This is a genomic window from Micromonospora sp. SYSU B005 (assembly GCF_055362685.1).
On record NZ_JAXCFU010000007.1, the window covers coordinates 1 to 56,695 of the forward strand.

General features: G+C 73.1%; 56 protein-coding genes (1 of these 56 cut by a window edge). 29 read left to right on the forward strand and 27 right to left on the reverse strand.

All coding sequences use genetic code 11. The features are described from left to right. Positions 1 to 103: 103 nt before the first annotated feature. A complete protein-coding gene (locus SM452_RS17200) occupies positions 104 to 970 on the reverse strand; it encodes an acyl-CoA thioesterase (RefSeq protein ID WP_194800071.1) in 867 nt (288 codons plus the stop codon). Positions 971 to 973: 3 nt separating this feature from the next. Then, positions 974 to 2,425: an MFS transporter gene (locus tag SM452_RS17205; RefSeq protein WP_463840274.1), complete on the reverse strand. Its 1,452-nt coding sequence runs from the start codon at positions 2,423 to 2,425 to the stop codon at positions 974 to 976. Between the two features lie 96 nt (positions 2,426 to 2,521). Between SM452_RS17205 and SM452_RS17210 the strand changes: the two genes are divergently transcribed. Then, positions 2,522 to 2,968 carry a VOC family protein gene (locus tag SM452_RS17210; RefSeq protein WP_135239725.1) on the forward strand — a complete coding sequence of 149 codons (447 nt, stop codon included), beginning with the start codon at positions 2,522 to 2,524 and terminating at the stop codon, positions 2,966 to 2,968. 10 nt (positions 2,969 to 2,978) lie between these two features. Here SM452_RS17210 and SM452_RS17215 read toward each other — a convergent pair whose 3' ends face one another. After that, entirely contained in the window at positions 2,979 to 4,271 is a 1,293-nt protein-coding gene (locus tag SM452_RS17215; RefSeq protein WP_262014475.1) for a condensation domain-containing protein, read from the reverse strand. Between the two features lie 67 nt (positions 4,272 to 4,338). On the opposite strand from SM452_RS17215, the gene SM452_RS17220 reads away from it, so the two are divergent. Continuing rightward, complete coding sequence (locus SM452_RS17220; RefSeq protein ID WP_463840275.1) at positions 4,339 to 5,433, forward strand: class I SAM-dependent methyltransferase; 1,095 nt, start codon at positions 4,339 to 4,341, stop codon at positions 5,431 to 5,433. Positions 5,434 to 5,480: 47 nt separating this feature from the next. Here the strand turns inward: SM452_RS17220 and SM452_RS17225 are convergent, their stop codons facing one another. Further along, positions 5,481 to 5,963, reverse strand: a complete 483-nt coding sequence (locus tag SM452_RS17225) for a PaaI family thioesterase (protein ID WP_463840276.1) — start codon at positions 5,961 to 5,963, stop codon at positions 5,481 to 5,483. Next, complete coding sequence (locus SM452_RS17230; protein WP_355511237.1) at positions 5,963 to 7,567, reverse strand: (2,3-dihydroxybenzoyl)adenylate synthase; 1,605 nt, start codon at positions 7,565 to 7,567, stop codon at positions 5,963 to 5,965. Before SM452_RS17230 ends, SM452_RS17225 begins: the two co-directional genes overlap by 1 nt. A gap of 231 nt (positions 7,568 to 7,798) precedes the next feature. Here SM452_RS17230 and SM452_RS17235 point away from each other — a divergent pair, with 231 nt between their 5' ends. Further along, positions 7,799 to 9,121 (forward strand): acyl-CoA dehydrogenase family protein, encoded by a 1,323-nt coding sequence (locus SM452_RS17235; RefSeq protein ID WP_355512891.1) that lies wholly within the window; start codon positions 7,799 to 7,801, stop codon positions 9,119 to 9,121. Positions 9,122 to 9,134: 13 nt separating this feature from the next. Here the strand turns inward: SM452_RS17235 and SM452_RS17240 are convergent, their stop codons facing one another. After that, entirely contained in the window at positions 9,135 to 9,782 is a 648-nt protein-coding gene (locus SM452_RS17240) for a GNAT family N-acetyltransferase (RefSeq protein ID WP_262014472.1), read from the reverse strand. A 141-nt stretch (positions 9,783 to 9,923) separates the two neighbouring features. Between SM452_RS17240 and SM452_RS17245 the strand changes: the two genes are divergently transcribed. Both SM452_RS17245 and SM452_RS17250 read left to right on the forward strand, forming a co-directional pair. Then, a complete protein-coding gene (locus SM452_RS17245) occupies positions 9,924 to 10,187 on the forward strand; it encodes an acyl carrier protein (RefSeq protein WP_167796881.1) in 264 nt (87 codons plus the stop codon). Further along, positions 10,151 to 11,899 (forward strand): carbamoyltransferase C-terminal domain-containing protein, encoded by a 1,749-nt coding sequence (locus tag SM452_RS17250; protein WP_355512894.1) that lies wholly within the window; start codon positions 10,151 to 10,153, stop codon positions 11,897 to 11,899. Before SM452_RS17245 ends, SM452_RS17250 begins: the two co-directional genes overlap by 37 nt. A 1-nt stretch (position 11,900) precedes the next feature. Here SM452_RS17250 and SM452_RS17255 read toward each other — a convergent pair whose 3' ends face one another. Together SM452_RS17255 and SM452_RS17260 are read right to left on the reverse strand one after the other, a co-directional pair. Continuing rightward, positions 11,901 to 12,899 (reverse strand): hypothetical protein, encoded by a 999-nt coding sequence (locus tag SM452_RS17255; protein ID WP_463840277.1) that lies wholly within the window; start codon positions 12,897 to 12,899, stop codon positions 11,901 to 11,903. A gap of 12 nt (positions 12,900 to 12,911) precedes the next feature. After that, positions 12,912 to 14,000, reverse strand: a complete 1,089-nt coding sequence (locus tag SM452_RS17260; RefSeq protein WP_355512898.1) for a phosphotransferase family protein — start codon at positions 13,998 to 14,000, stop codon at positions 12,912 to 12,914. 193 nt (positions 14,001 to 14,193) lie between these two features. Here SM452_RS17260 and SM452_RS17265 point away from each other — a divergent pair, with 193 nt between their 5' ends. After that, complete coding sequence (locus tag SM452_RS17265) at positions 14,194 to 14,802, forward strand: NADPH-dependent FMN reductase (protein WP_355512900.1); 609 nt, start codon at positions 14,194 to 14,196, stop codon at positions 14,800 to 14,802. A 37-nt stretch (positions 14,803 to 14,839) separates the two neighbouring features. On the opposite strand, the gene SM452_RS17270 is transcribed toward SM452_RS17265, so the two are convergent. Further along, entirely contained in the window at positions 14,840 to 15,100 is a 261-nt protein-coding gene (locus tag SM452_RS17270; protein ID WP_135239735.1) for a hypothetical protein, read from the reverse strand. A gap of 132 nt (positions 15,101 to 15,232) precedes the next feature. Here SM452_RS17270 and SM452_RS17275 point away from each other — a divergent pair, with 132 nt between their 5' ends. Together SM452_RS17275 and SM452_RS17280 are read left to right on the forward strand one after the other, a co-directional pair. Then, a complete protein-coding gene (locus SM452_RS17275) occupies positions 15,233 to 16,372 on the forward strand; it encodes an acyl-CoA dehydrogenase family protein (RefSeq protein ID WP_355512903.1) in 1,140 nt (379 codons plus the stop codon). A gap of 15 nt (positions 16,373 to 16,387) precedes the next feature. Beyond that, positions 16,388 to 17,443 (forward strand): acyl-CoA dehydrogenase family protein, encoded by a 1,056-nt coding sequence (locus tag SM452_RS17280; RefSeq protein WP_463840278.1) that lies wholly within the window; start codon positions 16,388 to 16,390, stop codon positions 17,441 to 17,443. A gap of 9 nt (positions 17,444 to 17,452) precedes the next feature. Here SM452_RS17280 and SM452_RS17285 read toward each other — a convergent pair whose 3' ends face one another. Further along, entirely contained in the window at positions 17,453 to 17,989 is a 537-nt protein-coding gene (locus SM452_RS17285) for a hypothetical protein (protein ID WP_355512909.1), read from the reverse strand. Between the two features lie 177 nt (positions 17,990 to 18,166). Next, a complete protein-coding gene (locus tag SM452_RS17290) occupies positions 18,167 to 20,962 on the reverse strand; it encodes a helix-turn-helix transcriptional regulator (protein WP_355512912.1) in 2,796 nt (931 codons plus the stop codon). A 374-nt stretch (positions 20,963 to 21,336) separates the two neighbouring features. Between SM452_RS17290 and SM452_RS17295 the strand changes: the two genes are divergently transcribed. Beyond that, on the forward strand, positions 21,337 to 22,026 hold the full coding sequence (locus SM452_RS17295) for a hypothetical protein (RefSeq protein ID WP_355512915.1): 690 nt from the start codon (positions 21,337 to 21,339) through the stop codon (positions 22,024 to 22,026). Positions 22,027 to 22,252: 226 nt separating this feature from the next. Here SM452_RS17295 and SM452_RS17300 read toward each other — a convergent pair whose 3' ends face one another. The 11 genes from SM452_RS17300 to SM452_RS17350 all read right to left on the reverse strand — a co-directional run bounded on the left by SM452_RS17300 (position 22,253) and on the right by SM452_RS17350 (position 34,207). Further along, positions 22,253 to 22,966 carry an aspartate/glutamate racemase family protein gene (locus SM452_RS17300; RefSeq protein ID WP_355512917.1) on the reverse strand — a complete coding sequence of 238 codons (714 nt, stop codon included), beginning with the start codon at positions 22,964 to 22,966 and terminating at the stop codon, positions 22,253 to 22,255. Further along, a complete protein-coding gene (locus tag SM452_RS17305; protein ID WP_355512920.1) occupies positions 22,963 to 24,243 on the reverse strand; it encodes an NAD(P)/FAD-dependent oxidoreductase in 1,281 nt (426 codons plus the stop codon). The genes SM452_RS17300 and SM452_RS17305 overlap by 4 nt, the downstream gene beginning before the upstream one ends. Before the next feature lie 13 nt (positions 24,244 to 24,256). Continuing rightward, a complete protein-coding gene (locus tag SM452_RS17310) occupies positions 24,257 to 25,135 on the reverse strand; it encodes a family 3 encapsulin nanocompartment shell protein (protein ID WP_463840279.1) in 879 nt (292 codons plus the stop codon). A gap of 14 nt (positions 25,136 to 25,149) precedes the next feature. After that, positions 25,150 to 25,989 carry a methyltransferase domain-containing protein gene (locus SM452_RS17315; RefSeq protein WP_463840280.1) on the reverse strand — a complete coding sequence of 280 codons (840 nt, stop codon included), beginning with the start codon at positions 25,987 to 25,989 and terminating at the stop codon, positions 25,150 to 25,152. Positions 25,990 to 26,018: 29 nt separating this feature from the next. Then, positions 26,019 to 26,849 carry an SDR family NAD(P)-dependent oxidoreductase gene (locus tag SM452_RS17320; protein WP_355512928.1) on the reverse strand — a complete coding sequence of 277 codons (831 nt, stop codon included), beginning with the start codon at positions 26,847 to 26,849 and terminating at the stop codon, positions 26,019 to 26,021. Between the two features lie 4 nt (positions 26,850 to 26,853). Further along, a complete protein-coding gene (locus tag SM452_RS17325; RefSeq protein WP_463840281.1) occupies positions 26,854 to 27,825 on the reverse strand; it encodes a sulfotransferase in 972 nt (323 codons plus the stop codon). Next, complete coding sequence (locus tag SM452_RS17330; protein ID WP_262014456.1) at positions 27,822 to 29,003, reverse strand: MFS transporter; 1,182 nt, start codon at positions 29,001 to 29,003, stop codon at positions 27,822 to 27,824. Before SM452_RS17330 ends, SM452_RS17325 begins: the two co-directional genes overlap by 4 nt. Further along, positions 29,000 to 30,328, reverse strand: coding sequence for a DegT/DnrJ/EryC1/StrS family aminotransferase (locus tag SM452_RS17335; protein WP_463840282.1), 1,329 nt, complete (start codon positions 30,326 to 30,328; stop codon positions 29,000 to 29,002). Before SM452_RS17335 ends, SM452_RS17330 begins: the two co-directional genes overlap by 4 nt. A gap of 751 nt (positions 30,329 to 31,079) precedes the next feature. After that, positions 31,080 to 31,817 carry a serine/threonine-protein kinase gene (locus SM452_RS17340; protein WP_463840283.1) on the reverse strand — a complete coding sequence of 246 codons (738 nt, stop codon included), beginning with the start codon at positions 31,815 to 31,817 and terminating at the stop codon, positions 31,080 to 31,082. A 55-nt stretch (positions 31,818 to 31,872) separates the two neighbouring features. Further along, entirely contained in the window at positions 31,873 to 32,877 is a 1,005-nt protein-coding gene (locus tag SM452_RS17345; RefSeq protein ID WP_194800096.1) for an Acg family FMN-binding oxidoreductase, read from the reverse strand. Between the two features lie 106 nt (positions 32,878 to 32,983). Beyond that, positions 32,984 to 34,207 carry a PucR family transcriptional regulator gene (locus SM452_RS17350; RefSeq protein ID WP_269696787.1) on the reverse strand — a complete coding sequence of 408 codons (1,224 nt, stop codon included), beginning with the start codon at positions 34,205 to 34,207 and terminating at the stop codon, positions 32,984 to 32,986. An 84-nt stretch (positions 34,208 to 34,291) separates the two neighbouring features. On the opposite strand from SM452_RS17350, the gene SM452_RS17355 reads away from it, so the two are divergent. From SM452_RS17355 to SM452_RS17400, 10 genes are all read left to right on the forward strand, one after another. Next, positions 34,292 to 35,383 carry a ferredoxin reductase gene (locus SM452_RS17355; RefSeq protein WP_463840284.1) on the forward strand — a complete coding sequence of 364 codons (1,092 nt, stop codon included), beginning with the start codon at positions 34,292 to 34,294 and terminating at the stop codon, positions 35,381 to 35,383. A 14-nt stretch (positions 35,384 to 35,397) separates the two neighbouring features. Beyond that, complete coding sequence (locus tag SM452_RS17360; protein WP_262014450.1) at positions 35,398 to 36,537, forward strand: fatty acid desaturase family protein; 1,140 nt, start codon at positions 35,398 to 35,400, stop codon at positions 36,535 to 36,537. Positions 36,538 to 36,705: 168 nt separating this feature from the next. Then, a complete protein-coding gene (locus SM452_RS17365) occupies positions 36,706 to 38,229 on the forward strand; it encodes a glycosyltransferase family 4 protein (protein ID WP_463840285.1) in 1,524 nt (507 codons plus the stop codon). A 423-nt stretch (positions 38,230 to 38,652) separates the two neighbouring features. Continuing rightward, positions 38,653 to 39,858 carry an alanine--tRNA ligase-related protein gene (locus SM452_RS17370; RefSeq protein WP_463840286.1) on the forward strand — a complete coding sequence of 402 codons (1,206 nt, stop codon included), beginning with the start codon at positions 38,653 to 38,655 and terminating at the stop codon, positions 39,856 to 39,858. Positions 39,859 to 39,946: 88 nt separating this feature from the next. Next, complete coding sequence (locus SM452_RS17375; RefSeq protein ID WP_463840287.1) at positions 39,947 to 41,407, forward strand: ATP-binding protein; 1,461 nt, start codon at positions 39,947 to 39,949, stop codon at positions 41,405 to 41,407. A gap of 16 nt (positions 41,408 to 41,423) precedes the next feature. Then, positions 41,424 to 43,244, forward strand: coding sequence for an acyl-CoA dehydrogenase (locus tag SM452_RS17380; RefSeq protein WP_355512954.1), 1,821 nt, complete (start codon positions 41,424 to 41,426; stop codon positions 43,242 to 43,244). Positions 43,245 to 43,886: 642 nt separating this feature from the next. Further along, entirely contained in the window at positions 43,887 to 45,902 is a 2,016-nt protein-coding gene (gene fxsT, locus SM452_RS17385; protein WP_355512957.1) for an FxSxx-COOH system tetratricopeptide repeat protein, read from the forward strand. Positions 45,903 to 45,949: 47 nt separating this feature from the next. After that, a complete protein-coding gene (locus SM452_RS17390) occupies positions 45,950 to 46,462 on the forward strand; it encodes a hypothetical protein (RefSeq protein WP_355512960.1) in 513 nt (170 codons plus the stop codon). Between the two features lie 334 nt (positions 46,463 to 46,796). After that, complete coding sequence (locus tag SM452_RS17395; RefSeq protein ID WP_463840386.1) at positions 46,797 to 47,024, forward strand: SMI1/KNR4 family protein; 228 nt, start codon at positions 46,797 to 46,799, stop codon at positions 47,022 to 47,024. Positions 47,025 to 47,029: 5 nt separating this feature from the next. Next, positions 47,030 to 47,398, forward strand: coding sequence for a hypothetical protein (locus SM452_RS17400; protein WP_463840288.1), 369 nt, complete (start codon positions 47,030 to 47,032; stop codon positions 47,396 to 47,398). A gap of 74 nt (positions 47,399 to 47,472) precedes the next feature. Here SM452_RS17400 and SM452_RS17405 read toward each other — a convergent pair whose 3' ends face one another. Continuing rightward, positions 47,473 to 47,997 (reverse strand): suppressor of fused domain protein, encoded by a 525-nt coding sequence (locus SM452_RS17405; protein WP_463840387.1) that lies wholly within the window; start codon positions 47,995 to 47,997, stop codon positions 47,473 to 47,475. Between the two features lie 24 nt (positions 47,998 to 48,021). Between SM452_RS17405 and SM452_RS17410 the strand changes: the two genes are divergently transcribed. Together SM452_RS17410 and SM452_RS17415 are read left to right on the forward strand one after the other, a co-directional pair. Continuing rightward, positions 48,022 to 48,150, forward strand: a complete 129-nt coding sequence (locus SM452_RS17410; RefSeq protein ID WP_463840394.1) for a hypothetical protein — start codon at positions 48,022 to 48,024, stop codon at positions 48,148 to 48,150. A 99-nt stretch (positions 48,151 to 48,249) separates the two neighbouring features. Next, positions 48,250 to 48,405: a transposase gene (locus SM452_RS17415; protein WP_355512991.1), complete on the forward strand. Its 156-nt coding sequence runs from the start codon at positions 48,250 to 48,252 to the stop codon at positions 48,403 to 48,405. Between the two features lie 524 nt (positions 48,406 to 48,929). On the opposite strand, the gene SM452_RS17420 is transcribed toward SM452_RS17415, so the two are convergent. Continuing rightward, a complete protein-coding gene (locus SM452_RS17420; RefSeq protein WP_463840289.1) occupies positions 48,930 to 49,781 on the reverse strand; it encodes a GntR family transcriptional regulator in 852 nt (283 codons plus the stop codon). A gap of 71 nt (positions 49,782 to 49,852) precedes the next feature. Here SM452_RS17420 and SM452_RS17425 point away from each other — a divergent pair, with 71 nt between their 5' ends. The 6 genes from SM452_RS17425 (at position 49,853) to SM452_RS17450 (ending at position 53,356) form a co-directional block, all read left to right on the forward strand. Further along, positions 49,853 to 51,043, forward strand: a complete 1,191-nt coding sequence (locus tag SM452_RS17425; protein ID WP_355512971.1) for a helix-turn-helix domain-containing protein — start codon at positions 49,853 to 49,855, stop codon at positions 51,041 to 51,043. A 224-nt stretch (positions 51,044 to 51,267) separates the two neighbouring features. After that, positions 51,268 to 51,708, forward strand: coding sequence for a hypothetical protein (locus SM452_RS17430; RefSeq protein WP_436798927.1), 441 nt, complete (start codon positions 51,268 to 51,270; stop codon positions 51,706 to 51,708). Beyond that, a complete protein-coding gene (locus SM452_RS17435; protein WP_026268310.1) occupies positions 51,705 to 51,923 on the forward strand; it encodes a hypothetical protein in 219 nt (72 codons plus the stop codon). Before SM452_RS17430 ends, SM452_RS17435 begins: the two co-directional genes overlap by 4 nt. Further along, on the forward strand, positions 51,920 to 52,093 hold the full coding sequence (locus SM452_RS17440; protein WP_357209628.1) for a hypothetical protein: 174 nt from the start codon (positions 51,920 to 51,922) through the stop codon (positions 52,091 to 52,093). Before SM452_RS17435 ends, SM452_RS17440 begins: the two co-directional genes overlap by 4 nt. Positions 52,094 to 52,112: 19 nt before the next feature. Continuing rightward, the gene (gene pyrE / locus SM452_RS17445; RefSeq protein WP_209961548.1) at positions 52,113 to 52,640 is read left to right on the forward strand and encodes an orotate phosphoribosyltransferase; all 528 of its coding nucleotides are present in this window, start codon (positions 52,113 to 52,115) and stop codon (positions 52,638 to 52,640) included. Then, entirely contained in the window at positions 52,637 to 53,356 is a 720-nt protein-coding gene (locus SM452_RS17450; RefSeq protein WP_463840290.1) for a hypothetical protein, read from the forward strand. Before pyrE ends, SM452_RS17450 begins: the two co-directional genes overlap by 4 nt. A 58-nt stretch (positions 53,357 to 53,414) precedes the next feature. On the opposite strand, the gene SM452_RS17455 is transcribed toward SM452_RS17450, so the two are convergent. Next, positions 53,415 to 53,927 (reverse strand): TFIIB-type zinc ribbon-containing protein, encoded by a 513-nt coding sequence (locus SM452_RS17455; protein WP_262014439.1) that lies wholly within the window; start codon positions 53,925 to 53,927, stop codon positions 53,415 to 53,417. 120 nt (positions 53,928 to 54,047) lie between these two features. Beyond that, positions 54,048 to 54,632, reverse strand: a complete 585-nt coding sequence (locus SM452_RS17460) for a GIY-YIG nuclease family protein (protein WP_463840291.1) — start codon at positions 54,630 to 54,632, stop codon at positions 54,048 to 54,050. Positions 54,633 to 54,842: 210 nt separating this feature from the next. Between SM452_RS17460 and SM452_RS17465 the strand changes: the two genes are divergently transcribed. Then, positions 54,843 to 55,274, forward strand: coding sequence for a hypothetical protein (locus SM452_RS17465; protein ID WP_463840292.1), 432 nt, complete (start codon positions 54,843 to 54,845; stop codon positions 55,272 to 55,274). A gap of 27 nt (positions 55,275 to 55,301) precedes the next feature. Here the strand turns inward: SM452_RS17465 and SM452_RS17470 are convergent, their stop codons facing one another. After that, complete coding sequence (locus SM452_RS17470; RefSeq protein WP_463840293.1) at positions 55,302 to 55,946, reverse strand: CGNR zinc finger domain-containing protein; 645 nt, start codon at positions 55,944 to 55,946, stop codon at positions 55,302 to 55,304. A gap of 55 nt (positions 55,947 to 56,001) precedes the next feature. Between SM452_RS17470 and SM452_RS17475 the strand changes: the two genes are divergently transcribed. Next, positions 56,002 to 56,695, forward strand: partial view of a metallophosphoesterase gene (locus SM452_RS17475; RefSeq protein WP_262014436.1) — the 5' portion only. The gene runs 53 nt beyond the window's last position; 694 of the gene's 747 nt are visible here — the first part of the coding sequence; it begins with the start codon at positions 56,002 to 56,004; the stop codon falls past the right edge of the window.

The window sequence follows — 56,695 nt, forward strand, 5'->3', positions numbered from 1 at the left end:
ACTTCCCCGACCAGCACAACCCGGCCACCCGCGAGGCAGGCCCAGGACGAGCGACCGCAATCACCCCGGCAGTTGCCGGTTACTGAGACACGCTCCTAGCGGCTCACGAACGGGTCGGCTGCACCTGGCGGGGTGCCATCGCGGCGCCCCGCCGGGTGGAGGTGCTCAGCATCTGCTGCATCCCCGCCGCCACCAGCCGGCCGTCCGGCGCCCAGACCTGGGCCGCCCCACCCAGCACGCCCCGGTGCGACGCCACCCCGGCCGCGTTCACCAGCAGCCACTCGTCGCCCGGGGCGCTGTCGTGGAACGCCACGTACAGGTCGATGCTCGGGGCGAACAACTGCGTCTCCAGCTCCGGGAACGCGTTCATCACCGCCGGCCACTGGAGACTGTCCACCAGGATCACCGAGCGGCAGGCGTCCAGCCACGGGTCGTCGAAGGTGGCCTGCGGCTGGAACCGGGCCCAGCTGAACGCCACCGGCGCCGGCGTCTCCAGCGTGGTCCGCCCGGCCAGCTCCCGCAGCGTGACGCAGTCGTGCCAGGGCGGCACGCCCCGCCCCTCCGCCTCCAGCAGCTCCCGCAGGTCGGGCAGCTCCTCCGGACCGGGCACCTCGGGCATCGGCGTCCACGGCCCGTCCGGGCCGGTGAGCCCGTCGTGCGCCGCCCACACCATGGCCTCCAGCACCGGCCGGCCGAACTGCGTCATGGACACCCGGGCCGCCGCCGCCCGGCGGGTCGCCCGCAACGTCACCACCGCGAGGTCGACGTAGCCGAACCGGGGCGGGCTCAGGAACTGGCAGGACAGGCTCGCCGGCCGGGGCAGGGACAGGGTCTGCTGGGCGGCGCGCAGCGCCACCGCGGCCAGGTAGCCGCCGTTCGGGCCCATCAGCGCCCAGTCCGAGCACAGCTTCGCCCGGAACAGGCCGTCGCCGGCCGGTTCGATGGTGGTGTCCTCGGCGAGGTGGCCCACGGCTCAGCCCGCCGTCGCCGGCGTCGCCGGGCGGCCCGGCGTCAGCAGGCTGACCACGGTGCCGACGCCGATGAGCACGGCGGCCAGCAGGAAGCCGCGGTCGTACCCGGCGGCCAGGGCGACAGCCGGGGACCGCCCCGCCTCGGCCAGGTGCGACGCGTGCGCCACGGCGGCGGTGACCAGCGTGGCCAGGCCGATCGCGCCGCCGAGCTGCCGGGTGCTGCTGATGACCCCGGACGCCAGGCCCGCCTGGGCCGGCGGGATGCCGCTGGTGGCCGCCGCGGTGATCGGCACCATCACGATGCCGATGCCCAGCCCGATCAGCACGGTCGGGGCGAGCAGGTCGACCAGGAACGTCGCGTCGGCCGGCGTCCGGGACAACCACAGCAGTCCGGCCGCGGCGACCACGCCACCGGCCACCAGCGGCAGCCGGGGACCGGTGCCCGGCAGGAGCTTCGTGGAGACGCCGGAGCCGGCGACGATGCCGATCGACAGCGGCAGGAACGCCAGCCCGGCCTCGATCGGCCGGTAGCCGAGGACCTGCTGGAGGAAGAGCGACAGGAAGAAGAACATCGACACCATCGCGGTGCCGCCCACCAGCGCGATGATGTTGGCGAGCGCGACGTTGCGGTGCCGGAAGAAACCCGGCGGCATGATCGGCTCGGCCGCCCGCGTCTCGACCACCAGGAACACCGCCAGCAGCAGGACGCCGACCGCGATCGGTACCAGGACGGGAGCGGAGAGGAACGGGTGCTCCCGTACGCCGACGATGCCGTACACGAGCGTGGCCAGACCCGCGGTGACGGTGACCGCGCCGGTGACGTCGAGGCGGCGGCGCGCCCCGGCGGCCGGTGCCGACTCGGTGAGCGCCCGGGCCGCGCCGGCGAACAGCAGCACGCCCAGCGGCACGTTGCAGAACAGCACCCAGCGCCAGCTGAGCAGGTCGGTGAGCACGCCGCCGGCCAGCGAGCCGATCGCGCCGGCGGACGCGGCGACCGCGCTCCACAGGCCGATCGCCCGCCCCCGCTGCTTCGGGTCGGTGAACGTGGTGACCAGCACCGTCAGCGTGGTCGGGGCGAGGATCGCGCCGCCGAGGCCCTGCACCGCCCGGGCGGCGATCAGCGTGCCCGCGTTCGGGGCGAAGCCGCCGACGAGGCTGGCCACGGTGAAGACGGTCAGGCCGGTGAGGAACATCCGCTTGCGTCCGAACAGGTCGGCGGTGCGGCCGCCCAGCAGCAGGAACCCGGCGAAGACGATGGTGTACGCGTTCACCACCCACTGCAGCTCGGCCGGGCCCATGGCCAGCGACTCGCCCATCCGGTCCAGCGCCAGGTTCACGATCGCGACGTCGAGGATGACCATGAACTGGGCGAGGCAGACCACCGCGAGGATCGCCCCGCTCGGCGTGCCGGCGGCACGGGCCGGCGCCGGCGCCGCCTTTCCTGTCGTCGTCACTTGCGGGCTCCAAGGGCTCGGGCCGGCCCGGGACGCGCCGGCGGCGGGGAGGCTCGTGCGCTCGGGCGCGGCGGCCGGGGCTGGCATACTGCCCGCATGGCCGATCTCACCGGAACACACTATCGGGGTTACAGTCCGTATCTCTACTACGAGGACGCGGGCGCCGCGCTGGACTGGCTGGTCCGCACGTTCGGCTTCACCGAGAAGGTCCGCTACCTCGACGAGGCCGGTGTGGTCCGGGAGGCGGAGCTGCACGCCGGGGACACGCTCATCATGCTGCACGGCGCCGACCCCGGCTACTGGGCGAAGCAGTCGGCGCCCGGCCCGGTCGGGCACATGTGCATCGTGTACGTCGAGGACGTCGACGCCCACCACAAGGCCACTGTCGCGGCCGGTGTGGACGCGCCCGAGCCGGAGGACCAGCCGTACGGGGCACGGATCTACATCGTCACCGACCCGGGCGGACACCAGTGGACGTTCTGGCAGCACCTGACCGACGAGGTGCGGCTGGCGCCGGGCTGGCGCGAGGTGCGCCCGGCGTAGCGCCGTCGCGTCAGACCGGGTCCGGCTGCGGCCGCCGGTCCGGCGCGCCCGCCGCCCGCACGGCCAGCGCGACGTAGTCGGTGAGGAACGCCCGCGCCCACTCCGGGTCGAACTGGTCGTCGTAGAACAGCAGCGCCCGGCAGTCGCCGCCGGGTTGCGGGATCAGCCCCAGCTCCAGCCCGAACCGGCTGCGCAGCGCCTCCGGCACGTAGAGGTCGAAGTCGACGCCGCGCGCGGTGACCTTCGTGCCCGGTGGCGGCGTGAGCAGCATCTGGAACACCACGTCGTCGGCGCGCCGCCCGTTCGTCTGGAACCGCACCGGCAGCATCTGGTACGGGATGCCCTCGTGCAGGAACGCGTCCACCACGGTCCGGCGGGTCGCCTGCACCACCTCGCGGAAGCTCGCGCCCTGCGGGATCCGCGTGCGCAGCATCAGCATGTTGGCGAAGAACCCGACAGTCGACTGCACCTCGCGGCGGGAGCGGTTGGCGAACAACGACGCCACCGCCAGGTCGGTGCTGCCGGTCTCCCGCTGCAGGATCAGGTAGTACAGCGAGAGCATCACCGTGAACAGCGTGGTCCGCTCGGTGCGGGCCAGCAGCCGCAGCCGGTTGAACGTCTCGCGGTCGATCGTCTCGGCCTCCAGGTAGCTGCGCCGCGGCGCCTGCGGGTCCAGCTCACGCATCGGCACGTCGGGCAGCGTCAGCCCGGTCAGCTGCCTGGTCCAGTAGTCCTGGTGCGGCTTCAGCTCGCCCCTGGTCATCAGCTCGTGCTGCCACTGCGCGAACTCCGGGTACTGCCAGCCGATCGGCGTGAGGTCCGGCTCGCCGTCCGGGCCGGCCTCCAGCAGCCGGATCAGGTCCTGCACGATGATGCCGCACGACCAGGCGTCGGAGACCAGGTGGTGCATGTTCACCGACAGCACGTGCTCGTCCGGCCCGAGCCGCCACAACGTCACCCGTACCGGCCACTCGCTGACGTCCACGTTGTCGCGGACCTCGGCCGCGACCGCCGCGCCGAGCGTCTCCTCGTCCGGGTCCGGCAGGTCGACGTGGCGGACTCGTACCGGCGCCGGGTCGTGCACGTGCTGCACCAGGTTGCGCCCCTGCCGCACCAGCGTGGTGCGCAGCGCCTCGTGCCGCGCGGCCAGCCGGTCCAGCGCGATCTGCAGCTCGCCGACGTCCAGCGGGCCGTGCAGGCGGCACACGACGGGGCAGTTGAGCGATGCCGAGTCGGGCCGATAATGCTCCAGGAACCACAGCAACCGTTGTCCGATCGAGGCCGGCACTTCGCGTACGCCCATGCCCCGGAGTATCGAGATCCGGCGACGCCCGGCGCAATGCGATCCGGCCGGTGAAACGAGGTCGAGGGTGGAACCGTCCAGCTCACCGGCGCGGCAGGCGCAGGCCCTGTCGATGCGGTTGTTCCTGCACAGCCTCGGCGCGGCCGAGCTGATGACGATGTACCTCGGCCATCGGCTGGGGCTCTACCGGGTGCTCGGCGAAGGGCCCGTGACGGGTGCCGAGCTGGCCACGCGCGCCGGTATCGGGGCCCGGCACGCCACCGAGTGGCTGGAGCAGCAGGCCGCCGCCGGGGTGGTCGAGCCCGCCGGGGACGGCCGCTTCCGCCTGCCCGAGGGACACCGGCAGGCGCTCACCGACGCCACCAGCCCGTTCGCGGTGCTGTCGCTCGCGGTGCTGCCGGTGGCCGGGCTGGCGCCGATGCTCGACCGGCTGATCGAGGCGTACGCCAAGGGCGAGGGCGTGGGCTACGACGAGTACGGCGAGGAGTTCCGCGCCGCGCAGGCCGGCATGAACCGGCCGGTGTTCACGCACGAGCTGCCACGCTGGATCCGGACCGCCCTGCCGGACGTACACGCCCGGCTGTCCCGGCCCGGCGCGGTGGTGATCGACGTCGGGTGCGGCACCGGTGACTCCTCGCTGGCGCTGGCGCTGGCGTACCCGTTCGCCACCGTCCACGGTGTCGACCTGGGCGCCGCCGCGATCGACGTGGCCCGCGACCGCGCCGCCTCGGCCGGGCTGGCCGAGCGGGTCGTGTTCACCGTCGCCGACGTGGCCGAGCGGCCCGGCGCCGAGCGCGGCGACCTGGTGTGCGTGTTCGACGCGCTGCACGACATGAGCCGGCCGGTACGGGTGCTCACCGCCGCCCGGGACCTGCTGCGACCGGGCGGCTGCGTGCTGCTGATGGAGCCGCGGGTGGGGGAGCGGTTCACTGCGCCGGCCGGTGAGGTCGAGCGGTTCATGTACGCCGTGAGCGTGCTGCACTGCCTGCCGGTCGGCCTGACCGGCGACGGCGACGACGGCGGCGCCCCGGCCGGCACCGGCACCGTCATGCGGCCGGACACGGTGCGCCGCTACGCCGAGCGGGCCGGTTTCGCCGCGACCACGGTGCTGCCGGTGGAGCACCGGTTCCACCGCCTCTACCGCCTGGACCCGCCGGCCTGACCGGACCGGCCGTCTCACGGGGCCGGCCCGGCCGGGCCGCCTGCGGATCAGGCGGACGGGTCGCGGCGGGCCGCCACCCGGGCGCTCAGCCGGCTCGCCGTCGACTCGGACAGCACCCGGAACTCCGCGGTGGCCTCCACGCACACCCGGCCGGCGCCGTCGACGATCGTGCCCGTCGTGCCGAGCCGGTCGGGGGCGGTCGTCGCGATCCGGGCGCGCACCCGGTAGTCGGCGCCGATGCGCAGCGGCCGGACGAACCGGGCCGTGGTGTCGACGGTGACCGCGAAGCGCCGGGCGCCGGCCACCACCGCCCACGCCATCGCCTCGTTCAGCACGGCCAGGCTCAGCCCGCCGTGCACGTACGTCGGCGCGCCGGAGTGCCGCTGCGCGAACGTGAACGAGGCGAGCACCTCGGCGCGCCCGTCGTCGTAGGAGAACGGGATCCGCAGCCCGTGCTCGTTGATCGGGCTGCACACGAAGCAGTGCGTCTCCAGCGGGCCGCTGTGCTCGTCCAGCCGTCGTACGGCCATCAGGCGCCGTCCCCGGTGAGGGACCGGCGCAGCGCCCGCTTGTCGACCTTGCCGGCGCCGGTGTGGCTGAACGCGGGCACCACCTCCAGCCGGTCCGGCAGCTTGTACGCGGCCAGCCCTCGGCCGGTCAGGAAGGCGCGCAGCTCCGCGAGGTCGAGGCCGCCGCCGTCGTCGCGCCGGACCACCACGGCGCAGATCTTCTCGCCCAGCGCCGGGTCGGGCACCGCGATGACGGCGGCGGCGCGTACGGCCGGATGGGCCTCGATCTGGCTCTCCAGCTCGGCCGCGCCGATCTTCTCGCCACCACGGTTGATCACGTCCTTGATCCGCCCGGCGACCATCAGGTTGCCCTCCGGGGTGAGCCGGACCAGGTCGCCGGTGCGCAGGTAGCCGTCGGCGGTGAACGCGGTGGCGTTGTACTCCGGCGCGTCGTAGTAGCCGCGCAGCGTGGTCGGCCCGCGGACCAGGAACTCGCCGACGCCGCCCGGCGGGACGTCCCGGTCGTGCTCGTCGACGACGCGGTACTCGTCGGCCGGGATCAGCGGCCGGCCCTGGGTGGTGGCGATCGTCTCCGGAGGGTCGTCCAGCCGGGTGTACCACAGCGGTCCCTCGGCCATCCCGAACCAGTGGCTCAGCCGCAGCCCTCGGCCCAGGATCTCCCGGGCCACCTCCGGGCGCAGCGGCGCGCCGCCGACCTCCAGCAGCACGCCGGACAGGTCCACGCCGTAGTCGGCGGCGAGGTCGAGCCAGACCGCCAGCAGCGGCGGCATCAGCGTGGTCAGCGTGACGCCCTCGGCGGTGATCAGGGGGAACACGTCGTCCGGGCTCGGTGTCGGGCTGAGCACGACCCGGCCGCCGGCGCGCAGCGTGCCGAGCACGCCGGGGCAGCCCAGCGCCGCGTTGTGCGCCGCCGGCAGCGAGGCGAGGTAGACGCCGTGCTCGTCCACGCCGAGCGCCTCGGCGCTGCGGCGCAGCTGGTAGGCGTAGTCGTCGTGGGTGCGGGGGATCAGCTTCGGCAGCCCGGTGGTGCCGCCGGAGAGCAGGAAGAACGCGACGTCGCCGGGATCCGGGGCGGGCAGCTCCCGGGGCTCGTCGCGTATCTGGCTCAGAGCCAGGTGCGGCCCGGGCTCCCCGGCCACGATGACGTGGTCGAGGCCGGCGGCCGACGCGGCCACCGTCGCGGCCAGCGGCCGGTGGTCGTACCCGCCGAAGCGGTCCGGCACGACCAGCGCCCGCGCCTCGGTGTGCCGGGCCAGGTAGGTCAGCTCGGCCTCGCGGTGCGACGGCAGCGCGAACACCGGTACGGCGCCGAGGCGGAACAGGCCGAGCGCGACCACCACGAACGCGGCCGTGTTCGGCAGTTGCACCACGACCCGGTCCTCGGCGCGCAGGCCGAGCCGGTGCAGACCGGCGGCGAACCGGTCGGCGGCGGCGTCGAGTTCGGCGTAGGTCATCCGGCCGCCGGTGTCGACGACGGCGGTGCGGCCGGGGTGCCGGCGCGCCCCCTCACGGCCGATCTCGCCGAGCAGCTCACCGGTCCAGATGCCCGCGGCGCGGTAGCGTTCCGCGTCCGTCTCGGGCCAGGCGACACAACCTTTCAGCACCGCACGACTCCCCTGTCAACTGTGGACGCATCCGCCTCGGGCGAGGTGCGCTCCACCTTGGCCGGTGCCGTCGCGGCCCGGCAAGCAGTCAGCGTTGCCGCCCGCGGGGCCCGGCTGCGATCCTGCGCGGGCGCAGGTCCCCCCGGTCCTGACCGGGTGCGACTGCGGATGCGCATCAGTTGCACAGCCGGCCGCCCGGCCGGGGCACTGTCATCCGACGGGAGGGGACGTATGGGCCCGGATGTCAACGGCGGCGACGGGCGGGGCAAGGAGTGCCGGTCGGACGCGGGTGAGCTGACCGCCCGCACCGAGGCCGGCCGGCGGATGGTGGAGCTGGCGCAGGAGCACGCCGCCGACTTCGCCACCCGCGCCGCCGACCACGACCGGGACAACACGTTCGTCCGGGAGAACTTCGAGGCGATGAAGGCCAGCGGCTTCCTCGCCGCCACCGCGCCGCGGGAGTTCGGCGGCCTCGGCGTGTCGTCCCTGCACGACCTCGTCGTCGCGGTGTCCCGGCTCGCCCGCGGCTGCCCGTCCACCGCGATCGCCGCGAACATGCACCTGGGGTTCGTGTGGAGCACGGCCCGGGGCTGGCGGGCCGCCGCGCAGCCGCCGCCGCAGCTCACCATGTTGCTGCGGCTGCTCGGCCGGGGCCGCATCGTGGTGTCGCACGCCGGCACCGAGCCCGGCGGCGGGGCGATCAGCTTCCCGCGTACGACGGCCGAGCCGGTCCCCGGCGGCTACCGGATCAACGGGCACAAGATCTTCGCCACGAACGCCGAGATCGCCGAGACGGTGGTGGTGTTCCTGCGGGTGCCCGACGGCGCGGGCTGGTTCAACGCCGGCACCGCCGTGGTGCGCACCGGCACACCAGGGATGACAGTGGAACGCACCTGGGACGCACTCGGCATGCGGGGCTCGGGCAGCCACGACATCCGCTTCACCGACTGCGTCGTCGGGCGGGACATGGTGCTGGTCGGCCGCCCACTGGGGGAGATGGCCACCGAGTGGCCGGGCCTGCTGGCGGTGAACTTCCCGCTCGTGGCCGCGTACGTGGGCATCGCCGAGCGGGCGATGAGCCACGTGACGGAGCTGGTCGTGACGCGCCGCCAGCAGCCCTCCGGCCAGTTGCTCGCACACCGCGCGCCGGTGCGGTCGCAGGTGGCGGAGATGGCGGTGGAGCTGGCCGTCGCGCGGGCCACGCTGGGCCGGGCCGCGGAGGCGATCGACGCGTTCCTGGCCCGCCCCGACGCCGAGGTGGAGCCGGCCGACGCGTACCGCGCCATCGAGGACTTCCAGGTCGCGAAGCTGGTCGTGAACCGGTCCGCCGCCGCGGTGGTCGACCGCGCGATGGCGGTGACCGGCGGCCAGTCGTACCGGACCGGGCACCTGCTCAACCGGCTCTACCGGGACGTGCGCGCGGGCGGGTTCATGCAGCCGTACTCGCCGCCGGAGGCGCTGGAGTTCGTCGGGCGTACCGCGCTGGGCCTGGACCCGTTCGAGGAACTGCGGGACAGCCTGGCGTCGGCCCGCGCGGCGGCGGCCGCCGGCTGACGGGGGAGGGCCGTCAGCCCGTGCGGTCGGCCGGCCGCCCGTCGCGGCGCAGGTACCACAGCGGGATGCCGACGACCTCGACGGTCTTGGTCAGCTCCCAGCCGAGCGCGGTGTAGAAGCGCACGTTCGCCTCGGTGTCGGTCTCGCCCCAGGTGGGACGCGGGTCGCCGGCCATCACGTCGAGCAGCGCCTGCATGAGCGCCTCGCCGATGCCCCGGCCCTGGAAGCGCGGCTCGACGCCGACCGGACCGACGTGCCAGTGTGGCTCGGCCAGGTCGTGGATCGCGTAGTGCGCCCGGACGTACTCGGCCCGGGCCGGGTCGCCCACCGGCGGCGCCGCGCCGAGCGCGATCCGGCGGGCGTCGCTGTCCAGCGCGGTGCCGATGCAGCCGCCGGGCGGGACCGCCGCGGCGGCACCCACCAGGCAGCCCTTGTAGAACGCGCCGATCTGCGGCGGCGCGGGACGGTGGAAGAAGGCCGTCCAGATGGGCATCAGCCCGGCCAGCCGGTCCAGCGGCTCGTCGCCGAACATCGCGTACGTGGTGGGGTTGTCCCGCATCGCGCGGGCGACCAGTCCGGCGGCCGGCCGGCGGTCGTCCTTGCGCAGCTCTCGTATCTGGAGTGTGGGCAGGGTCCGGGGTACGGCTCTGGTGTCGGTCACGGGCGCACGCTAACAGCGGCGCGGCGGCCCGGGCAGGGGCGTGACGACGGCCTCCGTGATCCTTGTGGCGGCGGCGATCCGGCACCTATGTTGCCTCGGAGTTCTCGGTTCTGTCGCACCGACCGGAGTGGGGAAGACGAGATGGCTTTGGACCAGGCGAGCGGCCAGGAAACGAACAGGGCGGATCCCGCCACCGTCGTGCACGGCATCGTCGAGGAGGTCGCGGGCGTCGACGTACGGCCCGACGAGAGCTTCTTCGACCTCGGGCTCGACTCCATCCAGCTGATGCAGGTGTGCAACCGCATCAACGAGGAGTTCGGCGAGGTCATCGATCTGTTCCTGCTGTTCGAGAATCCCACTGTCAACGAGTGCGTGTCCGTCATCAGCGCGCAGCGGTCGGGCTGAGCATGCCGACGCCCGAGGTGTGGTGCGGCCTGAAACTCACGCACGACGGCGGCGTCGCCGCCATCGAGGGGAACCGCCTGCTGTTCTCGATCGAGGCGGAGAAGCTGGAGAACCGGCCCCGGCACGCCACCATGCACGAGGCGGCCGACATCGTCGCCCAGCTCGCCGCCAACGGCCTGGCCCCGGGTGACCTCGCCGGCGTCGCGGTGGACGGCTGGGCGCGCGGAGCGCAGGGCGAGACCTGGGTCGAGGTCGCCGACGCCGGCGGCACGCTGCACCCGGTCGAGGTGGCCGGCTACCACGACGAGCCGGGCGCCGGCCGGTTGCTGACCGGGGTGACCGGCAGCGCGCCGCTGCTCGGGACGCCGACGCCGTTCCGCAGCTTCAGCCACGCCACCGACCACGCGCTGTCCAGCTACTGCACCAGCCCGTTCGCCGCCCGGCGGCAGCGTGCCCTGATCACCGTCTGGGACGGCGGCATGGTGCCGTGCCTGTACGTGTTCGACCCGGAACGGGTGAGCCTGGAGTGCCTGGGGCCGGTGGGCTCGATCTCCGGCGCGCTGTTCCCGATCTTCTGCTCGCACTTCGCGCCGTTCAAGATCGACCACGGCACCCGGCGCGCGAACGATCCCGGTCCCGGCCTGGAGGCGTTGCTGCCGATCGCGGGCAAGGCGATGGCGTACGCGGCGCTGGACACGGTCAGCGAGGAGGCGGTGGCCGTGATGGCCGCCGTGACCGAGGAGATCGGCCTGGTCGACGCGGCGATCCCGGCGTACCTGTGGAGCCGCCGCGTGCTCACCCGTACCGCGCCGCTCGGCCTGTCCGACGCGGCGCTCGTCGGCTCGATCCAGGAGTTCCTGTTCCGGGTCTTCGCGGCCGGGCTCGACGGCCTGCTGTCCCGGCGGCCGGACCTGGACGGCCTGCCGATCTGCCTGTCCGGCGGCTGCGCGCTCAACATCAAGTGGAACGCCGGGCTGCGGGCGAGCGGCCGGTTCGCCGGCGTCTGGGTGCCGCCGTTCCCCAACGACAGCGGTTCGGCGATCGGCGCGGCCTGCACCGAGATGGTGCGCCGCACCGGCCGGGCCGACCTGGAGTGGTCGGTGTTCGCCGGGCCCGGCGTGCGCGACGTCGGCCAGCCGCCGCCCGGGTGGTCGGCGCAGCCCTGCGAGATCGAGGAGCTGGCCAAGATCCTGGAGGTGCACGGCGAACCGGTCGTGGTCGTCAGCGGCCGGGCCGAGCTGGGCCCGCGCGCGCTGGGCCACCGCAGCATCATCGCGCCGCCCACCTCGGCGGCGATGAAGGACCGGCTCAACGCGGTGAAGGGCCGGGAGCCCTACCGTCCGGTCGCGCCGATCTGCCTGGAGCACCGGGCGCCGGAGGTCTTCGACCCGGGCACGCCCGACCCGTACATGCTGTTCGACCACCAGATCCGGCCGCAGTGGCGCTCGCGCATCCCGGCGGTCGCGCACGTCGACAACAGCGCCCGGCTGGAGACCGTCGGACCGGACAACGAGCTGATGTGGCGGCTGCTGACCGCGTACGAGCGCAGCACCGGCGTGCCGGTGCTCTGCAACACCAGCGCCAACTTCCGCGGCAGCGGGTTCTTCCCGGACGCCGAGTCGGTGATGCGCTGGGGTCAGGTCCGGTACGTCTGGTCGAACGGGACGCTGTTCACCTCCGACGCCGACCCGGGAGCCGGCGCCGCCGGATGACTCACCGCTGCGGCACCCCGGTGGCCCGGGCGACCGGGAAGAACCGGTGGTGCCGCGCACCGGTGATCTCGTAGATGGCCGTGCCGGTCCGTCCGTCGTCGGTGCGTACCGCCATCAGCTGCTGGCCACCGCCGAGCCGGCCGTACCGTGCCGACCACGCGCCGGCGCCGGTCAGCCGGATCGTGCTGCCGTCGGCGAAGGCCGCGGTGACGGTGCCGGCCAGCCCGGTCACCGCCTCGCCGTCGCGGCCGTAGCCGACCGGGGAGCCGTCCGCGCCGGTCCAGTCCAGCTCGTGCGTGAACGAGGTGAGCGGCACCGGCGGCGCGTCACCGGCCGGCGCCCAGCAGCCCTCGGTGAACACCCGCGAGCCGTCCGGGTACTCCCAGCACCACAGGCCCAGCATGCCGTCGGGAAGCTGCACCGCGAACCACATCCAGGCCGGCACGTTGCGGTGGTCGCGTACGCCCCAGGAGTGGTCCCGCTGGCCCCACCACCGCCGCACCGGGCGGCGTTCCCCGTCGACCCAGTAGGCGCCGTCGAACCAGCCGGACTGGAACATGTGCCGCTGGTCCCACACCGGGCCGCCGGGGCCGTCCAGTACGCCCCGGGGCAGCGCGTGCGGCGCGGTCCGCGCGGTGAACGTCAGCTCCAGCGGCACCGGCACGCCGGGACCGGACGCGCGGACGCCGACCCGGCGGTACGGCTCCTCGACGGTCACCGCGACCGGCCCGGCCACCGGGTCCGGCCGGTCACCGCCGGCCGGGCGGGAGAACCTGTCGAAGCGGAGCCGTCCGTCCACGCGCACCATCACGTACGCGTCCACGACACCCCGGTACGGGTGGTGGCCGAGCGTCACCAGCAGCACGTCGCCGTCGGCCCGGTCCGGGTGGGCCACGAAGAAGTAGCTCTCCCGCCAGTGCCGGTACGCCCGGGGCAGGCGCGGGCCGGGCGGGCGGGTGAAGTGGACGAAGTCCTCGTCCGGGGCGGTGAGGATGTCCATCGCGCTCCGATCTCAGCTCAGCAGGGTCAGCGCGTCGAGGTCGGTGACGTGCGCGGCGTGCCGTTCGGCCATCGCCACGAACATCGCGTCGCCGCGCCCGTCGCGGGCGACGAGCATCGCCCCGACGACGGTCATGTGCAGACCGGCGACGGTGTTCACCCGGTACGAGCGCCAGCACTCGTCCCGGCTCCACCGCACCCCGGCGGCGCGCAGGGCGTCGTGGTACGACGCGAACAGCTCCGCCTCCCGCGCCCGGCGCACGTCGGTGGGGAGGCTGCCGCCGACCAGGTACGCGGCGTCGCTGGGCCCCGGTCCGAGCTGGACGGTCTGCCAGTCCACCACCGTCACCGCCGGTTGCGGGCCGTCGGTGAACAGCAGGTTGTCCACCCGCAGGTCGCCGTGCAGCAGCGTCAGCGGCGGCCGGTCCGCCCGCACCCAGCCCCGGATCCGGGTGCGCAGCGCCTCGACGACGCCGAGTGCGGCGGGGGAGAGCAGGTCGCCGAAGCGTTCCGCGAAGGCCCCGGCGGTGAGCCGGTACGCCGCGCCCAGCCGCCGTCCGCCGTCCGCGCCGCGTACCGGCAGCCAGCCGGGTGCCGGGCGGTCCCAGTGGACGGCCTGCGCCGCGGCGAGCCCGGTCAGCACGGTCGCTACCTCGTCGACGGTGCAGCCGGTGAGCTGGTCGCCGGGGCGGGCCGGCGCGGCGTCGCCGAGCAGCAGCACGAAGTCGCCGGAGGACTCGTCGTACCCGGCCGCGTAGCAGCGCGGCACCGGCAGCGGCAGAGCGCCGGCCAGCTCCCGGTAGAACGCCACCTCTCGGCGGTACGCGTCGCTGCCCTGCCCGGTGTGCCGGCTGCGCTCGTCCAGCGCCGGGAACTTGCCGACGACGCTGGCCGGTCCGCTGCCGCCGGCCCAGGCCAGCTCGTACCGGACGTTGTGCCCGAGCTTGCCCAGCCCGAGCGGGGTGGCGGTGACCGCGTCGACCCGGTCACCGGGCGCGGCGGCGCCGGCGGCGACCAGCACCTCGGTGAGCCGGCCGGGGGTGACCAGTCCGGGCTCCCGGAACGGGCGCACCGGCACGGTCACCGGAGCGGGGGCGCTCATCGGGGCCCGGCCGGTGTCGCGGCGCGGGGACGGACGACGGCCTGGAGGATGCGCGCGATCGGCACTCGCACTCCGTATCTCGTATCGACACTGATGCGTCATCGGCGAGGATAGCGACGTGAACCCGCCGGGTGCACCGGCGCGGAGGACCGCCGGCCGCCGTCCGGGCCGGTGGCGCGAGGGGAGCCGTGTGGTGATCGAGTCGAACGGGCCGCACCCGGTGACGGTGCTGCTGGGCAACCCGCGTCCCGGGTCGCGCACCGCGAACGTGGCGCGCCGGGCGGCGGACACGCTGGTGGAGTGCCTGGCCGCGCGCGGCGTACGCCTGGCCGAGCCGTCCGTGGTGGACCTGTCGGGGCTGACCCCGCTGCTGGCGACAGCCGACTGGGCGCAGCCGCCGCCGGCGGCGTTGGCCGAGGCGTACCGGCAGGTGACGTCGGCCCGGCTGCTGCTGGTGGCCACGCCCACGTTCAAGGGCTCCTACACCGGGCTGCTCAAGCTGTTCGTGGACCCGCTTCCCCGGCGGGCGCTGGGCGCGACGGTGGCGGTGCCGGTGATGACCGCGGCGCGCGCGGCCGACCAGCACGCCGTCGACAGCCACCTGCGGCCGCTGCTGCTGGCGCTGGACGCCAGCGTGCCGGTGCCCGGGCTGTCCGTGCTGGAGTCCCAGTTCGACCGGCTCGACGACGTGGTGGGGCGGTGGTGCTCGGCGGCCGCACCGGTCCTGGCCGGTGTGCTGCCCGCGGTAGCGGACCCGATCCTGCCGATGCTGCCCGATCCGTCCCTGCTCACGTTCGTGTAGGGCGGTCCGGAGCCGGCCCGGTCCGGCTCCGGACCGGTCAGGCGGCCATGCCCTGCGCGATCCAGCTGCGGAACAGCTCCACCTTCTCCGCCTCCCAGGGCGCGTCGCAGGGCATGGAACCGTCCGCGACCCGCTCCAGGATCGACTCGGCGTAGTCCCGGACGTCGTCCAGGCTGGTCAGGTCCAGCAGGAACGTCATCTCGGCCACGTCCATCTCGCGGAACAGCGGCCGGATGTCGCGGGCGAAGCTCAGCGTTCCGGCGCCGGGGCGCTGGCCGGCGGTCTCGGTGTCGGTCACCCGATGCTCCTCTCGACCGGGGCATTCGGCGGCCCGGATCCGCCAGTGATCCTAGGAGAGCCGGTGCCGCCTGTCATGCCTTGTCGCTTCGTGTATCTCGCCTTTGCCGGGCGGGTCGGCTAGCGTCCGGCCATGGACCTGCGTGACTCGCCCGACGAGGCCGCCTTCCGCGCTCGGGCACGTGCCTGGCTCGCGGAGGCGGTCCCGGCCGTGGACGACCCGGCCGCCGCCCGGGCCCGCTGGTTCGACAGGGACTTCCTGACCACGTACGCGCGCCGCCTGCACGCCGCCGGCTACGCCGGACTGGGCTGGCCGGTCGAGTACGGCGGCCGGGGGCTGCCGCTCGGACACCAGGCGATCTTCCTGGAGGAGTCGGCCCGCCGGGGCGCCACCGAACAGGCCGGCGTGATCGGGCTGGGGATGGTCGGCCCGACCGTCGTCGCCTGGGGCACGCCCGCGCAACGGGCCCACTACCTGCCCGGCATCATGCGCGGGGACCTGCTGTTCTGCCAGGGCTTCTCCGAGGCCGAGGCGGGCAGCGACCTGGCCGCCGTGGCCACCACCGCGCGACTCGACGGGGACGCCTACGTCGTCGACGGGCAGAAGCTGTGGTCCTCGTACGCCGCCGTCGCCGACCACTGCCTGCTGCTGGCACGTACCGGCGGACAACGCCACCGCGGACTCACCTGCCTGCTGGTGGACCTGCGGACGCCGGGCGTGACGGTACGGCCGCTGCGGCAGATCACCGGGCGCGCCGACTTCGCGGAGATCTCGTTCGACGGCGCGCGGGTGCCGGCCGGCGCGGTGCTCGGCGAGCCCGGTGACGGGTTCCGGGTGGCGATGACGACCCTGGCCCACGAGCGCGGCACGTTCGGCTTCACCCTCACCGCCCGGCTGGAGGAGCACCTGCGCCAGTTCGTCGCGCTGCTGCGGGCCTCCCCGCTGGCCGACGACCCGGGCGTCCGCGACCGCCTCGCCGGCGTCTGGACGGATCTGACCGCGCTGCGCTGGACCAACCTGCGGCTGCTGGCCGAGCTGGCCGAGGGCGGCGAACCCGGTCCCCGTACCTCGGTGGTGAAGCTGCTGTGGTCGCAGGCCAACCAGCGGCTGGCGTACCTGGGCGCGGAGGTCGCCGCGGCCGACGAACACGCCACGGCGCTGTGGCGGGACCGCCTGCTGCGCAGCCGGGGCAACACCATCGAGGGCGGCACCAGCGAGGTGCTGCGCGACGTCCTCGCCGAGCGCGTGCTCGGCCTGCCCCGATCACGCTGAACCCGTGGAGGGACCGTGCGTTTCGCGTTCACCCCGGAACAACTCGCCCTCGCCGAGACCGCCCGCCGGTACCTGGCCGAGCAGCAGCCCCCCGACGCCGCCGGTGTCCCGGAGACCGACCCGGCCCGGCGCGAGGCCGCCTGGAAGACGCTCGGCACGCTCGGCTGGCTCGACGCCGACCTCGGCGCGGTCGAGTGGGGCGTGCTCGCCGAGGAGTGCGGCTACGGGCTGCACCGCGAGCCCTGGCTGACCACCGTCGCGCTGGCCGGCCCGGCGCTGCGGGCCGCCGGTCAGCCGCCGGCCGGCCCGGTGGCGCTGGCATGGGCGGAGGCACCCGCCGGGCGGGCCCGTCTCGACGAGGCGCACCTGCCCGGATGCAGGGCGGTACCGGACCGGGACGCGGTCCGGCTGCACGGCCGCAAGGAACGCGTCGTCGACGGCCTGGCCGCCACCTCGGCGGTGGTGGTCGCCCGAGGGCCCGACGGCCCCGGCCTGTACCTCGCCGACCTCGCGGCGACCCGTCGCGTGCCGCTGCCGGCGCCGTGGGACGCCACCCGCGCCGAGTGCCGGGTGGACCTCGCCGGCGCGCCGGCGGAGGATCTGTGGCTGGACGCCCGCCGGGTACTGGCCGACACCCGGCGGCTGGCGCTGGCGCTGTTCGCCTGCGAGGCGGTGGGAATCGCCCGCCGGGCCCACGAGATCGCCGTCGCCCACGCCCGCGACCGGGTGCAGTTCGGCCGCCCGATCGGCGCCAACCAGGCGGTGTCGCACCCGCTCGCCCAGGCGTACGCCCGGATCGAGACGGCGCGGTCGCTCGCCTACCGCGCCGCCTGGTGCGTCGCCGAGCGGGAGCCCGGCGCGGAGCCGGAGGTCGTCGCGGCGGCCCTGGCCGCGCGGGAGGCGGCGCTCACCGCCACCGAGGCCGCGATCCAGACGCTCGGCGCGGCCGGGTTCACCTGGGCGCATCCGGCCCATCGCTGGTACCGCCGGGCGCTGTGGCACCAGGACTTCGCCGGTACGGCGTCGGATCTGCGGGCCGAGCTGGCCGCGATGGTCCTCGCCGCGGCCTGACGCCCCGCCTCAGCTGTCGGTGGCCGCCGAGTGCTTGCGGCGCAACCGGGTGATCCAGCCCTGTGCGGTGTGCGCCGGGACTCCGAAGTGCCCGGCCACCCCGGCGATCGTGCCGGTCTGCCGGTAGACGGCCTCCAGCTCGTCGTCCTGCGGGGCCCGCCGGTACGCCCGCCCGGCCTGGATCCGGGCGGTCGCGGCCGGCTTGCGGCTCAGCCCGCCCTTGCGGGACCGGCCGGTCGCCGGGCTCGCCGGTTCGGCGCGCGCCGGCTCGGCCGCACCGGTGCTGACCCGGGGGAGCGCGCCACCGGTCACCGAGACGCCCGGCCGGTCCCCGGCGGCACCCGGGATGAACGCGGACAGCAGCAGCTCGAGATTGACGTACGGAAGCTCGCCGCCGCGCATCTCCGCGCCCTCGACCGGCTGGATCACGACCTCCTTGACCGTCGGACGGCCGTCCTCGAGTTCGAGGCGGACCCGCGTCTGCACCGCCGGACTGGCGAAGCTGTCGTCGACGACGGGGACGATGGTGACGATGTATTCGTTCATGTCATGCCTTCTTCGGGCACCTGCGGTCCAGAGTTTCTGGTCCCGCGGTGGCGCGGCCCGGGCGTCGGAGGTAGGGTGCGCTGCTTGCGTCGAAGCACGGTTGACACATCGTAGCGGAACAGAAGACGCAATACACCAAGCGGTGAACGCGGAATCGCCGGAGCCCAGCACAGAGACTCAATACTCGTCGGTGCCGGGGTCCATCATCGAGGCGATGAGCGCGGAGCGTGACGACACACCGACCTTGCGGAAGATGCGGGTCAGGTGCGCCTCGACGGTCTTGACCGTGACGTAGAGCCGCTCCGCCGCCTCGCTGTTGCTCATGCCGGTCGCGATGAGCTGGACGATCTCCCGCTCCCGGCGGGTCAGCGTCGGCATGTCGGCAGGTGGCCCGGCGGTCCGCCGGCCGGCGCGACCGGCCCGGCCCAGCAACCGGCTCTGCGCGCTGATCGAGGCCCGGTGCAGGATCCGGGCGCCGCACGTCTCGGCGATGCGCCGCACCTGGGCCAGGCTCGCCTCGGCGGCCTGCCAGTCGTGCAGCCCGTCCAGCGCCTTGGCGTGCACCAGACGCGCGGCGGCCTCCTCCAGCGGCCAGCCGAGCTGGGCGAACGCCTCGGCGGCGCCGGCCGCACCGGCCGCCGCGGCGGGCAGGTCGGTGGCCATCGCGATCCGCGCCCGGGCCAGCGCCACGTGCGCCTGCTGCCCCGGCAGGTCACACGCGCCGGCGTGCCGTTCGGCCTGCTGCACCCAGCGCCGGGCCTCCTCGACGTCGCCCCGCCGCCGGGCCGCGCCGGACAGCGTCGCGGCCCAGTAGGGGCGGTGGCACACGTCCACCGCGCGCAGCGTGGTCCCGCCGCAGGCCCGGATCAGCAACGTCAGCGTGTTGGCGCGGTCGGCGCACTCGTCGCGCATCTGCGCGTGGATGCGCTGGACGACCGAGCCGAACCAGTCGTCGGCCGAGCTGCGCACGACCGGCTCGGCCAGGCGCAGCGCCGCGGCCGGCCCGTCCTGCCAGTACACGACGGCGGTACGCATGATGCGGGCGAACCGGTGCATGGTGTCCAGCTCGAGCCGGTCGGCGTACCGCTCGGCCTCGACGGCGTCCGCGCGCGCCTGGTCCAGCAGGCCGAGCTGGCGGGCGGCGCAGGACCGCCCGCTGCGCAGATACGGCACCAGCACATCGTTGCGGGCGGTGGTGGCGATGCGCAGCGCCCGGTCGAAGTGCCGGATCGCGCGCGTCTCCCGGCCCTGGAGCAGTTCCACCCAGCCGAGCAGCGCCAGCACGTCCAGGTGTGTGCTCAGCTCGGCGTCGGTCGAGGCGTCGGCGGCCGCCGTGGCGTCGGCCACTGTCGCCGTCACGTCCACTGTGCTCGGCACGTAGCAGGCGGCGAACGCCGAGACCACCCCGAACCACGCCGCCTCCACCGGGCGGCCGGCCGCCCCGCCGGTCCGCCGGGCCAGCGCGGCGTAGCGGGCCGCCTCCCGCTCACCGGCCAGCGCCCCGCAGATCGCCAGTTCCGCGGCGACGGCGGCGGTCAGCCGTCCGGGCAGCGGCGCGGTGTGCGGCTCCGGCATCAGGTCACGCAGCAGCGTGTACCCGAGGCGGCTCTGCCCGCGCAGCCGTTCCACCCGGGCCTGGGCCAGGACCGCCTCCGCCCGCACGTCGCCGTCCGACCGGGCCGCGACGTCCTGGAGCACGCCCCGCCCGTCGGCCACCCGGCCGGCGCGCACCAGCGCGTCGGCCAGGTGCAGCCCTTCGGCCGGGGGCAGCCCGGAGCGCGCCGACGCCGACGGGGCCAGGCGCGCGGCCACCGACAGCCAGCGCACGGTGTCCGCCGCCGGCACGAACGGATGACCGGCGGCGGAGAGCAGCGTACGGGCGGCGTCCGTGTCACCCGGGCGGGCCGATCGGGCCAGGTGGTCGGCGTAGGCGGGCGCGGGATGGCCCAGTTCGCGCAGCACCCGGGCGGCGGTGGCGTGCAGCGTGCGGCGGCGTCCCGGCGGCACCTGCCGGTAGACCGCGGCGCACAGCACCGGGTGCCGGAACCGCAGCGCCGGCTCCTCGTGCAGGTCGGCGCGCAGCACCTCGCGGGCGACGAGCCGGTCGGTCAGGTCCTGGCAGTCCTGCGGGTCCAGCTCGCACATGGCGGCGATCAGCGTCGGGTCGAATGTCACTCCGAGCACCGCGGCGGCCTCGGCCACGGCCCGTTCCGGCGGCGGCAGCGCCAGTTCCGGCGCGAGCACCCGCACCACCTCGGGCGGCAGCGCCTCGGCCAGGTCGACCGGCTGGTGCCGGCTCGGGTCCAGGCAGTCGTCGTCGAGGTGCCGGTACGCCTGGCTGTACAGCGGGTTGCCCCCGCCCAGCGCGTGGATGCGCTCCGCGCGGTGGCACGGCTGGGCCAGCATCCGCCCGACCTCGACCACCGACAGCGGCGGCACCTCCAGGCGTTCGTGCCGTCCGCTGGTCACCGCCAGGGCCGCGGCGAGCGGGGCGGACATCCGGGCCAGCCGGTACGCCAGCACGAGGACCAGCCCGGCCGGCGGATTACGGACCAGCTCGCCGATCAGCTCCAGTGAGGACGCGTCGGCCAGGTGCGCGTCGTCGACCAGCAGCATCGGGCCGCCCTGCCGGCTGTGCCCGGCGGCGAGCGCCGCGAGTAGCCGTGACCTCGGGTCACGCCGGCCGGTGCCGCGGGCGCCGTCGTGGGAGCGCCAGAGCGGGGCGAGCATCGCGTACGTCGCGGGGGCGCGCCCGACCGCGGACAGCACGCTCAGCCCGGCGGCGCGGGCGAGGCGCCCGCAGCGTTCGAGCAGCGCCGTCTTCCCGATCCCCGGCGCGCCGGGCAGCTCCAGGACGGTGGACGTGCCGTCGGCCGCCGCGGTGACGGCCCGGCGCGCCGCCGCCAGCGGGGCTGCCCGGCCCACGAACGACGCCGGTTCGGCTCCCTCCGGGTCGTCGTCGAGGCTCGCCATCGGACACCTGCATCCTTTCGGGACGTGCGCCGGGCGGGCGCCCGACCTCGGCCTGCTCCGCCCGGGCGTCGCTGTCCATGATGTGCCGCTGCACGGCGCGGCGCCGGGCGGGCGCGCCGTTGCGCCGGATACCGGCGTAATCGACGGTTGTTGACGCCACGACCCTAACGCCCCGATGCAATGTGGGGTTTCCCCCACTGTCGACGACGGGCCGGCGATCGACACTGGTCGCGGTGTTTCGCGGAAAGGGTTCGCCCATGCGCAAACGAGGTCAGGAAACCGGTGACTGGGTGCTGTTGCACTGTCCGTTACCGGGCCGTTCGACCCATGCCGACTCCTTTCTGACGAGGGGTATCGGTCCGCTCTTTTCGGGTATGCACCGGAGCGGTGAGGTTACCGGCTGGTATTACGATCGGCGCGGTTCCGCCGACGTCCACGTGCACGGCCGCTGCACCGACCCCGGCGTGGTCCGGGCCCGGCTGGCCGGTCTCGTGCTCGCGGGCCGCAGCGCCGGCCGGCCGGTGACCGTGTGCCCCGAGCCCGGCGCGCTTCCGGTACGCCACACCGACCTGCGGGAGCAGTCCAGCGCGCTCGCTTTGGAGATCATCGCGGCGACCGCCACCCGCCCGGCGCGGATCCGGACAGGCTGCGACCTCGCCCTCGCCACGTTCCTGTGCGCCGGGGTCGCCGCCGCGTACCCGGGCTCGGCAGCCGCCGCGCCGGCCGGACCGGACGCCTGTCCACACTGCGTGGAGTGGTTGCGGTCGCCGCCACCCGGGGTGCCGGCGCGGCTGCGCGGCGTGGCCGGGCTGCTCGCCGAGGGGCGCGGCTGGGTGGCGCGGTGGACCGGGGTGCTGCGCCGGTCGGGGATCGTTCCGGTGGCCGGTGGGCCGGACGAACTGACCACCCCGCTGCGGTGTCTGCTCAACCAGATCGGCCTCACCGGGGCGGACAGCCGGCGGATCGAGGCGACCGCGCGGCGGGCGGTGCTCGCCGCCACCTCCGGCGTCCCGTTGCGGGCGCACCGCACCCGCCGTGCGCCCGGTTACGACTGGTGCGGCTGACCGCGGCGACGGCCTGCCGAAACTGCCACCATCGGCTCACTCTGCGTCGATTCAGGAGCCCGGGAGCGCGCCCACGGAACAGTTATTCCAGCCGGTCGCCCACTTCTTCCGGCCGCAATTATTGACTAATCGGCGGAAGTGCCGCACGTCAGCGGGTCGCCCGTTGTCGTTGCGCCCCGGCCGGGTACGAAACCGGCGGTTTCCGGCGCAGTTTTCCGACAGCTCCTCATTGCGGTCCGCGCTGTTTCCGGTGGTACGGCCGCCGGGTGAGGCTCGCGTACGCCATCGTGGTCAGCGTGACGATGTCGAACACCGGCACCCCCAGCCGCGCCTGGATCCGGTGGGCGAACGGCACCAGGTCGGTGCACTCGACGACCAGCGCCCCCAGTTCAGGGTGCGCGCGGGCCAGCGCGTCGACCCGCCCGTCCACCTCGGCGGCCAGCCGCTCGACGTCGAGGGCGTCGCGCCGCCCCTCCAGCATCACCTCGCGGAACTCCGGCTGCCCGGCCATGCCGGTGACCGCCACCGGCACGTCGGCGGCGCCGATCGCGGCCAGGTGACGCGGCGTCAGCGCGGCCTCGTCGGCGACCAGCAGCCCGACCGGACGCCCGACCATCCGGTGCACCATCGGCAGTTGCACCAGGCTCGACGACCACAGCGGCACGCGCACCGCGGCGGCGAGTTCGGCCTGGAACAGCACGAGGAACCCGCACGCCCCGGTGATCCCGGCGACCCCGGCGGCCTCCAGGTCACGGGCCGCGTCGACGAACGGTCGCAGCAGCGTCGGGTCGGCCTCGCGGACCAGCCGACGCGGGGTGGCGCCCTCGACCACCCGGTAGCGCACCGGGAAGTCGAACGTGTCCGGGTTGCGGATGTGCCCGGGGATCTTGTCGAAGCTGGTGTCGAGGCAGAGCACGCCTATCTCCGGCCGGTCGTTCACGAGATCCCCCTCTGGAAGCGGTCCACGGCGAACGTCTCCAGCGGCAGGTCCGGCTCGGCGCCGGAGACGAGCTGGGCGAGCAGTTGCCCCCCGGCCGGTGCCAGGCCCATCCCGATGTGGCCGTGCCCGGTGGCCACGCTGACGTTGTCGTAGCCGCCGGCCCGTCCGATCAGCGGCAGGCTGTCCGGGGTGCACGGGCGCAGTCCGCTCCACACGTCCAGCCGGCGGCCGGTGTCCAGTGCCGGCAGGTACCGCCGCGCGGTGTGCAGGATCCCGTCGACGCGGCGCGGCGAGATCGACGTGTCCAGCCCGGACAGTTCCAGCGTGCCGCCGACGCGTACCCGGTCACCCAGCGGCATCACCGCGACCTTGCCCTCGCTGAGCAGCACCGGCCGGGTGGGCGTGCCCGGCCCGGCGGGCAGCGTGACGGTGTAACCCTTCGCCGGTTGCAGTGTCAGCCCGACACCGAGCATCCGGGCGCACGCCGCCGACCACACCCCGGCGGCGATCACCACCTCGGCCGGGCGCAGCTCGCCCCTGGTGGTGCGCACCGCGCGTACCCGCCGCCCGGTCACCTCGAAGTCGCGTACCTCCGCGCCGGTGACGACGTCCACGCCCCGGGCCCGCAGCGCCGCCGCGAGCGCCACCAGGAACGCCGGGATGCGCAGCGCGGCGCCCTCCTCGTTGAGCAGCGTCCCGGCCACCGCGAAGTCGACGCCGGGTTCCAGCCGGGCCAGCTCGGCCCGGTCCAGCTCCCGCAGCGGCACGCCACGCTCGGTCGCCGCCGGGATCGTCCGGCGTGCCTTCGCGTACCCCTGCTCGGTGTGGCAGGCCAGGATCATGCCGCGTTCGGTGAGCGTCCCGGCCAGCTCGTCCTCGGCGCAGATCTCGCGCAGCAGCGCGAGGCTGCGCTGCTTGAGCGCGAGCAGCGTCTCGAACCCGGCGCGGGCGTGCCGTTCGGTGCAGTGCCGGCGGAAGTGCCAGAGCCAGGCCAGCAGCGCGCCGTCGAGCCGGGGCCGGACCGCGAACGGGCTCTCCGGGCTGAACAGCCAGCGGATCCCGGTGGCCGGCACCCCCGGCTCGGCCAGCGGCGCCGAGCCCTGGGTGCCGACGAAACCGGTGTTCCCGGCCGAGCAGGCCGCCGGGTCGCCGACCTCGCCCCGGTCCACCACCGTCACGCTGAGCCCGGCGCGGCGCAGGAACCAGGCGCAGCACAGGCCGACCACGCCCGCGCCGACCACCAGCACGTCGGGGTCGGTACGGCCCGGCGTCGTCATCAATCGCCGCCGGTCAGAGCGTCACGACGAAGAAGCAGGTGGGCAGGTTCACCACGACCCGCTCCCAGATCTCGGCGCGCAACGCCACCCCGGGTTCGGCGAACGTGCCCGGCGGCGGCTCCGCGAACCCGATGGTGGAGCGGCCGGCGTCGAACAGCAGCGCGCCGTGGCCGAAGTCCCCGACGATCGCGGTGCCCGGGTCGACGAGCCGGGTACGCACGATGAACACGCCGTTGTCCTCCACGTCCCGCATCAGCGAACCGCTGCCCAGCAGCCGGTAGTAGTCGGCCGGGTTGATGATCAGTCCGTCGGCGGTGCTGCCCATCTGCTCGACCTCGTTGCACGCGGCCAGGACGGTGGACGCGAACGGCCCCGGGTCGGTGAGCCGGCCCAGGTCCGGCATGGTCAGCAGCCCGCCCTCGCCGCGCAGGATGGTGTGGTTCTCGGCCGTCGCGAGCCGCACCACCAGCCGGTAGTCGATGAACTGCGCGAAGCTGACCGGGTCCTCCCACAGCGTGTCCGGCACCTGCACCCACGCGGTGGTGGTGAGCAGCGGCGGGATGGGGGAGCGGTGGAAGTGGTTGGCCGCCTCCCGGCGCAGGTCCGCGCCGTCCACCGCCGGGTCGTCCGGGCGGGGCGGGCTCTCGTGCCAGTAGTAGTCCTGCGGATCCCGGGACAGGTCCACCACCTTGAGCATGTTCCGCGACGGGTAGCGGGGCTTGCGCCGGGAACTGGTGAGCGAGTCGGTGACCGTCACGTCGTAGTCGACGCTGGTGTCGAAGCCGTCCTTGGCGAACGCCTCGACGAACGTCGCGCCGGGCGACATCTGCGTCTTCCGCTCGGCGACCACCTCGGCGATCGTCCGCTTCACGGTGTCGGTGCGCTGCGACATCTGCTGTCCCTCCCTCAGGCCGGCTTGCGGGCGACGAACATGCCCCAGCCGAACTCGCCCCTGTCGATCGCCGCCTGGATCTCGTCGCACGAGTCGGCGAAGCCGAGGATCCAGGTCCGCGCCGCCTCGTCCGCCGTCGTCTCCGCACGCTCCCGGGCGGTGCGGCCCAGCACCCGGTACGTCTGCCTGATGTGCGCGTCGAGACTGCGCGCGACCACGTCCACGAATCCGGCCTCGGTCAGCGCCCGGCGGTAGCCGTCGAGCGAGTAGCCGTCGTTCCACCGCACCCGGTCGTAGACGTGCCGGCGGGCCGCCTCGCCGATCCGCTCGGTGGGCTGGAGGAAGTCGGAAACCGCGAGCACCCCGCCGGGGGCGAGCACCCGGAACATCTCGGCGTGGCTGCGCGGCTTGTCCGGCACCAGGAACAGCGCGTCCTGGCTGACCACGTGGGTGAACGTGCCGTCGTCGTACGGCAGGGCGGTGGCCGAGCCGTGCCGGAACGACACCGGAAGCGCAGCACCCCGCTCGGCGCGCCGCTGCTCGGCGAAGCGCACCCGCTCGATGCTCAGGTCCAGCCCTTCGCCCCGGCAGCCGGTGCGCTCGGCCAGGCGGAGCAGGAAGTTGCCGCAGCCGCAGCCCACGTCGAGCACGTTCGCCGAGGCGTCGATCCCGGCGTCGGTGGCCAGGATGTCGGAGGTCCGGTCTGCCGCCGCGTGGTAGTCGCCGTCGTCCTCCCCGGCGAAGTAGCCGGTGTGCAGCACGCCCTCGCTGTCCCAGAAGCTGAGGTACGTCTGCGTGGTCTGGTCGAAGAACTCGGAGACGTCCCGCTCGGTGAACCGGCTGGTCGTGGACATGGGCACTCCCTTGTGCGGCGGTCGGTGGGTCAGGCGTAGGTGTCCTTGCGGACGCCGGTGAGGTGGGGCAGGTCGGGGCCGGTGGCGGCGGCGCCGCCGTCGATCAGGTGCACCCCGGCGGTCACGTACGACGCGCGCTCGCCGGCCAGGAACGCGGCCACCGCGGCGACCTCCTCGGGCCGGGCCAGCCGGCCGACGGCGCTGTGGTGGCCCATCGCGGCCAGCCGCGCCTCGACGTCGCCGTCCGCGCCGGCGAGCCGGGCCGCGGCGCGTTCCATCGGCGGCGTCCGCACCCCGCCGGGCGCCAGCACGTTCACGGTGATGCCGTCGCGGCCCACGTCGACGGCGAGGCCCTGGGCGAAGCGGACCAGCGCCGCCCGGGTCACCCCGGACAGCACGAGCGGGCCGATCGGCACGCAGGCGGTCTCGGAGGCCACCAGCAGCAGCCGGCCCCAGCCCGCGGCGCGCATGTGCGGCAGCGCCGCGAGCGACACCGCCACCGCCGGCAGCAGCACCCGGTCGACAGCCGCCCGGTAGTCGTCGGTGCCGAAGCCGGTGGCGGTGCCCACGGGCGGGCTGCCGCCGCTGACCAGCAGCACGTCCACGCCGCCCAGTTCGGCGGCGACCCGGTCCACCCAGCGGGCGGCGGCGCCGGTGTCGGTGAGGTCCACGCCGGTCGCGCTGACCCGGCCCGAGGCCACCGCGGTCAGCTCCCGCTCGGCGGCGGCCAGCCGCTGCGGGTCACGCCCGCAGACCGCGACGTGCGCGCCCTCCGCGGCGAACTCCTTCGCGCAGGCCAGCCCGATGCCGCTGGTGCCGCCGGCGACGAGCGCCACCCGGCCCTTGAGCCCCAGATCCACGTCCTCACCTCTCCGTCTCGCCGACGTGGGCCGCCGCGCCGGGGTACGCCGGGTCGCCGGCCGGCCCGCCGGACCGGTAGCCGTACCGGGTGGACAGCGGCCAGGCCAGCGCCGCCACTGCGAGCCGCTGCCGGCCGGTCAGCGTGCGCCGCCACCCGTCGTCGCGGTCCCGGATCACGGTCGGGCCGGTCCGGAACCGGTCCGGGTTGCCGGTGACCGTGTGGTTGCCGCGCAGCTCGACGCTCCGGTCCCGTACCGGGTTTGCCGCCGGGTCGACGCCCACCAGCTTCAGCAGGTCGCCGATCGTGCCGGCCGGGTCGGCGGTGAAGTCCTCGTAGCGCAGGAACGCCGACCGGTCCGGGTGACGCCTGTTTATGGCCGCCGACGCGAGGTTGAACCCGTGCCAGTACGCGGTGCTGCGCGCCGCCGACATCGCGTAGACGTACTTCTTCGGCTCCCGCCAGGAGTGCGCCACCGCGCGCGGGTCGCGCACGAGGTGCAGCCAGTACGCCTCGACGCCCGGCACGTGCGGCAGCAACGCCGACTCGCCGGGGATCTTGGTGCTGTCCACGATGACCCGGGCGCCGGTACGCGTGGCCACCTCCCGGTAGACCGCGCCGAGCAGGTCGGCGTGCGCCCGGGTGTCCGCGTCGTGCGCGCCCCGGCGCAGCACCCGCCACGTGTGCCGGGTCCGCAGCCGGGCCCGTTGCCGGCGGATCACCTCGGCGGCGTGCGCGTCCGCCGACATCCCGGCCGGGCGACCCAGCGGCAGCACCGCCGACCACAGCGGACAACCGGTCAGCGCGGCGCCGCAGCCGCACCTGTCGTTCACGCCGCGCCCGGTCGAGTTCTTCCACAGGAAGTGCAGCTCACCGACGTGCACCACACCGGGCGCCTCGCCGAGGACGTTGCCGATGATGGTGCTGCCGTTGCGGCACCAGCCGTTGACGCTCAGGACGGTCACCGGTGCGCTCATGCCGCGCGTACCTCCGCCGGAGCCGGCGCGGGCGCGACCCGGCCGATGCGCAGCGCCATCGCGGCGGCGACCGCCGCGCCGGCCGCGCCCGCGACGAACACCGCCGGATAACCGAGACCGGCCGCGACCAGGCCGGTCGCCGGCCCCCACACCGCCAGACCCAGATCCCAGAACGAGGTGTACGCCCCGATCGCCGCGCCCTGCCGCGCCGGGTCGGTGCGGTTCATCACCATCAGCGCCAGCGACGGGTGCAGCAGGGAGAATCCGACGCCCATCACCACGCTGCCGGCCACCGCCACCGGCAGGTTCGGCGCTACCGCGATGACCAGCAGACCGACCGCCTCGCCCACCCCGCACCAGGTGGCCACCCGGCGGGGGCCGAGCCGGTCCGGCAGGTGCCCGATGACCAGGCGGGTTCCGGCGTACACGGCGCTGAAGACGCTCAGCACCACCACGCCGTGGCCGATGCCCCGCGCGTCCAGGTGCAGCACGACGAACGCGGCCAGACCCGCGTACCCGGCAGCGCCGAAGGTGAGCGCGATGCCGGGCAGCAGCGCCGGGCGCAGCAGCAGCCCGGCGCCCTTCGCCGCGGGTGCGGTACGCGCCGGCGCGGGCACCAGCGCGACGAGCGCCGCGCCGACCGCCGGGGCGACCGCGCTGAGCAGCCACACCGCCTGATAGCCGGCCTGCTGCACGGTGGCGCCGAGGAACGTGCCGGCGGAGATGCCGCCCCACATGCTCACCCCGTACAGGCCGATGAGCTGGCCGCGCCGCTCGTGCGGGGCGAGCTGCACGATCCACACCGCACCGGCGGTGAACAGCGCCGCCTCACCGGCACCGAGCAGCAGCCGGACCGCCACCAGCGCGGGCACGCCCAGCGGGGCCAGGTAGAGCAGGCCGCCACCGGCCACCACGAGCGCCCCGGCCAGCATCACCGTGCGGTGACCGTGCCGGTCGGCGAGCGCGCCTGCGACCGGCCGGACCAGCAGCGCGGTCACTGCGGTCACGGTGACCACCACGCCGACTGTCAGGTCACCGGCGTCGTGCCGTTCGCGCAGGAAGCCGGGCAGCACCGGGATCACCGCGGTCAGTCCGAGGTAGCCGGTGAACAGTCCGCCGAGCAGCCCGGCCAGCGCGAGCCGGGGCAGCGGCCGGGCCGGAGTGTGCGCGCCGGTCACGACCCGACCAGCGCGGTCTCACGGGCGGCGGCCACCTTGCGAACCGCGCGGACCAGGTCGTCGCAGTCCCCGGGCGTGAGGTTCGACGACAGCGGCACGTCGACGGTCTCGGTCAGCAGCCGCGCGGTACGAGGCAGCGTCGCGCGGATCTCGCCCGGGTCGGCGCTGTCGTACAGGAACCGCCAGTTCCAGAACGCCCGCACGTTGAGGTCGTCGTCCGCGCCGATGTTGCGGGCGTCGATCCCCTCCGCCCGCAGCGCGCGGGCGAACCAGCCCGCGTCGCCCCAGCCCGCGTCGCCGCCGGGCACGCGGAACACGAACGCCTCCCCGAGGTACGCCCCGGGCGCGACCGGCCGCCGCACCGCGATCCCAGGCAGCCCGGCCAGGGCGGCGCTGACGTGCGCGTAGTTGCGGTGGAACAGTGCGAGCCGCTGTGGCAGCCGGGTCAGTTCGGCGCGCAGCAGGGCCGCGCGGATCTCGTCCATCCGCAGGCTCAGCAGCGGCAGGTCCAGGCCGGTCAGCGGCGGCTCGCCGTGCGGGAAGTGCCGCCGCAGCCGCCCCTCGTACGCCCCGGACAGCGCCACCGCCCGCGCGAACAGGGTGCTGTCGTCGGTGATCAGGAAGCCGCCCTCGCCGCAGTTGAGCGCCTTGTCGGACTGGGTGCTGAACGCCCCGGCGGCGCCGAACGTGCCGAGCTTGCGCCCGTTGAGTTCGGCGCCGAGCGCCGGCACCGCGTCCTCGATGAGCGGCACGCCCATCTCGGCGGCGAACGCGGCCAGCGCTTCGACGTCGGCGGCGAAGCCGCGCATGTGGACGACCATGACGGCGCGGATCTCCGGCCGCCACCGGCGGCGCAGGTCGTCGAGGTCCATCCGCAGGTCGTCGTCCACCTCGACCAGGAATGGCCGGCAACCGGCCAGCACAATGGCGCTGGGGGTGGCGACGAAAGTGAATCCGGGGCAGGCCACCAATGAGCCCGGTGGCACTCCGGCGCCCATCAGGGCGAGCGCCAGCGCGGCGGTACCGCTGGAAACGGCCAGCGCGTGCCGGGTGCCGAAATAACGACACAGTTCGTCCTCGAACCGCCCGCATTCGGTTTCATTAGGCGGCCGGTGGTCATATCGGAAGTAGAGGTGACTGCGGACGGCGCGAATAGCCGCGTCCTCGTCCTCGCTGTGCACGAACACCGCGCCCTTGTCGTACGTCGGCCAGGGCGTACGCCGCACCGGCTGCCCGCCCTGCAAGGCGAGCTGTTCGGGCAGCTCAGAGCCGTTCTGCACCGGCCTCGGCGGGCTCGGTGCGGGAGCGTCGTCGTTCCCGTCCACCGGCGGACTCCTCGGGCGAGCGGCGACAATTCCTAGCGACTCGATAGGATTGGCCGGGCGTGCGCCGGGCATGGTCGCCCGGCGGAATCGCAGTCCCGGCGCGATCCCGTCGAGGGGTAAGAAATGCCACCAGATCCGACATTCATGGTGCGTCGATCCAGCGAGAGTAATGATTGTCGTCGATCCCGTACGCGTCAACAGGTAGACGTGAATATGTTCGGCGCCGGGCCGTGCCGACAGTGGACTATGCGGAATTGTCGCGGCCGGCCCGCTGATCCGCCGGTGCGGCGCCTCGCCTCCCGCCGCCGAACGTGGCGCCACCCCGTCGGGGCTTGGCCGCACCGGGCCGATCGTGCGGGGCCTGATTGCGCCGCGCCCGATCGTGCCGGGTCCGGTCGCGCCCGGGGCCCGATCGCCGTCGAGGACGTGCCGTCACCGAAAGTAACCTCCGCGGCTCCGCGGCAGAACTCACCCCGCGCCCTTTGCTCTGCAGCCATCGGTGCATCGGTGACTAACAGCCACTGCCGCGTATGTGGCTGCAGAGCAAAGGGCGCGAAGGGGTATGCGTCCAGCTCTCGGCTCGCCGCGCATCGCCGCTGTTCAGGAGCATGCTGCGGACAATTCGACCCATTCGGCCCCAGCAGCTGCCGTCACCCTCCGTGATTCGTTGCCGAATCGGGCTGCTGTAACGGAAAGTTACCCACAAGGGCGATCGCGCGTCGTCGAGACCCGGCCTGACGAGGCCGGCGAATCAGGCGGCTCGCCAGTCGCGAACCAACGCGGCCACGGTGGCGTACCGCTCCGCCGGATCGGACCGGCCGGCCCGGTCGGCGACCGCGCGCTCGGCGGCGGTGCCCCGCCAGCCGGACGGGCCGTCGAGCAGGTGGTGCAGCGTACGACCCAGCGCGTCGACCGTGGTGCGCTCGTCGATCGTCGCGCCCCGGGTCAGCTCCTCGGGCGACAGGTAACGACGGGAGCCGGGCAGCCGGTCGGAGTCGAGCACGAACGGCCCCGGGCGGTACTCGTCCAGGTCGATCAGCCGCATCAGGTGGGCGTCGAAGTCGTAGAGGAAGCATCCGTCGTACAGGTCGACCGCGACGTACCCGGCCGCGCTCACGGCCAGGTGGGCGTCGAGGATGATGTCCAGTGCGGCGCGTACCTCGGCGACCGGCAGCCGCTGGAAGCGGGCCAGCCCGCTCCGGTCGCTGCCGCCACCGGTGGTGGCGTGGTTGAGCACGACGCCGTCGCACCACGGGTACACCAGCGTCGGGCCGTCCGTTCCGTCACGTACCAGCTCGGGCCGGACGACTGCCGGGTGCCGGACCGCGGCGTGCAGGCCCAGCGCGCGGGTCAGCGACTCACGCGCCGCGGGCGTCCCGGCCCGCTTCACGAACCAGCGCCGGCCCGCCGACTCCACGCCGTAGGAGACGCACCCGGAGTCCTGGTCGCCGAAGACCACGAACGCGTCGGCCGGGTCGAGGTTCTCCACCCGCCGAGGCTACGACGACCGTCGTGCCGGCGGCGGCCCGCCGGACCGCGCCGGGTCACCGCGGCTGGTCCACCACCTCGATCACGTCGGCCGGCGCGCGGCGCGGCGCCGGCGGCAGCTCCGCGTCCGGGCCCCAGCCCACGCGCACCACCAGGTACGGGTCTCCGATGCCGGCCAGCAGGTCGCGCATCATCCGGCGCGGCCAGGCCAGCTCCACGGCGTCGCTGAGCGGCGCGCTGGCCAGTCCTTCGGCGGTGGCGGTGAGCAGCAGCGCCGACAGCGCCTCGCCGCCGCGCAGCCAGGCCGCCGGCTCGTCGGACTCGCCGAACAGGATCAGGTACGCCGCGCCCCGGTCGAAGTCCGCGCCCGCGCTGAGCCCGGCCGCCCCGCCGGGGGCGTAGTCGCGCAGCGGCACCCGGCGCGGGGACGGCCGCACGGCGGTGGCGGCGGGCACGCCGTCGCCGCTGCCCTCCGGGCGGTGGGTCCAGCGGTGCAGCTCCTCCCGGTACGCGGGGTCGGCCAGCTCCGCGTCGGCGGCGCGACCGGTGGAGACGGCGAGCATCGGCATCTGGTCCGGCCGGACCACGTGCAGATGGGCGCCCTCGGCCTCCACGGCGTCACCGAGCCGGGCCAGCACCGCCTCCGGCACCGGCCGGTCCCCGTACGCCCGGCGGTCGGTGCGGCGGCGCGGAATGGCGTCGACCAGGCGGCCCGCCGGCACGTCCAGGTCGGCCGGGCCGGTGGTACGCACCCGGGCCAGCAGCGACGGGTCGGCCGGGTCGGGCAGCCGCTCCACGGTGACCGCCCAGCCGACCGCCGTCAGCGACACGCGCGCGTGGTGCAGGGCGGCCCCGCAGCTCAGCATGAGCAGCCGGCCGTCCGGGTCGGTGTGGGCGAGCTGCCGGTCCGGGTCGGCGCGCAGCTCCAGCGCGTCGCCGGTGACCCGCCAGCGCCAGGGCTGCGTGTTGAACACCGACGGGGCGTGCAGGGACTGCCGGGCGGCCGCCTCCAGCACCCGTACCCTCGGGTCCTGCTCGGTGTGGGTCGATGAGCTGTTCATGGCGGCCCTCCTGGTTGCTCGTCCCCTTCCGACCCTGCCCGCCGCCGTCGCGGGCGGACAGGGCCGGAGGTCCCGGCCGCACCGGGCCGTGCGCCCCGGCGCGGCGTCAGGCCCCCTCCGGCTCCGGGGGTACGGCCAGAGCGATGGTCAGGTCGAGCACCGTCGCCGGGTCGTGCAGGCGGTCGCCGAACAGCTCCCGCAGCTTGCCCATCCGGTAGCGGACGGTCTGCGGGTGCACGAACAGGTCGGCCGCCACGTCGTCGCGCCGTCCCTGGTGCAGCAGCCACGACCGCAGCGTCTCGGCCAGCCGCTGCGCGGTGGCCGGGGGCAGCGCGGCCAGCGGCGCGAGCGCCTGCGCGCGCAGGTCGGCCAGGGCCTCCGGGTCCATGCTGAGCAGCAGCGTCGCCAGGTGGCGCTCGGTGTCGACAGGTCCGGCGTCCGCCTCGCCGAGGCCGAGCGCGAGCGCCCGGGTGGCCCGCTGGTACGACGCGGCGACCCGGTGCCAGGGCCGGGCCGGGCCGAGCACCGCCCGGTGCCCGTGCAGCAGCCGGGTGAGCTGGCGGCGCCGGCCGCCGTGCATGTCCGGCACCAGCAGGACGGCCAGATCCTCGACCGAATTCACGCCGGGCAGGTCCTCCCCGCTCTCCAGCGTGTACGGGCTGAGCAGCGCCAGCACCGCGCGCAGGTGCCGGCGGGGCAGCAGCACCACGGTCAGGGTCTGCGGCGGCGGCCAGTCGGCGCGCTCCGCGCTGCGCCGCAGCGACTCCTCCGGCTCGCCCGCCAGCAACTGCTGGGTGAGCCGTTCCAGGTTGCGGCGGCGCATCCGGCCGGCGCTGGCCAGCTCGTCGGCGTGCCCGGCCACGCTCGCCGCGGACAGCTCGTCGATGTAGGCGAACATGAGTTCGGCGAACTCGGCCACCGTCTCGGCGGCCAGCCCGCTGCGTACCGTCGTGGTCGACACCTCGCGCCAGGCCACCCGGGCGCCCACCCGGTACGCGGCCAGCAGCGCGTCCATGCTGCGCCCCGAGCGGGCCTCGCCGCTGCCCAGCGCGTACGCGGCCTCCAGCGCCGGGGCCAGGGGAGTGCTCGGGTCGAACGCCTGGGTACCCTCGATGAGCTGGAGGAACGTGCCGAGTGCGATGCGTACCGCGTTTTCGATCTTCGCCCGCATGGCGCCGGTGAGCGCGCCCGAGTAGTCAGGCACCTCGGCGGTGATCGCGGAGACCGTCCGCTCGGCGACCACCGGCAGCCGGCCGCGCAGCGTCGCGGCCATGCCGGCGTCGAGGTTGAGGTGCGCGGCGCGCTGCCCCGTGCCGGCCTCCGACGTCATCGTTGTTCCCTCCGAACAAGAAACCGCGACTGTTTCACCTTTGCCGGTCAAGATGTTATGCGATCGGGCGGTCACGCTGGTCATATGACCACAACTGCCCCCCGCCGCCCCCAGAAGGTCTCCTTCCGGGACAGGCTGCTGCGGCTGGCCGGAACGGTCACCACACCGGTGCTGCCCGACGACTACCTCGACCTGATCGCGCCCCTGCGCGCGGGCGCCCCGCTGCGCGGCAAGATCGTCGCGATCCGCCCGCAGACCCGCGACGCCGCCACGCTGGTGATCCAGCCCGGCCGCGCCTGGCAGGGCCACACGCCCGGGCAGTACATCCGCCTCGGCGTGGACGTCGACGGGGTGCGCCAGTGGCGCGCGTACTCGCTCACCTCGCCGCCGGACGCCGCCGACGGCCGGATCTCCGTCACGGTGAAGGCGATCCCCGACGGCAAGGTCAGCAACTACCTCGTACGCCGGCTCCGGCCCGGCACGATCGTGCACCTCGACCAGGCCCAGGGCGAGTTCGTGCTGCCCGCCGCGACGCCCGGGCGCGTCCTGTTCCTCACCGCCGGCAGCGGCATCACCCCGGTCATGGGGATGCTGCGCTCCGGGCTGGCCGATCGGGCCGACGTGGTGCTCGTGCACTCGGCGCCCACCCGCGACGACGTCATCTTCGGTACGGAACTGCGCGCGCTCGCCGACCGCGGCGCGCTGCGTCTGGTCGAGCGGCACACCGACACCGACGGACTGCTCGACGTCGCCGAACTGGCCGACCTGGTGCCCGATCACCTCGACCGGGAGACCTGGGCGTGCGGGCCGATCGGCATGCTCGACGCGGTCGAGGGGTACTGGTCCTCGAACGGTCTCGTCGAGCGGCTGCACACCGAGCGGTTCCGCCCGACGGTGATCACGCCGGGCGAGGGAGGCACGGTGACCTTCACCGGGGCGGGCGTGACAGTCGAGTCCGACGGCGCCACCACCCTGCTCGACGCGGGGGAGAACGCCGGAGTGCTGATGCCTTCCGGGTGCCGGATGGGCATCTGCTTCGGCTGCGTCGTACCGCTGCGTCAGGGCGCCGTGCGCGACCTGCGCAACGGCGACGTCACCACAGCCGTACCGGGGGACGGCGTGCTCGTCCAGACGTGCGTGTCGGCCGCCGCCGGTACCTGCGACATCGATATCTGACAGGAGCCACCCACGTGACCGTCATCCAGAAGAAGGCCGTCAACCCGATCGCCCACCTGAGCGCCGAGGACATCGAGATCATCGGCAAGGAACTGGACGCGATCCGGGACCGGGTCCTCGCCGACCGGGGGGAGCGGGACGCCCGCTACATCCGCAAGGTGGTCAAGACCCAGCGGACACTGGAGATGAGCAGCCGTGCGGTGCTGCTGTTCTCGTTGTTCCCGCCGGCCTGGATCGTCGGCACGGCCGGTCTCACGGTCGCCAAGATCCTGGAGAACATGGAGATCGGGCACAACGTCCTGCACGGCCAGTGGGACTGGATGCGCGACCCGAAGATCCACTCCACCACCTGGGAGTGGGACCACGTCTCCCCGGCCGACCAGTGGAAGCAGTCGCACAACGAGCTGCACCACCGCTACACCAACGTGGTCGGCAAGGACAACGACCTCGGGTACGGCATCATGCGCGTCGACGAGGACCAGCCGTGGCACCCGATGCACCTCGGCCAGCCGCTGTGGAACCTGCTCAACGCCGCGTTCTTCGAGTACGGCATCGCCGCGTACGACATGGAGCTGGGCGACCACCTCAAGCAGCGCAAGCTCAAGGACCCGAAGTTCCGGGCCAAGGCCAGGGCCGTCGGACGCAAGATCCGCCGCCAGGTGCTCAAGGACTACGTGGTGCACCCGCTGCTGTCCGGCCCGTCGTTCCTGTCCACGCTCGCCGCCACGTTCACCGCGAACCTGCTGCGCAACGTGTGGAGCCACTCGGTGATCATGTGCGGGCACTTCCCCAACGGCGTGGAGACGTTCGAGAAGACCTCCATCGAGGGCGAGACCCGCGGCGAGTGGTACCTGCGGCAGATGCTCGGCTCGGCCAACATCAGCGGCAGCCGGTTGCTGCACATCATGACCGGCAACCTGTCGTACCAGATCGAGCACCACCTCTTCCCCGACCTGCCCAGCAACCGCTACCAGGAGGTCGCCCCGCAGGTACGGGCGCTGTTCGACAGGTACGGCCTGCACTACACCACCGGCCCGCTGCCCAAGCAGGTCGCCTCCGCGTGGTGGAAGGTCATCCGCCTGTCGCTGCCCAACCGCAAGGACAGCCGGCAGCCGATCGCCCCGGCCGCGCTGGCCTCCTCCGGTACGGCCTGACCCGCCCGTTCGGTGCACGGCCGGTGAACTTCCACCGGCCGGCACCCGACCATCGCCTGCACAGTCGGCGTCACCGCAGCTCAGAGCCGGTTTCGCGGCCGTCGTGACGGTCCCGCGTCCCCGTACACTCGCGCCCGTCCGGGCGTACGGGTGAAGGGTGGAACGGCGATGCGGCGCGTGGTCATGCTCGTCGACAACGCGATCGACGGTGACTCGCGGGTGCAGAAGGCGGCCCGCTCGGCCGCCGAGGCCGGCTGGGACGTCACCCTGATCGGCTGCGCCCACGTCGGCGCCGAACGCCGCTGGCGGCTCGGCGCCGCCGAGGTCCGTGTCCTGCCGCTCGCCGCCGCTCGCGCTACTCCACCCGCCACTGCATCGGCCGTCGTCTCCCGCCCGGGCGGCGGTGTCCCTGGCCCCGAGGGCGGCGACGTCTCCGCCTCGGGCCGTGGCGCTGGTTCGCGCGACGGCTCCCGCCTGCGTGGCGTGCCCGGACTGCGGGCGCGACTGGTGGCCCGGGGCGGGCTGCCGCTGCGCGCGGCCAAGCTGGCCCGCCGGCCCGTGGAGCACGCCCAGGCCCGCTACTGGCGGGCCCGGCTGCGCGACGGAGCCTGGCGGCGGCTGGAGCCGGGACTCTGGGACTACGAATGGGCCGCCGGACCGGTCGTCGACGAGCTGCGCCCCGACTTGATCCACGCGCACGACTTCCGGATGCTCGGCGTGGCCGCCCGCGCCGTCGAGCGTGCCCGCGCCGCCGGACGCGACACCAAACTGGTCTGGGACGCGCACGAGTGGCTGCCCGGCGCGCGTCCCCGCCGCGACAACGCCCGCTGGCTGCCCGCCCACCTCGGCTACGTTCGCGAGTACGTCGGCCATGCCGACGCGGTGGTCACCGTCTCGGACACGCTCGCCGACCTGCTGGTACGCGACCACGCCCTGCCCGAGCGCCCGACCGTGCTCCTGAACGCCCCGGTCACCGCCGCTCCCGAGCGGTCCGCCCCCGAGCCGACCGCCCCCGAGCCGACCGCCCCCGAGCCGACCGCCCCCGAGCGGTCCGCCTCCGAACCGACTGCCTCCGAGCCCGCCGATCTGCCCCCTCCTGACCTGCGGGAGCGGTGCGGTCTGCCCCCGGGCACGCCGCTGCTGGTCTACAGCGGCGCGATGGCCGTGCAGCGCGGCGTGGACACGGTGGTCGAGGCGTTGCCGCTGCTGCCCGGTGTACACGTGGCGCTCGTCGTCGCCGACCCGGCCGCCGCCTACGTCCGCCAGGTCGTCGCCCGCGCGACCCGGCATCAGGTGGGCGACCGTGTGCACGTGCTGCCGTACGTGCCGCACCGCCGGCTCGTCGCGTTCCTCGCCACCGCCGACGTCGGGCTGATCCCGCTGCACCACTGGCCGAATCACGAGATCGCGCTGATCACGAAGTTCTTCGAGTACGCGCACGCGCGGCTGCCGATCGTGGTCAGCGACGTCCGCACCATGGCCGAGACGGTCCGCGCCACCGGTCAGGGCGAGGTGTTCCGCGCCCGCGACGCCGCCGACCTGGCCCGTGCCGTCCGGACGGTGCTCGCGGATCCGGCCCGCTACCGCGCCGCCTACGAGGGCCCGGACTCGCCACTGCCCGGGTGGACGTGGGAGGCGCAGGCCGAACGCCTCGACGCCCTCTACCGCCGCCTGCTCACCCCCACCCGCTGACGCCCACCGCCCGCCGCCCGCCCGGGTGGAACACCACGGGTGTCTCCGGCCCGTTTTGACACCCATGGCGTTCCACCCGCCCTTCGGGAGGCATGGTCAACTCCAGCTCGGCGAAGTAGCGGCATCCGAGTGCCGGTGATCCCGCCATTTCGGGGGAGTGGTGTTGATCTTGATCGGGCGGGGTGCGGGGGCGCGCGGGAAAAGGGGTGGGCGGGACGGTGCGGGCCCGGCTACCGTCGATGTATGCAGAGCAGGCGCAGTCTTACCGCCGCAGCCGCGCGAGCTTCCCGCTCGCCGGTTGCCGCCGCCTGACCTGCCCCACACCCACGCCGGCGACCGGAAACGGTCCGCCGGCGTCGTCGTGTCGACGCCGTGAAACGCGCGGCGGGCCGTCCGGTCACCCGTACCCGGAAGGCACCCGCCATGACACCCGACGACATCACCCGGACGTTCCTCGACCACTACCACCGGCACGGCCATCAGGACGCGCCGGAGAGTTCGCTCGTTCCGCCGCCCGGTGACCCGGTGCTGTTCACCACGTCCGGCATGCACCCGCTCACCCCGTACCTGCTGGGGCGCCCGCACCCGGGCGGACGGCGACTGGCGAACGTGCAGCGGTGCCTGCGCACCACGGACCTGGACGAGGTCGGCGACGACACCCACCTGACCGTGTTCCAGATGCTCGGCTCGTGGTCGCTCGGCGACTACGACATCGCGACCAGCCTGCGCTGGGGCTTCGACCTGCTCACCGACGGCTTCGGCATCCCGGCGGGGAGGCTGCACGCCACGGTCTTCGGCGGCGGCAACGGTGAAGGGCCGGACGACACCGCGCGGGACACCTGGACCGGGCTCGGCGTGCCGGTGGAGGCGCTGGGCGAGGACAACTGGTGGTCGAACGGCCCGACCGGCCCCTGCGGACCCGACTCGGAGATCTTCGTGTGGACCGGCGACGGCCCGCCCACCGGCACACCGAGCACCGACGAGCGCTGGGTGGAGGTGTGGAACCACGTGCAGATGCGCTACCACCGGCACCCCGACGGCCAGCTCACGCCGCTACCGCACTCCAGCATCGACACCGGCATGGGCCTGGAACGGCTGGAGATGGTGCTGCGCGGCGACCGGTCCGTGTTCACCGGCGACGGGCTGCGCCGGTGGGTGGACGCGGTGGGGGAGCGGTGGGACCTGCGCGGTGGGGATCTGCGCGTGGTCTCCGACCACCTGCGGTCCGCGGTGGTCGTGCTCGGTGACGGGGTACGCCCCGGCAACACCGGCCGCGGGTACGTGCTCCGGCGGCTGCTGCGCCGCGCGCTGACAGTGTTGTGGCGCGATGATCCCGCGCGCACCCTGGACGACCTGCCACCCCAGGTGTACGCGGACACGCTGCGCCGCTTCCGCCAGCTGCCCGATCCGAGCACGCCGCCCGGCGAGCAGTCGGTCGACGTCGGCTCGCTGCACGCGACGCTCGTGGACGAGGAACGCCGCTTCCGTGGACTGCTTCGACGCGGACGGCCGATCGTGGACCGGGTACGGGAGCGCGGGCCGCTGACCGAACGCGACTACCACTGGCTGCACGACACCCACGGGCTGCCCCGCGACCTGGTCGACGGCCTGCTCGCCGAGGCGAGCTGAGCGGTGGCCGCCCGGCCGGGCCGGTGCCAGACTCGGAGGCGGACGCCACGCGAGGGAAGCGGACGCCGCCGCGAGGAGAGGGCTGCCGATGACCGAGGTACGGCCGGACGAGGAGACGGTGCCGCTGCTCGGCGCCGAGGTCCGCATCACCGACGCGGCCGGGCTGCTCGCCGCCGCCGTCGACGGGCCGGTGGACCTGCTGCCCGGCGGCGGCTTCCCCGCCCCGGTGCGGGAGGTCCGCTGCACAGTGCGCGCCGACACCGCGGCCGAGCCGCCGGTGCACCGCTTCGAGGCGTACCTCCGGGTGGAGGCCGCACCGGCGGGCCTGATCGCCCTCGGGCTCGCCGGGCCGGTCGGCCTGCTGCTCGCCGAGCGGCTGGCCGCGCGCGGCGGCGACGGCCCGGCCGCCGCGGTGGGCCGGATCGCCGCGGAGGCCGGGCGGCGGATCTGGCCGCGACCGGTCGCCACGCTCGTCGCGCCGCCGCGCGACCCGGCCGGCCGGGAGGTGCTGCGCGCCGCCGAGGAGGCGGGGTTGCGGCCGCGCGTCGACCAGGACAACGGCACGGTACGCATCCGCGCCGACGTGCCCAGCGCGGAGGTGAGCCCGGCGCACCTGCGGGCGATGCTCGGTCTGCTGCTCCAGGCCGTACGCGAGTTGTCCGGCGACAGCGACGAGCCGACGGTGCTGCGCGGACGGACGTACCTCGTGGGGCGGCGACCGGTGACGACGGCCGGGCCGCGCAGCGCGGCGGTGACCCTCGACCAGGTCGGCGGCCTGCCCGACGTGGTCGCGCGGTTCCGCGAGGTGGCGGTGTCGTTCCGGCACCCGGCGGCGATGGCCCGGTGGGGCGCGCGCCGGCCGCAGGGCATCCTGATGTACGGGCCGCCCGGCACCGGCAAGACCATGCTGGCCCGGGCCCTGGCCAACGAGGTCGGAGCGGACTTCGTGGAGATCCGCACCCCGGAGATCCTGGACAAGTACCTCGGCGGCTCGGAACGCAACATCAAGCGGATCTTCCGGGAGGCACGCCGCTACCGGCGGCCCACAGTCATGCTGTTCGACGAGTTCGACTCGATCATCAGCTACGCCGGTGCGGGTGGCGACGCGGCCAGCCAGGCCGTCAACGCCGTCGCGGGCATCTTCAAGCAGGAGATGAACACGCTGTTCGAGGAGAACCCCGACGTCATCGTGGTCGCCACCACCAACTTCCCGCACCGCGTCGACGCCTCGCTGATCCGGTCCGGCCGCTTCGACCTGAAGATCGCCATTCCGGCGCCGGACGAGGCCGGACGCGCGGAGATCCTCACCAAGATGGTCCGCGAGCTGATCGACAAGCACGAGCGGCCAGGATTTCGGATGTTCGCCGACGACCTCGACCCGGCCGCGCTCGCCGCCGACACAGCGGGGCTGACCGGCGCGGACCTCCGCGAGGTGCTGCGCCGGGTGCAACTCGCCAAGGCGCTCCGGGAGGCGGCGGAGGGTGCGCCACCGGCTCCGATCGGTCAGGATGACCTGCGGGAGGCCGTCGCCGGGTTGCGCCGCGGCTGACCGGAAGGAGTCCACATTGTCCTCGTCCGATCTGCTGCTGTCCCGCCGTGACCTCGCATTCCTGCTGCACGACTGGCTGGACGTGACCCGGCTGACCGAGCGGCCCCGCTACGCCGAGCACACCCGGGAGACCGTCGACGAGGTGCTGGACCTCGCCGCCCGGGTCGCCGCCGAACGCTTCGCCCCGCACAACCGGGCCGCCGACACCGGCGAACCCACGTTCGACGGGCAGCGCGTGCGGACCATTCCGCAGGTAAAGGCCGCCCTGGAGGCGTTCGCCGAGACCGGGCTGCTCGCCGCCACCATGGACGAGTCGGTCGGCGGCCTGCAACTGCCGCACACGGTGGCCGCCGCCGCCTTCGCCTGGTTCCAGGCCGCGAACGTGGGCACGTCGGCGTACCCGATGCTCACCCTCGGCAACGCCAACCTGCTGCTCGCCCATGGCAGCGCCGAGCAGATCGACACCTGGGTACGCCCGATGGTCGAGGGACGGTTCTTCGGCACCATGTGCCTGTCCGAACCGCAGGCCGGCAGCTCCCTGACCGACCTGACCACGCGGGCCGAGCCGCAGGACGACGGCACGTACCGGATCGTCGGCACCAAGATGTGGATCTCCGGCGGCGACCACGAACTCGCCGAGAACATCGTGCACCTGGTGCTCGCCCGTATCCCCGGCGCGCCGCCCGGCGTGAAAGGGCTGTCGCTGTTCATCGTGCCGAAGGTGCTGCTCGACGACGACGGCAACCTCGGGCCGCGCAACGACGTGGTGCTGGTCGGCCTCAACCACAAGCTCGGCTACCGGGGCACCACGAACACGTTGCTGAACTTCGGCGAGGGCGTGCACCGGCCGTACGGGCGCGCCGGGGCGGTCGGCTACCTGGTGGGGCAGCCGCACCAGGGGCTCGCGGTCATGTTCCACATGATGAACGAGGCGCGCATCGGCATCGGCGCCGGCGCCACAGCGCTCGGCTACACCGCGTACCTGAAGTCCGTCGCGTACGCCCGGCAGCGCCCGCAGGGCCGCCCGGTCGCCGACAAGGACCCGACCACGCCGCAGGTGCCGATCGTCGCCCACAGCGACGTACGCCGGATGCTGCTGGCCCAGAAGAGCTACGTGGAGGGCGCGCTCGCACTGGTGCTCTACTGCGGACGGCTGCTCGACGAGCAGAAGACCGCGCCCGCCGAGGCCGACCGCGAACGGGCACAGCTGCTGCTGGACCTGCTCACCCCGATCACCAAGAGCTGGCCGGCCCAGTGGTGCCTGGCCGCCAACGACCTGGCCATCCAGGTGCACGGCGGGTACGGCTACACCCGCGACTACGACGTCGAGCAGCACTGGCGGGACAACCGGCTCAACGCCATCCACGAGGGTACCCACGGCATCCAGGCCCTCGATCTGCTCGGCCGCAAGGTCACCATGCGCGACGGCGCGGCGCTGGAACTGCTGCTGGAAACGATCCGCGGCACCGTCACCCGGGCGTGGAAGGCCGACGGGTTCGCCTCCGAGCTGGCCGGTCAGCTCGGCGCGGCGGTGGACCGGATCGCCGTGGTGACGCGACGGTTGTGGGCGCCTGGTGATCCGGAGCTGGCGCTGGCGAACGCGTCGGTGTACCTGGAGGCGGTCGGGCACGTGGTGATCGCGTGGATGTGGCTGGAGCAGGTGCTCGCGGTGGAGGCGCTGGGATCGCCGGACGGGGCCGAGGGGGAGTTCCTGGCGGGGAAGAGGCAGGCGGCGCGGTACTTCTACCGATGGGAGCTGCCGAAGGTGGGGGCGCAGTTCGACCTGCTGGAGGGGTTGGACCGGACGACGCTGGACATGCGCGAGAGCTGGTTCTGAGCTCGGGAGCCGACGTCTGGGCGGTTCGGACCGACGAACAACGACCGCGATGGACGTTCACGCCGTTCGCGCACGTCGGTCCGCTGGTATTCGGAATGACCCACGAGCAGGTGCAGGTGGCTGTGCACGGCGGTCTCGGCGTTGCCTCCTCCGAAAAGGCGGCGGCGAATCTCTGGCTTGAGCAGGCTGCGGGCGCGGTGCCTATCGGATCTGCGGTCACTGGACGGAATGCGTCTGGTGGGCCAGCGGCCCTCACGGCTGGAGCAGGAGTTCACCGAGCACCTCTCGGCGCACAGCCTCGAACTGAGGTACTCGCAGGGCGGCGATCGTGTTCGCCGCAGTACGGGCTGGTGCTGCGGGCACAACGGGCCGGTGATGTGGTGCTCAGCCGCCCGGTGACGGTGGCGAAAGCGTGGGCCGAGGGCTGCTGGGACGTGAGCGAAGGCTGCATCCCGACTCGTGAATGGGCGACGTTCGCGTAGTGAAAGAACGTCCTCGACGGAGAACTCGGCTCGGCACAGCCATAGACAAGCTGTAAAGTCTAGACTCTACGGTCTACCGTTGGCGCGCTCCTCGAAAGCGGGGTAACGGTTGAGAGGAAACGCGCGGTGGCTGGTAGCCACCGGTGCCAGCGCAGTGCTGGTGGCCGCGACCTGGCTGGCGTGCCAGGTGTGGGCCGACTTGGACGTACAGACCTCAGCAACCGTAGCGGCGCTCGTATGTCCGGTCATCGGTGCGGCCCTGGCTGCGTGGGCCGGCCATTCGGGAGAGCAGAAGGCGGTGGCCGACTCCGACCCGCCGAATGGGCGTCGCGAAGTCGTCTACAACCTCCCGCCACGTAACCCCTGTTTCGTGGGACGAGACATTCAACTCGCCGCTTTCGAGAACGGCCTCGAGGAGCGGACGTCGACTGTCGTCCAGGTGCTCCATGGAATCGGCGGCGTCGGAAAAACCACGCTGAGCACCGAATACGCCTATCGTCGACTGGAGCGCTACGACCTGGTCTGGTGGATCGATGCGGAGACGCCGTCGATGATCGGCGGCCAGCTGACGTCACTGGGCGTAGCGGCCGGATGGGTGAAGACTGCGGCCGACATCCCATCGGCTCTCCGCGAGGTGAGGCTCCAGTTCTCCCGCACCGATCGATGGCTGCTCATCTTCGACAACGCTGAGGATCCGGCCGCACTGGCGCAATGGGTGCCCCTGGGGCCGGGCCACGTCATCATCACGTCCCGAAATCCCGCCTGGGAGTTGGTGGGAGATCCGGTTGCGGTGGACCCGTTCTCGCGGGCCGAATCGGTGGCTCTCATGAGGCGTCTGTCGCCCACGTTGAGCAGCGCTGAGGCGAATGACATCGCCGGCCGCCTCGAAGACCTGCCCCTGGCGGTCGCTCAGGCGTGCTCCCTCATGAACGAGACAGGCATGTCCGCGGCGGAGTACCTCAAGGAGCTGGACCGAAACGGTAGGGACCTGCTGGAGGACGGGCGCCTGCCCACCTACCCCACGCCGCTGACACAGGTGGTGGTGACCGCTCTCCGGCGGCTGGAGGAGGAATCCCCGGCGGCCGTACAGCTTCTCGAGATCTGTTCGATGATGGCGGCCGAGCCGCTCCCCGTGGAGTTGTTCAGGCCAGAAGTCGCCGTCGTGCTGGCAGAGCCGCTGGCGGCGCAGTTGCAGACCACGCTGGGGATGCGCCGAACGCTCGGCTGGATCTCGCGCTATGGCCTGGCACAGGTGGATGGGAAATCGATTCTGCTGCACCGGCTCGTGCAACTGGTGATCAGTGGAAGCATCGAGGCGGAACGCCGCCCGGAGATCCGCCGAAGGGCCGACGAGGTCCTGGCGAACCTCTGCCCGGCCGACAGCAAGAGCACGTCGTCGTGGGAACTCTGGGACCGGCTGATGCCGCACCTGCTGGCGAGCGACCTCGTCGCGACCCGATCAACAGCAATGCGATCCGCCGCTCATGCGGTGGCCTGGTATCTGCTCGAGCGCGGCGAGCTGAAACGCGGACAGGAGCTTGCCGCCAACCTCTACGAGCACTGGCGGGTCTCCCTCGGGCCTGATGATCGGCAGACTCTCTCCACTGCCCACACCCTGGCTAGTGCGCTCTGGCGGCAGGCACGATACGCGGAGTGTCAGGACATGGCTGTCGAGGTGTACAGGCGGAGCCGCCGAGCCTTCGGCGAGGACCAGCTGCTCACCCTCAACGCAGCGGACCACGTCGCTTCCAACCTCCGGATACTCGGCAAGCCTCAAGAAGCTCGTGCCCTGCACGAGGACACCTTGAAGCGGAAGGCGAGGATCTTCGGCGAGGAGCACCTGGAGACACTGGGAACCGCGCACAACCTGGCTCTGGATCTTCGGGCCCTCGGGTGGCACGAGGAGAGCCTGGCCCTCAACCAGGAGACCTACGTGCGTCGGCGGAGAGTACTCGGCGACGACCATCCCCATACGCTGCTCTCGGCCTACGACGTGGTGATCGATCTGCTTGCCGCCGGTCGCACCGATGAAGCTCTGACCCTTTGCCGGGAGACGGTGAGGAAACGGATCGAGGTGCTCGGCCGGGAGCATCCGGAGACGGTGAAGACGACACGTCTCGCGGAACAGATCGTGTCGGGCGCGGAAATGGACACCCAACCCCGCCTGTCTGGCTGACCGTTACCGGATAGGGTCCGCCGGCCTGCCCGCCTACGATGTCTCGCATGGCTTCGTGGTTCCGCCTCGGCCGCGTCGGCATCCTCGTCATCCCCGTCGCGACTGCGGTCGTAGCGTGCGGCACTGACCACCGCCCCTTTACTCCGGAACCCGGGTCGGCGGCCCGGAAGGTCACTGTGGTCCGAGGAGACCAGACTTACCCGGTGACCGCCGAAGTGACCGCCTGGAAGACAACTGTCCACCCTCAGGCACCCGAGCGGGGTCCGGCGGTGCACTTCCACTATCGCTTCACCAGCGGGAACCGGTGGGCCGCCACGGAACACGTCGAGCTTCAGGCCTGCGCGGTCGACGGTCGCAGAGTCGTCATCCTGTGTACGTTGATCGTCAAGGACTCACTCGTGGACGGCTGGTTCGGGCCCAGCAAGGAGCTGGACCTTGCCCGTACATCTGACGTCCTGCTTCTGCCGTATCAGATGTACGCGGGACTTCACGCCGGCGATCCCAAGGACCACGACGGTTATGTCCCGCCGGAGATTCTCGGCCCAGGCAGCCAGCTCTGACAGGCCGATCCACTCGTCATGTCCGGATGATCGAACCGGCCGGGGCGGTGCGACAAACGGCACCGGTCCATCGGCGGCTACCGCGCTGCCATGATGGCCAGGTGATCATCCCCGGATACCTGGACGGCTACGAACCGCCGATCCTGCGGTCGCCGCTGGTCGACGGGTCAGACCTGATGTCGCAGGCGATGTTTCTGGCCCGCCGATGAACGCCTCCCGCAGCCGCACGAGCGCGCGCCCGCAGCACAACGTTTAGGGTGTTGCCGTGATCCTCTTGGATTGGTCGGATGTACCCGATCGCCTGGGCAGATTGTCGACGCACCCGTCTGCCGGCATGGTTTTCGGAGCCAACGGCCACCAGTGGCGACGCGAGCCGCCTCTGACCACGGATGAGCTGGCCGAGCTGGAATCACAGTTAGATGTCGAGTTACCCGCCGAGTACCGTTCCTTCCTCCTACAGGTCAGTCGCGGGGGCGCGGGCCCGGCGTACGGCCTCTTCCCCGTTCAACGGGTAGACGACCGCTGGCGCTGGAAGGCGACGGTGCCGAACTCACCGACCTGAAGACGTTGAGCCGGCCGTTCCCGCACACCGATGCATTCAACCCCGCAGACGGCCTGCCCGATCCCCCTGGCAAGGCGGACTTCGACTCCGAAGACAAGTTCAACGAGGCTGAAGACGCATACTGGCAGCAGCACGAAGCTGTCGTCTTCTCGCCCGAACACTCCATCGGGCTGCTCTACCTCTGTCACCTCGGCTGCGCCTACCGCGAAGCCCTCGTCATCAGCGGACCAGCTCGCGGTCAGATGTGGGGCGACGACACCGCCAGCGACGGCGGATTCCTGCCTCTGCACGAGCCCGACGGGAGCCCGACGGGCTTCACGCGCTGGTACCGAGGCTGGCTCGAACGGGCCGAAGAGCAGACCCAGTCCCGATGAAGCCGGAACGCTCTGGAGCACGGAAGGCCGCAGAAGCGCGCACGTGACCTTGGTCAGCGCGTCCGGTCGAGCTGTCAGGCGTACGAGGGCCGGCGCGGGTCCAGCAACTCGGTGATGCGGCCACGGTCGAGGACTTCGATGAGTGCGTCGGTACCGCGTTCGACCTTGACTGCAATCTCCTCTGGGTGCAGAGGGATCAGCGCGAGCAACGCGATTCGGATGCCGCCGCCGACGTCGATCGTCCGCGCCTCGGGCGGCACCCGCAGCATCGGCGCGACGACGACTCCGGCGAACGGGGTGTCCGTAGCGTACGGCTGCGCGGGATCGCCGTTCGGCACGGAATGCCATTCGCCGATCCAGGTTCCGTACTCGTGCGGCAGCCGCGCTACCTGCTTGAGGATCCGCAGCGGCCACCCGGTCTCGTCGCCGAGCCCGGCTACCTCGGTCAGCGGCCAGTCTGCCGGCAGGCTGAGCATCAGTTCGGCGTACGGGCTGATGTCGTGGCCCTCCGGGACCGTCATCGGCAGCTCACTCATCCCTGAAGTGACCAGCGTCCGGTACGGGCGTTCCTGGGTCGGGGCCACGACATGGACATGCACACCGACCAGGTGTGAGGCGATCTCGTGGTAGACGAACTCGACGGGCCCGAAGTGTTCCTCGATGTGTCGGTCGATAGCGTCGGCGAAGGCCCGCTGCGGCCCTTGCGCCGGTACGAACCCGTCGTGCAGCGACTGATGACGGAGGACTCCTGACCCGCGCGACTCGTCCATGGCGACGCAGCCTATGCAAGGGCCCAGCGGGGCGCGACCGGGGCATGCTCATCGGCACGTGCGTGCACGGGGATCGAGCCGATACATACCCGATTCCCCAACCGGGCCCACTTCGCCTCCTGGAACGGCACCGCCCCCATCGGCGCGTCCTCCGGCGAGCAGGTACGACACCGGCTCTCCCGTGCCGGGAACCGGCAGATCAACCGGGTGCTGCACATCATGGCCACGGTCCAGTAGCGTAATCCCACCGAAGGACGCGCCTACTTCGACCAGAAAAAGCCTTCGGCAAGACATCGATGGAAGCGATGCGCGCCCTGAACGACGGCTGTCCGACATCGTCTACCAGTGCATGATCAGCGACGCGGTGGCCACGGCGGCGGGCCCGGGAGGACAACGGGGAACAACTACTGGCTCCAGCGTGACCGACTCTCATCCCCCAGCCGGCTCTTCGGAGAAGTCACTTCCCGGACCCGCCGAGACCCAGGATAGAACTCTCCTCCCGGCGGTGTCCTGACACAGAGGGAGCCAGATCCGGATGTGTGAGACAGGAGATGTGGACGAGGGTTTCCTTGGTGTCGTGCAGGACGCAGAACGTCCGGTCGCGAGCCCGGATCGGCGCCATCAACCGGTGCGCGCTGCGCGCTGAGCACGCCAGCTTCGAAGTTGAGGCTCATGGTTCCACGTGAGGAGCGGTCGTCTTCGCCGGAGGCATCCCTCGTCAGCCGAGCTTGTCGACACCGCAGCAGCCCCGTCGCGCTACCTCAGTCGATGGGAAGGCGGTAGACGAGGTCGTATCGGCCGCCGGGCAGCACGATGTCGGCCGTCTCCACCGGCGTACCGCTCGCCGTGTAGGTCCGCTCGATGGTGTGCACGAACGTGCGGGCCGGCAGGTTGAGCGCCTCGACCTCCTCCGCAGTCGCCGAGCGAAGGCTCACGCGCTCCTCAACCTCGTCGACCCGTACGCCGATGGCGTCCATACGAGCGACGACGCCCTCCACGTCGCCCTTCTCCGGCCACTCGATCGGAGTGCCCTTGGTGAGGTTAAGCGGTTCGTACGACACGGAGAGCTGTATCGGCTCGCCGTCGGCGAGGAAGCGGTATGAAGTCCGCATCACCGGCGCTCCCGGCTCGATGCCGAGCCGCGCGGCAATCCGCTCATCGGCCCGCTCGTGTCGGCTGTCGTGCTCCCAGGTGCCCCGCTGCCCGGCGCCGGCTGCGTCGCGGGCGAACGGGGAAGTCGGGCCGTCGCCGGAGCGTACTTCGCGGCTTCGGGCGTGACGGACCAGTCGGGTGGTGTCCCGGACGTATACGCCGGATCCGGCTCGACCCTCCACGATGCCCTCGCCCTTGAGGACGGCGATGGCCCACTTGGCGACGGTTCGGCTCACGTCGTACTGGCGCATCAGGCCGGACTCGGACGGCAACTTCGCTCCAGCGGGGAGTTCTCCGGACAGGATCGCGGCACGTAGGTCGGCGGCGATTGCCAGGTAGGCGGGCGGCGTTGGCATGTCGGTCACACCTCCGGTCGGCCCAACCAGTCGATCACAGAGCGCGGGGGAGCGGCAGGTAGGACCCGCCTCGTCGTCGATGCGAGAGCACCGACCCACGTACACTGGCGCACGGGTATGCCGGCTCACTGGCCGGTGCCGAAGTCCCAGCCCTCGTCCTGGGAGGCAGGCGAGACATGGCCAGCAAGGCCGACACGATCGGTGCCCGGATTCGCTACTGGCGGATGCGCCGTGGCGGGATGAGCCAGGCCGTTCTCGCCGGGCTCGCCGGGGTCAGCCAGTCCTACATCTCCCAGGTCGAGTCCGGCCGTAAGACGATCGACAGGCGCTCCACCCTGGTCGCCGTCGCCGCCGCGTTGCAGATCACGGTCGCGGACCTGCTCGGGCAGGGCACCGAGACGGGCGACCCGGCGCGTGAGCGCGCGGCCGAGTGCGTACCGGCGATCTGGTCCGCACTCATCGAGATCGAGGACGGCGAGCGGCGGCCGTCGACGCGTACCCGGGAAGCGCTGGCGGCGGGCATCGCCCGCAGTGAGCAGCTCCGCCACCGCTCGAACTTCCCGGCCATGGCCCAGATGCTGCCCGGCCTGCTGCTGGAGGCGGCTGCGGCGGGCGGACCGGCGCTTGCGCAGGTGGCGTACCAGGCGTCGGCCTGCCTGCGGCACCTCGGGTACCGCCACCTGGCGTTGAACGCGGCGCGCGTGGCGGTGACGGCGGCCGAGGACGTGGAGGAGGCGGCGTGGCTGGGCGCGACCCGTTTCGCGTACGCGCAGAGTCTGCCGATCGAGTCGGCGCCCCTCGCCGCGCGGGCGGCTGACCGGTCGCTCGCGGAGCTTCAGTCCGCCGCCTCCGACGAGCGGGTCCGGCAGATGCTCGGCCAGTTGCACCTGTCTGCGGCTCTGGCCTCGACAGTCAGCGGGCGCCTCGACGCCGCGCGTGACCATCTGACCGAGGCTGCCCGGGAAGCGGCGACCCTCGGCGACCCGGCGGACGGCATGGGGTTCAACGGCTGCGGGTTCGGGCCGACGAACGTGACGCTGTGGGAGATGTCCATCGCGGCCGAGTCCGGCGAGCCGGGCCGGGTGATCGAGCTGTCCCGCACGGTACGGCCGCAGGTGCTGGCGGCGTCGATCCGGCAGATGTCGTACTGGCTCGACCTCGGGCGGGCGCTGGCCGATTCCGGTCGCCGGGACAACGAAGCGATCGCCGCGTTCGTGCGCGCGGAGCAGGCCGCGCCGGTGCCGTTCTCGCTCAACCCGCTCGCGCAGGACGCCGTCGTCGCGATGGCGCAGCGGGCCAAGCGGCGGGCCGTGCCGAACGAGCTGCGTCTGCTGGCCGGGCGGCTGGGCATCAGCCTGGCGGCATAACCAGCGGTAATTTCTCCATCACCATGCGGCCCTAGTGTCCGTTTTCGGGTGAGGAAACGCCTCATCCTGCCGGGCGTGACGCCGCACTCCCTTGTGAAGTGATCCGTTGCGCCGGAGCGGACGGAGGTGGTGATGGGCGGTCGTAACCGTTGGCGCCCCACGGGCCAGGAAGCGCAGAAAGCCGAATGGGAGGCGGCGAAGCGGAGAATCCTCGGGCTGGCTGAATCCGATCACGCGCAGGCAACGCCCGGCGAGTCCGCAGCGGCGCGAGCGCCACATCGGGACACCGACGTCGCCGCACCCGCCGAGCCGCGCCTGCCGTACGAGGGCTACCTCCTCGCCGTCGCGTCGACGCTCGTACGCCGGCATCGCCCGGCCTGGTCGTGGCGGAAGTGGCGGTGGGTGTGTCGGTGTGGTGCGGAGCTGCCGTGCCGGAATCGCCACCGCGTACCGATCAATCGCGGTCACTGGCCGCCGCAGGAGGACCAGTGAGGACTGCGGAACAGGCGATCCTGGCGGTGCACGTACGGGGTCTGGACGGGATGTGCGTGGGTTGCCGGCTGTGGTGGGCACGGCTGACTCCGTACCCCTGCTGGCAGGTCGCCTGGGCGACCAGCCGGCAGGCGCGCGCGAGCGTCGCCCGCTTCCTGGGGGTGCGCGGGTGAGCACCCATGGGCCGGTGCTGCCGGTCTGGACGTGCGGTGGGTGCGGTGCGCCGTGGCCGTGCGCGACGCGGCGGCGGGAGCTTCTTGCGGAGTACGAGGGTGCGCCGGTGTCGCTGGCGGTGTATCTGGGGGCGCAGTTGGTGCGGGCGACGGCGGATCTGAGCTGGGCGCCGGCGGGGACGTTGCACCGGCGGTTCCTGGGGTGGGTGCGGTGAGCGTGTTGCGGGCCGGCGACGAGAAGTTCCACTACAGCGACGGGTCGCACCGGTGGACGGCGCCGGATCCGGAGTACGACCAGGAGGCGTGGGAGGAGCAGGTCCGCCAGCACAAGCTGGGTCACCTGCGCAACGAGCGTCCGAGGGTACGCATCCGACGGATCGTGTGACGGGTGCGAGACTGGGCCGGTGACTCACCCGCTCGCGCGCCGTGTCTACGACACCTGCCACCTCACCGGCCGGTTCCATCTTCGATCCGGGCAGGTCAGCGACGAGTACTTCGACAAGTACCTGTTCGAGGGGAAGCCGGAGCTGCTGCGCGAGGTCGCCGAGGCGATGGTGGCCCTGCTGCCGGAGTGCGACGTGCTGGCGGGCATGGAGATGGGCGGCATCCCGATTGCCACGGTGATGTCGCAGCTGACCGGGCTGCCGACGGTGTTCGTGCGCAAGCAGGCGAAGGAGTACGGCACCGCGAAGGTGGCCGAGGGCGGGCCGGTGAGCGGTCTGCGGGTCGTCGTGATCGAGGACGTCGTGACCACGGGAGGCGCGCTTCTGGCCTCGTGCGGACACCTGCGCTCGGTCGGTGCCCAGGTGGAGACGGTGGTCTGCGCCATCGACCGCGAGCAGGGTGGGCGGGAGAACCTGGCGGCCGAGGGACTGCAGCTCCGCTCCGCCCTGACTCGCCGGGACCTGGAAGCCGCACTGACGGCCAGGTGATCATCCCCGGATACCTGGACGGATACGAACCGCCGATCCTGCGGTCGCCGCTGGTCGACGGGTCAGACGTGATGTCGCAGGCGATGTTCTGGCCCGCCTTCCTCGCCACCGTCGGCGGAGCCGCGTCGGCACCGGACGCCTTCGGTGTCGATCCAGCCGATCTGGAGCCGATCGTCGACGTATTCCTCGACCCGGACCGATGGCCGGTGATCTCGCTACCGCTCGCCGAGGGCTGTCGCCTGCACGTCGTCATGCGCAACTACGAGGACGACGGTGGCGTCGACTATGTGCTCGACCCCGGCACCGGCGACGTGTCGATCCCCCTCGCCGCGATGGAGGGACATTTCCGAGGGCCGGCGTTCGCATGGCAGGAGGTGGTCGCCGCAGCGCGGCAGCCGGATCCGGACCACAGGCCGGCCGAGCGGTTGCTCCTGCTCGTTCCGGCCTGTGCCGACAGCAGCCGCCCGAGCACGGCCGTCGACCTGACAGCGGAAGCCCTGGCCACTCTCGGCGCCCGGTCCGGTGTGCGTCAGCTCAGTGAAGAACTGCTTAACAACCTCAGGTACTGGGGGCCGTGCCGGTGGACGTGCGTGGACGGCGTCCTCGTCGGCCTCGGATCGGCCACCTACCGCCGTCACGGAGGTGAACTGTCGCCGGAACGACTCCGTCTCGTCGCCGCCGCGCTCCAGCCCGGTGATGCCGGCATCAAGCGGTAGTCAGGGAACGTGCTCGTCACCGACAGGGCCTCGTTGGCCGGCTTGGTGCCGGACGCCGTCAGCCGGACGTCAGGTTCCACCGTGCGGGCAGGGTGCCACCGCACAGGGCGCAGGTGAAGTCGTCGTCGCGCACGATGTTGCGCTCACCGCAGCCGGGGCAACGACGAAAGATGACCCGGTCGGTGAAGCGACCAGGGTGGGGTACGCCGATTCGGTCGAGTGCCTTCGCCACAGCGGGCCAGCAGTCCGGATCGGGGCAGTAGCCGGTCGACTGGTTTGTGACCTCGCCGGCGCGCCAGCCGCCACCGGCCGAAGCAAACGCCATCTCACCTGCCGCAAGCACGTCCCGACCACCGGCAAGGGCGATGTGTTCGCTCCGACGCGGCGCCAGTCTGAGCATGCCGTCGAGATCGACAACGAACGTGACCGGTTCGCCGAGGTCTCCAGGGTCACGCCCAGCCAGCCACTCGTCGAGCGAGGCGATCGAGTGCACGGTGACAGCGTCCACCGCGACCACCCGCTCACGGAACTCGGCCGGCCCGACATAGGCATACTGCCTCGTCTGTGCCACGGCGCGACGATAGCCGACCAGGGATCGAATGCGGCTACTGCAATTCCGGTCAGCGGATGAGCAGGCGTCTGCTCGGCCCGGATGGGATGCGGCGCGAAGCCCGTCGGGTTGCGGGCTTGGCTAAGGCTGGGCAGGGCCGCTGCTGGCGTTGTAGGCGTTCTTGGCGGCGACCACTGCCGCCTGGATGTGCTCGGGGTCGACGCCGTGGACGTTGAGCGGCGGGTGCAGGCGCCGGACGAGTTCGGTCTCGATGTCCGCCGGTTCGGCATCCTCCGCCCAGGTCAGGCGCAGGTGCTCGTGCATCCACGCGGTCAGCCGTGCCTCGTCCTCGGGAACCAGGACGACCCGGTCGGTCCAGGTCGTCCGGTAGCCCTCGGACACGAGGAGACCGGCCAATGTGCGGCGCAGGGTCGAACTGCCCGAACGCCTCAGGTGGTTGCGCAGGACCCGGCCCCGCAGGCTGGTCGCCCGGCCGAGATAGAGCATCCGCCGCGACGGGTCGCTGTCGTTCGGCGGTCCGGGGAGGTCGGGGAGGACCGAGGGAGCAGCCCACCACGCGTAGACGCCGCTGCCGCGGGCGAGCCGCTTGGCGGCGACGTCGAGTGCGACCGGTGCAGCGGAGAGGAACCGCAGGGCCTCGTCGAGCCGGGCTTCGTCGGTCGGGACGTCGGCGGGCCGCCGTTCGGGGATGGTCACCGGGACCATCCTAGGCTCTTGGCGGGTCGCGATCGGGTGGGGACCCTTCCCGCAGGACTCCTGGATGCCGGTAGGGCGATCAGCAGGCGACGGTCACGACCTGCTCGGCCGGGCGGTGCCGAGGTGACCGAGCGCCCGCCCGATCTGCGGCAAAGGAGTGCACGCGCCTCTGCTGGCCGACGGCGGGCTGTGTGCCGTTCGAGATGTGATCGTCGCCGCATGTACGAGCGGGCGGACGAGTTGCGGCGATTGCTCGACGAGTGGGACTTGATCGGTGTCTTCGATGCGGAGACCAACGTCGACGAGTACGGCTGCATGCTCTTGCCGTCGTTGATGAGGCTGGCTGGTGGAGCGGGCGGCAGCGAGATTCGGGAGTGTCTCGGCGAGGAGATTCGCGGTCACTTCGGCATGTCGCCCGAGGGCGTCGGCACCGGGCCCGTGGCCGAGCGTCTGGTGGCTTCGCGTCTGCCTGGGCTGCCCCGGTCGGCTGCCGAACGATCTCGGCGAACCCGACGTCGGCCAGGATCGAAGCCGGCCACCGCGCCGTGCCGCCCCGGAGCCATTGATATTGGCCAGGCCCTCGGACGGCGGCAGGTCAGTGCGGCTCCGTCTGGCGGCTGTGCAGGCGGTTTCGCAACTCGTCCGGGCTGAGGTAGCCCAGTGACCGATCGTTTGCGGCTACCGCTCGGCCTGGTGCCGCTGGTAGTGGCGGGCGACGCGGGCGCGGTTGCCGCAGGACGGCTTGCACCATTGCTGGCGCGCGTGTTCCTGGAGGAAGTACCGCACGCAGCGCGGCGCCGGGCAGGCGCGTAGCCGTTCCCGCTCGGGGCTGGCGAGGAGGTCGACGGCGGCGCGGGCCAGTGCCGCAGTGAGCCGTATCCGCAGCTCCGCCGGGGCCGAGTGCCGGGTGAGGGTCGGCGCCGCGTCGTCCGGCCAGCGCAGCCGCGGGCTGGTGGGCAGCCGTCCGGCGGCGTCGTTGAGGTGCCGCACCGCGTCGGCCGGGGTGAGCAGCGATGAGTGGTCGGCCCGGCTGGGCGGAGCCGGCGCGACCGCGCGGGCGAGCAGAGTGCGTACGGCGCGGCGCAGCGCCACCACGTCGAGCCGGGCCTGCTCGTCGGGCAGGCCGGCCGGCGGTGCGAGGTCGTCGTCGTAGCGCCGTAGCGGCTCGGCCTGCTGGCGCAGCCACCGGGCGAGCCCGGGGGCGTCGGCGAGGTCGTCGGTCACGCCGCCGTTGCCGTCGTGCCGGATGGTGCCGGCCAGGGCGAGCGTGAGCTGGCCAGACATGACTCTCCTGTCGTCGCGCTGCGAATTGTGGATCTCCACGAAGCCAGTGTAGCGTCCCTAACGCATAAAGCGCCTAATCCCATTAGGGGGAATCGTGCTGACCATCGCGCACCTCAGCGACACCCATCTCGATGACCACCCGCGTTCGGCCGAGCGGACCGCCCGGGTCATGGACTACCTGCACAACCTGGCCCGCCCGGTCGACGCCATCCTGATCACCGGGGACATCGCCGACAACGGGCAGGTGTCCGAGTACGAACTCGCCGCCAAGCTCTTCGCGTCGCCACACCCGGTGCTGGTCTGCCCCGGCAACCACGATGTGCGCGACGCGTACCGCAAGGGGCTGTTGGGCGAGGCCGCGAGCGGTGACCGCCCGATCAACAGCCGCCACGACGTCGCCGGCGCCACGTTCCTGCTCGCCGACTCCACCATTCCGGGGCGCGACGACGGGCACCTGGACGAGGAGACCATGGGCTGGCTGCGCGATCAGCTCGCCTCCGTGGCGGCCGACGTCCCGGTCTTCGTCGCCTTCCACCACCCGCCGGTCGCGCTGCACCACCCAGTCATCGACGACTCGCGGCTGCTGCCCGCCGATCCACTCGCCGACCTGGTCGCCGCCCACCCGCAGGTCGTCGCCGTGCTGACCGGGCACTTCCACACCGCCGCGGCGAGCACCTTCGCCGGCCGCCCCCTGCGCATCGCGCCGGGCGTGGTATCAACCCTCCGGATGCCGTGGGAGGGCGAGGGGCCGCTGACCGACCAGCGGCAACCGCCCGGCGTCGCCTTCC

Excerpts from the sequence above, each read along its gene's own strand:
- SM452_RS17285 (WP_355512909.1), bottom strand. The coding sequence starts at position 17,989 with ATGAACGAATACATCGTCACCATCGTCCCCGTCGTCGACGACAGCTTC.
- SM452_RS17390 (WP_355512960.1), top strand. The coding sequence starts at position 45,950 with ATGGCTTCGTGGTTCCGCCTCGGCCGCGTCGGCATCCTCGTCATCCCC.
- SM452_RS17215 (WP_262014475.1), bottom strand. The coding sequence starts at position 4,271 with ATGGGCGTACGCGAAGTGCCGGCCTCGATCGGACAACGGTTGCTGTGG.
- SM452_RS17425 (WP_355512971.1), top strand. The coding sequence starts at position 49,853 with ATGGCCAGCAAGGCCGACACGATCGGTGCCCGGATTCGCTACTGGCGG.
- SM452_RS17275 (WP_355512903.1), top strand. The coding sequence starts at position 15,233 with ATGGACCTGCGTGACTCGCCCGACGAGGCCGCCTTCCGCGCTCGGGCA.
- SM452_RS17465 (WP_463840292.1), top strand. The coding sequence starts at position 54,843 with ATGTACGAGCGGGCGGACGAGTTGCGGCGATTGCTCGACGAGTGGGAC.
- SM452_RS17370 (WP_463840286.1), top strand. The coding sequence starts at position 38,653 with ATGACACCCGACGACATCACCCGGACGTTCCTCGACCACTACCACCGG.
- SM452_RS17395 (WP_463840386.1), top strand. The coding sequence starts at position 46,797 with ATGGTTTTCGGAGCCAACGGCCACCAGTGGCGACGCGAGCCGCCTCTG.
- SM452_RS17355 (WP_463840284.1), top strand. The coding sequence starts at position 34,292 with ATGACCACAACTGCCCCCCGCCGCCCCCAGAAGGTCTCCTTCCGGGAC.
- SM452_RS17235 (WP_355512891.1), top strand. The coding sequence starts at position 7,799 with ATGGGCCCGGATGTCAACGGCGGCGACGGGCGGGGCAAGGAGTGCCGG.
- SM452_RS17295 (WP_355512915.1), top strand. The coding sequence starts at position 21,337 with ATGCACCGGAGCGGTGAGGTTACCGGCTGGTATTACGATCGGCGCGGT.
- SM452_RS17310 (WP_463840279.1), bottom strand. The coding sequence starts at position 25,135 with ATGTCGCAGCGCACCGACACCGTGAAGCGGACGATCGCCGAGGTGGTC.
- SM452_RS17375 (WP_463840287.1), top strand. The coding sequence starts at position 39,947 with ATGACCGAGGTACGGCCGGACGAGGAGACGGTGCCGCTGCTCGGCGCC.
- SM452_RS17260 (WP_355512898.1), bottom strand. The coding sequence starts at position 14,000 with ATGAGCGCCCCCGCTCCGGTGACCGTGCCGGTGCGCCCGTTCCGGGAG.
- SM452_RS17365 (WP_463840285.1), top strand. The coding sequence starts at position 36,706 with ATGCGGCGCGTGGTCATGCTCGTCGACAACGCGATCGACGGTGACTCG.
- SM452_RS17325 (WP_463840281.1), bottom strand. The coding sequence starts at position 27,825 with ATGAGCGCACCGGTGACCGTCCTGAGCGTCAACGGCTGGTGCCGCAAC.
- SM452_RS17255 (WP_463840277.1), bottom strand. The coding sequence starts at position 12,899 with ATGGACATCCTCACCGCCCCGGACGAGGACTTCGTCCACTTCACCCGC.
- SM452_RS17345 (WP_194800096.1), bottom strand. The coding sequence starts at position 32,877 with ATGAACAGCTCATCGACCCACACCGAGCAGGACCCGAGGGTACGGGTG.
- SM452_RS17305 (WP_355512920.1), bottom strand. The coding sequence starts at position 24,243 with ATGACGACGCCGGGCCGTACCGACCCCGACGTGCTGGTGGTCGGCGCG.
- SM452_RS17315 (WP_463840280.1), bottom strand. The coding sequence starts at position 25,989 with ATGTCCACGACCAGCCGGTTCACCGAGCGGGACGTCTCCGAGTTCTTC.
- SM452_RS17350 (WP_269696787.1), bottom strand. The coding sequence starts at position 34,207 with ATGACGTCGGAGGCCGGCACGGGGCAGCGCGCCGCGCACCTCAACCTC.
- SM452_RS17290 (WP_355512912.1), bottom strand. The coding sequence starts at position 20,962 with ATGGCGAGCCTCGACGACGACCCGGAGGGAGCCGAACCGGCGTCGTTC.
- SM452_RS17225 (WP_463840276.1), bottom strand. The coding sequence starts at position 5,963 with ATGGCCGTACGACGGCTGGACGAGCACAGCGGCCCGCTGGAGACGCAC.
- SM452_RS17460 (WP_463840291.1), bottom strand. The coding sequence starts at position 54,632 with ATGGTCCCGGTGACCATCCCCGAACGGCGGCCCGCCGACGTCCCGACC.
- SM452_RS17245 (WP_167796881.1), top strand. The coding sequence starts at position 9,924 with ATGGCTTTGGACCAGGCGAGCGGCCAGGAAACGAACAGGGCGGATCCC.
- SM452_RS17210 (WP_135239725.1), top strand. The coding sequence starts at position 2,522 with ATGGCCGATCTCACCGGAACACACTATCGGGGTTACAGTCCGTATCTC.